At 59.6% G+C, this 57,671-nt stretch carries 52 protein-coding genes, 2 tRNA genes and 1 pseudogene (1 of these 55 running past the window's edge); 42 read left to right on the top strand and 13 right to left on the bottom strand.

The window, feature by feature from the left end:
* From C5748_RS22490 to C5748_RS22465, 6 genes are all read left to right on the top strand, one after another.
* Positions 1-196 carry the 3' portion of a nonribosomal peptide synthetase MxaA gene (locus C5748_RS22490; protein ID WP_245581930.1) on the top strand. The gene continues 716 nt to the left of window position 1, outside the view, so only the last 196 of its 912 coding nucleotides appear in the window; its start codon lies off the left edge, out of view; its stop codon occupies positions 194-196.
* Positions 193-1,218: a vWA domain-containing protein gene (locus tag C5748_RS22485; RefSeq protein WP_105744535.1), complete on the top strand. Its 1,026-nt coding sequence runs from the start codon at positions 193-195 to the stop codon at positions 1,216-1,218. Before C5748_RS22490 ends, C5748_RS22485 begins: the two co-directional genes overlap by 4 nt.
* Entirely contained in the window at positions 1,211-1,843 is a 633-nt protein-coding gene (locus C5748_RS22480) for a hypothetical protein (RefSeq protein WP_245581929.1), read from the top strand. The genes C5748_RS22485 and C5748_RS22480 overlap by 8 nt, the downstream gene beginning before the upstream one ends.
* On the top strand, positions 1,804-2,844 hold the full coding sequence (locus C5748_RS22475) for a vWA domain-containing protein (RefSeq protein ID WP_245581928.1): 1,041 nt from the start codon (positions 1,804-1,806) through the stop codon (positions 2,842-2,844). The genes C5748_RS22480 and C5748_RS22475 overlap by 40 nt, the downstream gene beginning before the upstream one ends.
* Positions 2,841-3,368 carry an SRPBCC family protein gene (locus C5748_RS22470; protein ID WP_199194872.1) on the top strand — a complete coding sequence of 176 codons (528 nt, stop codon included), beginning with the start codon at positions 2,841-2,843 and terminating at the stop codon, positions 3,366-3,368. The genes C5748_RS22475 and C5748_RS22470 overlap by 4 nt, the downstream gene beginning before the upstream one ends.
* 200 nt (positions 3,369-3,568) lie before the next feature.
* Complete coding sequence (locus C5748_RS22465) at positions 3,569-4,462, top strand: helix-turn-helix domain-containing protein (RefSeq protein WP_105744531.1); 894 nt, start codon at positions 3,569-3,571, stop codon at positions 4,460-4,462.
* A gap of 127 nt (positions 4,463-4,589) precedes the next feature.
* On the opposite strand, the gene C5748_RS22460 is transcribed toward C5748_RS22465, so the two are convergent.
* The gene (locus C5748_RS22460) at positions 4,590-6,746 is read right to left on the bottom strand and encodes a TonB-dependent siderophore receptor (RefSeq protein WP_105744529.1); all 2,157 of its coding nucleotides are present in this window, start codon (positions 6,744-6,746) and stop codon (positions 4,590-4,592) included.
* Positions 6,747-6,985: 239 nt separating this feature from the next.
* Here C5748_RS22460 and C5748_RS22455 point away from each other — a divergent pair, with 239 nt between their 5' ends.
* The 8 genes from C5748_RS22455 to C5748_RS22410 all read left to right on the top strand — a co-directional run bounded on the left by C5748_RS22455 (position 6,986) and on the right by C5748_RS22410 (position 15,729).
* Entirely contained in the window at positions 6,986-7,996 is a 1,011-nt protein-coding gene (locus tag C5748_RS22455; protein ID WP_105744527.1) for an iron-siderophore ABC transporter substrate-binding protein, read from the top strand.
* Positions 7,993-9,036, top strand: a complete 1,044-nt coding sequence (locus C5748_RS22450; protein ID WP_105744525.1) for a FecCD family ABC transporter permease — start codon at positions 7,993-7,995, stop codon at positions 9,034-9,036. The genes C5748_RS22455 and C5748_RS22450 overlap by 4 nt, the downstream gene beginning before the upstream one ends.
* Before the next feature lie 2 nt (positions 9,037-9,038).
* Complete coding sequence (locus tag C5748_RS22445) at positions 9,039-10,070, top strand: FecCD family ABC transporter permease (RefSeq protein ID WP_105744523.1); 1,032 nt, start codon at positions 9,039-9,041, stop codon at positions 10,068-10,070.
* Complete coding sequence (locus C5748_RS22440) at positions 10,067-10,870, top strand: ABC transporter ATP-binding protein (protein ID WP_105744521.1); 804 nt, start codon at positions 10,067-10,069, stop codon at positions 10,868-10,870. The genes C5748_RS22445 and C5748_RS22440 overlap by 4 nt, the downstream gene beginning before the upstream one ends.
* 858 nt (positions 10,871-11,728) lie before the next feature.
* Positions 11,729-12,880 (top strand): OmpA family protein, encoded by a 1,152-nt coding sequence (locus C5748_RS22430; protein WP_105744519.1) that lies wholly within the window; start codon positions 11,729-11,731, stop codon positions 12,878-12,880.
* A gap of 10 nt (positions 12,881-12,890) precedes the next feature.
* Positions 12,891-13,991 (top strand): hypothetical protein, encoded by a 1,101-nt coding sequence (locus C5748_RS22425; protein WP_105744517.1) that lies wholly within the window; start codon positions 12,891-12,893, stop codon positions 13,989-13,991.
* 495 nt (positions 13,992-14,486) lie between these two features.
* Entirely contained in the window at positions 14,487-14,708 is a 222-nt protein-coding gene (locus C5748_RS29015) for a hypothetical protein (protein WP_245581927.1), read from the top strand.
* A gap of 187 nt (positions 14,709-14,895) precedes the next feature.
* Entirely contained in the window at positions 14,896-15,729 is an 834-nt protein-coding gene (locus C5748_RS22410; protein WP_210204476.1) for a glycoside hydrolase family 26 protein, read from the top strand.
* A 59-nt stretch (positions 15,730-15,788) separates the two neighbouring features.
* Here C5748_RS22410 and C5748_RS22405 read toward each other — a convergent pair whose 3' ends face one another.
* From C5748_RS22405 to C5748_RS22375, 7 genes are read right to left on the bottom strand one after another with little or no spacing between them, the layout of a single operon-like run.
* Positions 15,789-16,307 (bottom strand): DUF995 domain-containing protein, encoded by a 519-nt coding sequence (locus tag C5748_RS22405; protein WP_105744511.1) that lies wholly within the window; start codon positions 16,305-16,307, stop codon positions 15,789-15,791.
* 30 nt (positions 16,308-16,337) lie between these two features.
* Positions 16,338-17,291 carry a glycoside hydrolase family 26 protein gene (locus C5748_RS22400; protein WP_105744509.1) on the bottom strand — a complete coding sequence of 318 codons (954 nt, stop codon included), beginning with the start codon at positions 17,289-17,291 and terminating at the stop codon, positions 16,338-16,340.
* Positions 17,292-17,348: 57 nt separating this feature from the next.
* Positions 17,349-17,903 carry a DUF995 domain-containing protein gene (locus C5748_RS22395; RefSeq protein ID WP_105744507.1) on the bottom strand — a complete coding sequence of 185 codons (555 nt, stop codon included), beginning with the start codon at positions 17,901-17,903 and terminating at the stop codon, positions 17,349-17,351.
* A gap of 4 nt (positions 17,904-17,907) precedes the next feature.
* Positions 17,908-19,305, bottom strand: a complete 1,398-nt coding sequence (locus C5748_RS22390) for a UDP-glucose dehydrogenase family protein (protein WP_105744505.1) — start codon at positions 19,303-19,305, stop codon at positions 17,908-17,910.
* 32 nt (positions 19,306-19,337) lie between these two features.
* Complete coding sequence (locus tag C5748_RS22385; RefSeq protein ID WP_105744594.1) at positions 19,338-21,158, bottom strand: glycosyltransferase family 2 protein; 1,821 nt, start codon at positions 21,156-21,158, stop codon at positions 19,338-19,340.
* Positions 21,159-21,196: 38 nt separating this feature from the next.
* Positions 21,197-22,183 (bottom strand): UDP-glucose 4-epimerase GalE, encoded by a 987-nt coding sequence (gene galE, locus C5748_RS22380; protein WP_105744503.1) that lies wholly within the window; start codon positions 22,181-22,183, stop codon positions 21,197-21,199.
* Positions 22,183-23,232 (bottom strand): UDP-glucuronic acid decarboxylase family protein, encoded by a 1,050-nt coding sequence (locus tag C5748_RS22375; protein ID WP_105744502.1) that lies wholly within the window; start codon positions 23,230-23,232, stop codon positions 22,183-22,185. The genes galE and C5748_RS22375 overlap by 1 nt, the downstream gene beginning before the upstream one ends.
* A gap of 605 nt (positions 23,233-23,837) precedes the next feature.
* On the opposite strand from C5748_RS22375, the gene C5748_RS22370 reads away from it, so the two are divergent.
* On the top strand, positions 23,838-24,791 hold the full coding sequence (locus C5748_RS22370; RefSeq protein WP_245581926.1) for a helix-turn-helix domain-containing protein: 954 nt from the start codon (positions 23,838-23,840) through the stop codon (positions 24,789-24,791).
* 761 nt (positions 24,792-25,552) lie between these two features.
* On the opposite strand, the gene C5748_RS22365 is transcribed toward C5748_RS22370, so the two are convergent.
* Positions 25,553-26,461: a LysR family transcriptional regulator gene (locus tag C5748_RS22365; RefSeq protein ID WP_105744500.1), complete on the bottom strand. Its 909-nt coding sequence runs from the start codon at positions 26,459-26,461 to the stop codon at positions 25,553-25,555.
* 96 nt (positions 26,462-26,557) lie between these two features.
* Here C5748_RS22365 and C5748_RS22360 point away from each other — a divergent pair, with 96 nt between their 5' ends.
* The 5 genes from C5748_RS22360 to C5748_RS22340 are packed head-to-tail and all read left to right on the top strand — an operon-like array spanning position 26,558 to position 31,523.
* Complete coding sequence (locus tag C5748_RS22360; RefSeq protein WP_105744498.1) at positions 26,558-27,709, top strand: mandelate racemase/muconate lactonizing enzyme family protein; 1,152 nt, start codon at positions 26,558-26,560, stop codon at positions 27,707-27,709.
* A gap of 35 nt (positions 27,710-27,744) precedes the next feature.
* Positions 27,745-28,719, top strand: coding sequence for a DctP family TRAP transporter solute-binding subunit (locus tag C5748_RS22355; RefSeq protein ID WP_105744496.1), 975 nt, complete (start codon positions 27,745-27,747; stop codon positions 28,717-28,719).
* Positions 28,719-29,237 (top strand): TRAP transporter small permease, encoded by a 519-nt coding sequence (locus C5748_RS22350; protein ID WP_105744494.1) that lies wholly within the window; start codon positions 28,719-28,721, stop codon positions 29,235-29,237. The genes C5748_RS22355 and C5748_RS22350 overlap by 1 nt, the downstream gene beginning before the upstream one ends.
* 20 nt (positions 29,238-29,257) lie before the next feature.
* Positions 29,258-30,526, top strand: coding sequence for a TRAP transporter large permease (locus C5748_RS22345; RefSeq protein WP_245581925.1), 1,269 nt, complete (start codon positions 29,258-29,260; stop codon positions 30,524-30,526).
* A gap of 37 nt (positions 30,527-30,563) precedes the next feature.
* Positions 30,564-31,523, top strand: coding sequence for a 2-hydroxyacid dehydrogenase (locus C5748_RS22340; protein WP_245581924.1), 960 nt, complete (start codon positions 30,564-30,566; stop codon positions 31,521-31,523).
* A gap of 140 nt (positions 31,524-31,663) precedes the next feature.
* Here the strand turns inward: C5748_RS22340 and C5748_RS22335 are convergent, their stop codons facing one another.
* Positions 31,664-31,924, bottom strand: coding sequence for a hypothetical protein (locus C5748_RS22335; RefSeq protein WP_105744490.1), 261 nt, complete (start codon positions 31,922-31,924; stop codon positions 31,664-31,666).
* Positions 31,925-32,140: 216 nt separating this feature from the next.
* Positions 32,141-32,215, bottom strand: a tRNA-Asn gene (locus C5748_RS22330).
* A gap of 267 nt (positions 32,216-32,482) precedes the next feature.
* Here C5748_RS22330 and C5748_RS22325 point away from each other — a divergent pair.
* From C5748_RS22325 to C5748_RS22290, 10 genes and pseudogenes are all read left to right on the top strand, one after another.
* The gene (locus C5748_RS22325) at positions 32,483-32,659 is read left to right on the top strand and encodes a PGPGW domain-containing protein (RefSeq protein ID WP_280953500.1); all 177 of its coding nucleotides are present in this window, start codon (positions 32,483-32,485) and stop codon (positions 32,657-32,659) included.
* Between the two features lie 223 nt (positions 32,660-32,882).
* Positions 32,883-32,956, top strand: a tRNA-Cys gene (locus tag C5748_RS22320).
* Positions 32,957-33,140: 184 nt separating this feature from the next.
* Positions 33,141-33,818, top strand: a complete 678-nt coding sequence (locus C5748_RS22315) for a protein-L-isoaspartate O-methyltransferase family protein (protein WP_105744488.1) — start codon at positions 33,141-33,143, stop codon at positions 33,816-33,818.
* Positions 33,819-33,961: 143 nt separating this feature from the next.
* On the top strand, positions 33,962-35,335 hold the full coding sequence (locus C5748_RS22310) for a TolC family outer membrane protein (protein WP_105744587.1): 1,374 nt from the start codon (positions 33,962-33,964) through the stop codon (positions 35,333-35,335).
* 284 nt (positions 35,336-35,619) lie between these two features.
* Positions 35,620-35,823 (top strand): annotated as a pseudogene (locus tag C5748_RS29550) (PopZ family protein); the annotation flags it as partial.
* 63 nt (positions 35,824-35,886) lie between these two features.
* Entirely contained in the window at positions 35,887-36,567 is a 681-nt protein-coding gene (locus tag C5748_RS22305; protein WP_425350288.1) for a PopZ family protein, read from the top strand.
* A 266-nt stretch (positions 36,568-36,833) separates the two neighbouring features.
* Positions 36,834-39,566 carry a valine--tRNA ligase gene (locus C5748_RS22300; protein ID WP_105744484.1) on the top strand — a complete coding sequence of 911 codons (2,733 nt, stop codon included), beginning with the start codon at positions 36,834-36,836 and terminating at the stop codon, positions 39,564-39,566.
* A gap of 356 nt (positions 39,567-39,922) precedes the next feature.
* Positions 39,923-41,179, top strand: a complete 1,257-nt coding sequence (locus C5748_RS22295; RefSeq protein WP_105744482.1) for an OmpP1/FadL family transporter — start codon at positions 39,923-39,925, stop codon at positions 41,177-41,179.
* Positions 41,180-41,217: 38 nt separating this feature from the next.
* Positions 41,218-41,691 (top strand): hypothetical protein, encoded by a 474-nt coding sequence (locus tag C5748_RS28015; RefSeq protein ID WP_146119589.1) that lies wholly within the window; start codon positions 41,218-41,220, stop codon positions 41,689-41,691.
* A 15-nt stretch (positions 41,692-41,706) separates the two neighbouring features.
* Positions 41,707-42,498: a tetratricopeptide repeat protein gene (locus tag C5748_RS22290; protein WP_105744480.1), complete on the top strand. Its 792-nt coding sequence runs from the start codon at positions 41,707-41,709 to the stop codon at positions 42,496-42,498.
* Between the two features lie 138 nt (positions 42,499-42,636).
* On the opposite strand, the gene xth is transcribed toward C5748_RS22290, so the two are convergent.
* On the bottom strand, positions 42,637-43,419 hold the full coding sequence (xth, locus tag C5748_RS22285; protein ID WP_105744478.1) for an exodeoxyribonuclease III: 783 nt from the start codon (positions 43,417-43,419) through the stop codon (positions 42,637-42,639).
* Positions 43,420-43,646: 227 nt separating this feature from the next.
* Positions 43,647-43,973, bottom strand: coding sequence for an iron-sulfur cluster insertion protein ErpA (gene erpA / locus C5748_RS22280; RefSeq protein ID WP_105744476.1), 327 nt, complete (start codon positions 43,971-43,973; stop codon positions 43,647-43,649).
* Positions 43,974-44,147: 174 nt separating this feature from the next.
* On the opposite strand from erpA, the gene C5748_RS22275 reads away from it, so the two are divergent.
* The 12 genes from C5748_RS22275 (at position 44,148) to C5748_RS22220 (ending at position 57,547) form a co-directional block, all read left to right on the top strand.
* A complete protein-coding gene (locus tag C5748_RS22275) occupies positions 44,148-45,350 on the top strand; it encodes a deoxyguanosinetriphosphate triphosphohydrolase (RefSeq protein WP_105744475.1) in 1,203 nt (400 codons plus the stop codon).
* Positions 45,351-45,380: 30 nt separating this feature from the next.
* Positions 45,381-47,138, top strand: a complete 1,758-nt coding sequence (gene argS, locus C5748_RS22270; RefSeq protein WP_105744473.1) for an arginine--tRNA ligase — start codon at positions 45,381-45,383, stop codon at positions 47,136-47,138.
* Positions 47,139-47,238: 100 nt separating this feature from the next.
* Positions 47,239-49,968 (top strand): SPOR domain-containing protein, encoded by a 2,730-nt coding sequence (locus tag C5748_RS22265; protein ID WP_105744471.1) that lies wholly within the window; start codon positions 47,239-47,241, stop codon positions 49,966-49,968.
* A 142-nt stretch (positions 49,969-50,110) separates the two neighbouring features.
* Complete coding sequence (gene nagZ, locus C5748_RS22260) at positions 50,111-51,130, top strand: beta-N-acetylhexosaminidase (protein ID WP_105744469.1); 1,020 nt, start codon at positions 50,111-50,113, stop codon at positions 51,128-51,130.
* 79 nt (positions 51,131-51,209) lie between these two features.
* Positions 51,210-52,013: a segregation and condensation protein A gene (locus C5748_RS22255; protein ID WP_105744467.1), complete on the top strand. Its 804-nt coding sequence runs from the start codon at positions 51,210-51,212 to the stop codon at positions 52,011-52,013.
* Complete coding sequence (scpB, locus tag C5748_RS22250) at positions 52,006-52,737, top strand: SMC-Scp complex subunit ScpB (RefSeq protein WP_105744465.1); 732 nt, start codon at positions 52,006-52,008, stop codon at positions 52,735-52,737. The genes C5748_RS22255 and scpB overlap by 8 nt, the downstream gene beginning before the upstream one ends.
* A gap of 177 nt (positions 52,738-52,914) precedes the next feature.
* The gene (locus C5748_RS22245; RefSeq protein WP_105744585.1) at positions 52,915-53,139 is read left to right on the top strand and encodes a twin-arginine translocase TatA/TatE family subunit; all 225 of its coding nucleotides are present in this window, start codon (positions 52,915-52,917) and stop codon (positions 53,137-53,139) included.
* 64 nt (positions 53,140-53,203) lie between these two features.
* Positions 53,204-53,788, top strand: coding sequence for a Sec-independent protein translocase protein TatB (gene tatB, locus C5748_RS22240; RefSeq protein ID WP_105744463.1), 585 nt, complete (start codon positions 53,204-53,206; stop codon positions 53,786-53,788).
* Positions 53,785-54,609, top strand: coding sequence for a twin-arginine translocase subunit TatC (tatC, locus tag C5748_RS22235; RefSeq protein ID WP_105744461.1), 825 nt, complete (start codon positions 53,785-53,787; stop codon positions 54,607-54,609). The genes tatB and tatC overlap by 4 nt, the downstream gene beginning before the upstream one ends.
* 79 nt (positions 54,610-54,688) lie before the next feature.
* Positions 54,689-56,092, top strand: coding sequence for a serine--tRNA ligase (serS, locus tag C5748_RS22230; protein WP_105744459.1), 1,404 nt, complete (start codon positions 54,689-54,691; stop codon positions 56,090-56,092).
* Positions 56,093-56,126: 34 nt separating this feature from the next.
* Positions 56,127-56,897 carry a 5'/3'-nucleotidase SurE gene (gene surE, locus C5748_RS22225; RefSeq protein ID WP_105744457.1) on the top strand — a complete coding sequence of 257 codons (771 nt, stop codon included), beginning with the start codon at positions 56,127-56,129 and terminating at the stop codon, positions 56,895-56,897.
* Entirely contained in the window at positions 56,894-57,547 is a 654-nt protein-coding gene (locus C5748_RS22220; RefSeq protein WP_105744455.1) for a protein-L-isoaspartate(D-aspartate) O-methyltransferase, read from the top strand. Before surE ends, C5748_RS22220 begins: the two co-directional genes overlap by 4 nt.
* Positions 57,548-57,671 lie beyond the last annotated feature (124 nt).

The following is a 57,671-nucleotide window of genomic DNA, read 5'->3' as shown; positions in this document are numbered from 1 at the left end:
CGCGGACGATCTGCCTGCCTTTCTGGAGTCGGCGCCGGCATTTCGTCCGCTTGGAACCGATATCAGCCGCTTCTTCCAGGTGTCACGGCGTGCTTTTTTTCAGGCTGATGCCGCGGGAGCCCAGGCCGACCTGCCGCCGACGGCGCTCATCGGCCTGGGCGCACGCCTCGCCGAAGCGGAGAGGATCGCGTCGTGAATTTTGCCGTTGATCATCCGGCTGTACTCCTGCTCCTGCCACTGGCATTCCTCCCCTTCGTGGCGACGGTGTTCGCCGCCTCCGGTTATCCCTCGCTCACTGCTGTTCCCCGCGACCGGCTCTCCTTTGCGACCGATATCGGGCTGCATCTGGCTGGCGCCCTGGCAATTGCGGCTATCGTCTTCGGCCTCGCCGGATTTCACAGACGTGAGCAGCCGGTCGAGCGGATCGGAAACGGTGCAAACGTCGTGCTTCTTTTCGACCGGTCGAGCAGTATGGACAACAGCTTCGGCAACCGCCTGCCGAGTGGAAGCGAAGAATCGAAATCCGACGCCGCGAAGCGCCTCATCTCCGATTTCGTCACGCGCCGGCCGCACGACAGAATCGGGGTGGCTGCATTTTCAACGTCGCCCATGCCCGTCCTGCCGCTCACCAGCCGTCATGACACGGTCAAGGCAGCGGTCGCCGCAATCGATCGGCCTGGCTTGGCGAAAACCGATGTGGGGCGAGGCCTTGTCCTCGCCATGACAATGTTCGACGAGAACGCGGCCAACGCCTCGCGCGCCGTCGTTCTTGTTTCCGACGGGGCTGCAGTCATAGACCGGCGGGTGCAGGCGACATTGCGCAGCATTGCCGCACGGACGCCGCTCAATCTGTACTGGCTGTTTTTGCGGACCAAAGGCAGCCGTGGCATCTTCGATCCGCCGGACCCGAGACAGCCGGACACGCCGCAGGTCAATCCCGAACGGCATCTCCATTTGTTTCTGTCCACTCTCGGTATTCCGTATCGCGCCTTCGAGGCTGGCTCGCCACAGGCCGTCGAGCAGGCGATTGCGGAAATCGACAAGCAGGAGATGCGGCCGCTCGCTTATTTCGAGCGTATTCCGCGCCGCGACCTTTCCAGCCTTTGCTATGCAATCGCCGCGGTGGCCGTCGCGCTCCTTGCGCTGGCCAAGCTTGCCGAGCGGGGCCTTGCCGAGCGATACCGGCCGGCGCTCGCACCGGGAGGTAAGCGTGGTTGATCTTTCTTCCTTTCTCCCGCGCCTCGGCAAGCTCGGTGACGGCGCGCGGGCCCGTATTCCTTCACAGCCGCTGGGGCGCCTGAAGGACGTCCTTCTGGTGAACGCGTTGGTGGTGGCGTTTGCCGGATTTACCATTGCAAGCTGGCTGACCTTGTCGGCGTGGAACGACAATCGCACGATCGCCGGCCTCGCGGCCGGGCAGGACATCGCAGTCAATGATGAGGCGCGGCCGGAGCTTTTGCTTGCCCGCGGGCATTTCCTGATGAGGCGGGGCCGTCTTGACGAGGCGCAGGCACTCGTGCCGGCAATCCGGGCAAGCGGTAACCGGCAGATCCTTGCAGCGCTCCAATACGACCTTGCCAATGCGCGGTTGCGGAGGGCCTTGGTTCTCATAGAGGAAACCAAGATCGACCCGGGGATCGCGCTCATCAATCTTGCCAAGGACGGTTATCGCGCGGCGCTTTCGGCCCGACCGGAATTCTGGGATGCCCGCTACAATCTGGACGTCGCCATGCGCCTGGTGCGGGACTTTCCGGAAATCGAACAAAGTTCGGACGAGCCGCCGCTCGAAACGCCGGAGCGGTTATGGACCGATCTTCCCGGCTTGCCGAGAGGGCTGCCATGATGCCGCGTGCCGTCCGGGATTTTCGTTTCGCCCTGCTTGCCGCCGCTCTCGTGGCGCTTTGTGTTGCGCTGGCGAGACCCAGCTGGACGCTGCCTCGTCCAGCCTACGACCTCCTCCTTGTCGTCGACGTCACCGGCAGCATGAATGCGCGCGACTATATGCTCGACGGCAACCCGGCTGCCCGACTGGACGCCGTCAAGAAGACATTGCGCGATCTGATCGCGCGGCTGCCGTGCCGTTCACGCGTTGGGCTCGGCATCTTCACCGAGCGCCGCAGCTTCCTGCTGTTCGAGCCGGTCGAGCTTTGCGACAACTATTCCGTGGTCGATGCCGCCATTGCCTCGCTTGAATGGCGAATGGCGTGGGAAGGCGACAGCCGTATCGCTTCCGGCTTGAACAGCGCCATGGAGATCGCACGCAGCCTGGACGCCGATCTCGTCTTTCTGACCGACGGCCACGAGGCGCCACCATTGCCTGCATCGGGCGCGCCGCCCTTTGAAGGCGAACCAGGCAAAGTGGGAGGTCTCATCGTCGGCATCGGCGGGGGTTCCCTCGTGCCCATTCCGAAGTTCGACGATATGGGGCGCGAGATCGGCTTTTTTGCAATGGCCGACGTGCCGCAGGAGAACAGGTTAGGCCTCCCGCCGGCAGACGCATCGAGCCGGCCGGGCTGGCATCCTCGCAATGCGCCATTCGGTGGGGAGGCCCCCAGGGGTAACGAGCACCTCACCTCGTTACGGGGGGAGTATCTCCAGACGCTGGCGCGCCGCATCGAGCTTGGCTATGTGCGTCTGCAAGATGCCCGCCAGCTTGAGGCGGCGCTGGCGGAAAACGCTTCCCGGCGAATGATCGAGACAGCGGTCGACCTCAGCCCCATACCGGCCGCTATCGCCCTCGCTGCGCTGGTGGCCTGCTACGGCGCCCTGCCGCTCTCCCGCCTCGTCGGGCCGCAGCGCGGCACATCGCATATCTCTCATAAGAACGAAAGGACCACATCATGAAGCAACTCCTCGCTGCGCTGCTCATCATTTTTGGAACATCGTCCGCCTTCGCGCATGGCCCGACACCTCAGAGGGTCGAAGAGACAGTCTCCATCGCCGGGTCACCAGAGGCGGTCTGGGCAATCGTCGGAAATTTCGCCAACCTTGCAGCGTGGCATCCTCTTGTGGAAAACTGCACCGGAACAGGCGGGAACAAGGCCGGGGCCGAACGCACGATCGAACTGAAGAGCGGCGGCCGGATCGTCGAAGGCCTCGATGAATACGACGATGCCGGGCGGACCTACACTTATCGTCTCGCCAAGGAGAATGTGGAAGCGTTTCCGGTCAGTTCCTACTCGGCGACGCTCACCGTCCGGCCTGCGGAGGAGGGCAGCGAGGTCGTCTGGAAAGCCAGTTTCTACCGTGCCGATACCGGAAACTACCCCGCCGAGGACCGGGACGACGCCGCGGCCATTGCTGCGATGAGCGCGTTCTTCCGTACCGGGCTTGATGGCCTGAAACAAACGATGGAGGCGCGGCAATAACCGGTGATGCCCGTCCAGCCATAAGTGGCTTGCCACTGCAAGCAAACATGATAGTTATTGTCATATTAAGGGCGACCAGTCGGCCGATATGCATGGCTGTCGATCGCTCTGCGGAATGCCATCGGAGAAGCTGGACGCAATGAGATGCCTTGTCAGGCAGGCCTATTATCTTTTCACATCGAGTGCGGGTGGCTTCTGACATGAGCTATCAGCATATGATGACTTGCTCTACAGAAGGCATTCGGGCGCTCGCGCCGGTCAAATGGCGCGGCTTTGATGGCATGATGAGCGTCTTCTGGGATGCCGAAGGCCAATCCGGGGCCAAGGGATACTATCTGTCTCCCGATCCGCGCATCGTGATCTTTTTCAACGATGTATCGTCTCATATCCGGATGACCAACCGGGACGGGGGCTTTGGACAGTATCATCGCCCGATGATGCGTGCGATTTATGTACCTGCCGGGGTTCCCTTGTGGACCAATTTCACGTCCATGCATCGCTTCTCCCATCTGGACCTGCATGTGCACAAGGATCGGCTCTTAAGATTTCTGTCACCTTCGGTGGGAACATCGGCGGCGCTGACGGCATTGCGCCATCAGGTGGAAATTCAGGATGTCAGGGCTGTCGAAATGCTGGCCGGCCTGCTGGTCGATGAAGTGTCGAATCCTTCGAAACACGCGGTCTATGCCGAAAGCCTTGTGGGCAGTATCGTCGCCGGTCTCCTCGATATCCCCGAGCATGACGGCAGGCAAGGTAATGGCAGGCTCACCCAGGCGCAGATCAACAAGCTGATCTCACGCATCAACGCCCGCAGCGACAGGCGCCTGAGCGTCGCCGAGATGGCTGCGACGGTCGGCCTGTCCGAAAGCTGGTTTGCCAATGTCTTCAAGCAGACAACAGGCAAGACGCCGCTGCAATGGCAACTTGGAAGACGTATCGAGCTTGCGCAGAAACTGTTGGTGGAAAGCGACCTGACTGCGGCAGGCATCGCGGCCCAGCTTGGGTTTACCGATCAGGCGCATCTGACAAAAGCCTTCCGGCAGATCGTCGGTGAAACACCGGCGGCATGGCGCCGCTTGCAGCAGAGCAGCTAGGGCATTTCATTTTTAAATAGAAACGTTGACGGGGCAGAGGGGGGGTGCCTCGCGATTCCATCAAAACAGGGACCGCTCTAACACCGGAATTGTCCCGCCCCGAACGGTCGCGGGCGGGACTGCTTCGTCACCAGGTCTGGCGCAATGTCGCGTAAACCGCGCGGCCTGGATTGTAATAATATGCGCCGCCGTCATCATTGGCGATATGCTTTTCGTCAAACAGATTGCTGGCGGTGATCTGAAACGTCGTATTCTCCTGGATCTCATAGGTGAAAGCGGCGTCGAAAACGACGGCGTCCTTCGACTTACGGGTATTCGCGTTGTCGAAGTAGTACGAGCCCGTATAGCGAGCGCCCAGCCCGAAGGTCATGTCCCCGCGGGTTCCGTTGCCTTCCAGTGTATAGGTGCCCCATACCGAAGCCAGGTGCTCCGGAACCTGCGCGAAACGGTTGCCATCGTATGCGCCGCCGCCATCCTCGACGATCCTGGAATCGATATAGGAGTAGGCGGCAATCAGGTTGATATTGTTCGTTATCTCGGCCTTGGCCTCGAGATCGACGCCACGATGGCGCACCTTGTCGACCGTTGCCGGCAGGTAGGTGGGAGCCTCAAAGGTCGTAATATTCTCCATCGTGAGATCGTAAACGGACGCGGTGAACAAGGCAGGGAATGCATCCGGGCGATACTTGACTCCCACCTCATACTGCTTGCCGGAGGTCGGCTCGTTCCCGGTGCTCGGCGGCGCGACGGATTCGGCATAGCTTGTAAAGACCGCCAGTTCATCGGTGAGCTTGTAGCTCACGCCGAGGCGCTTGCTGAGTTCGCTGTAATCGCCTTTGGCGGTGGTGCCCGCGAGCCGGTCTTTCTCTTCAAGGTCAAGCCAATCATTGCGAAGACCGACGCTCACCGTCAGCTTGTCGAAGAAGGTCAGATCCTGCTGGAGATAGATCGCCTTCGTCGTCTGGTCGTTGGTCTTGGCCGTGGTGAGCGGAATGGTGCCGGGAACACCGGAATAGACCGGATTTTTCCAGTCGATGCCAGGCGCCGTTCCTCCCCAAACCGGCGGATATAACGCGTAGCTGTTATTCTCCGATTTGATCTTGTTGTGATCGACGCCGACGAGCGTACGGCTTTCCACCTGGTCGAAATTCGCTTCATAGAGAAAATGAGCGTCGATGACGAACTGCCGGCTGGAGCCATCGCCGCCGAAGAAAATGCGGTCCGCCATTGTATCCGAGGGGTCGCCGGCGCCCAAGGCGTCATAAACATAGGCGTAGCCGAATCCGGTATCCGCCTTGCTGTAGCGCGCGTTGGAGTTGAAGGACAGGCCATTGCCGAAATCATGGCTGAACATGACACTGTATGTGTTTCTGTTCGTCGTATCGTAATTGTAGCCCGGTTCGCCGAAGAAGCGTTTCCTGTCGAAGTCCGTAAATCTTGGATGGCCGCCGCCGCTGGGAGTGCCGTCCTTGTCCAGATGATCGAAAACGAATGTCAGGCTGGTGGCGTCGGTGGGGCGCCATGTCAGTCCGCCCATGATGAAATTCTCGTCGTCCCGCGAGTAATCATATTCGGCGTCTGACCTCTGGAACTTGCCGGTCAGGCGGTAGGACAAAGTGTCGTCCTTGGTGATGTTATCGCCGAAATCGAAACCCGTCTCCTTGTGCTTGAACGAGCCGCCCGTGCCATAGATTTCGCCGAAACGCTCGCTCTTCGGCGTTTTGGTAACGTAATTCACCGAGCCGCCGGGATCGGAAACACCGAAGCCCGTGGAATTGGCGCCCTTCAGCACCTCGACGCGCTCGAAAGCATAAGGCTCCTCCCGAACTCCGCTCCAGGTCCGGCCGACGACCAGTCCATCGCGATATGTAAAGGGCGTGAAACCGCGAATCTTGAAATAGTCGAAGCGGTCGTCCGAGCCGTAGAAGTCCGTGACCACGCCGGAGGTATATTGCACGACCTGCTCGATGCTTTGCGCGCCGCGCTCCTCGATTTCCTTGGCGGTGATCACGGACACTGTGGCGGGCGCCACGAGAATATCCACGGGCATCTTGCCGACGGCCGTGGTCTGCGTGGCGACGATCGACTTCGCATCGTCGTCGCGGCCACCGCCGCCCTCGACAGTGATCGCCTCGAGGACGATGGGGGAACCCGAATCTTCAACCTGCTGCGCCAGCAAATTGGTCGGCGTGAGGGCGACAAGTGCCGTGCACCCCAGAAGCACCGCATTGCGATAACGGATGAGCGCCTGTCTGTTGTTGCCGCCTGTTTTTTCGATTTCCATGGTCAAGTTCCAGAAGTTGATGTTGTTGGTCGCTGGCGGTGGGCTGGCGGCAGGAATGGCCTGATGTCACCTTATGCCTGCTAACTTGAGTGTCTTTGTCCAGTATTGTAAATTTTGCCGTTTTTGTAGAAACCCACGGAAACTTCGCCGCTCCTTAGGGAAGGCGCCGCCGCCCGACTTGACGTCGCTTGATAAAGCTGAAAGTGAAAGTCAACTTAAAAATCATGGAGAGTTTGCCAATGCTGCGGTTCTTCCGTTTTCCCGTGCCATTGGTCGCGGCATGTCTCTCGATGATGGCATTGGGCTACGCATGGGCCGGGGAAAACACCACCTATCCCATCGTCATCAAACATGCCCTCGGCACGACGACCATTACCGAAAAGCCCAAACGGGTTGCGACGGTGGCCTGGGCGAACCATGAAGTTCCGCTCGCGCTCGGGATCGTGCCTGTCGGTTTTGCCGCAGCCAATTTCGGCGATGACGATGGCGACGGGCTGTTGCCCTGGGTGGCCGAAAAACTGGCCGAGCTTGGCGCTGACAAGCCGGTGCTTTTCGATGAGGGCGACGGCATCGATTTCGAGGCGGTCGCCGCCACCGATCCCGATGTGATCCTGGCGTCCTATTCCGGACTGACCCAATCGGATTACGACACGCTGAGCCAGATCGCTCCGGTCGTCGCGTATCCCGAATCCGCCTGGTCGACCGACTGGCGCGACATGATACGCTTCAACAGCGCCGGGCTGGGCATGGCCGCCGAGGGCGATGCGCTGATCGCAAATATCGAGGCCGAAATTGCCCGGGTGGTTGCCGGGTATCCCGAGCTTCAGGGAAAATCGGCAATGTTCATCACCCATCTCGATGCAACCGATCTGAGTACTGTCAATTTCTATACCTCCAACGATACGAGGGTGAAGTTCTTTGGGGATCTGGGGCTGGAATCGCCGAAAAGCGTCGTTGAGGCCTCGGCACCGGGCCAGTTTTCGGGCTCGATCAGCACCGAGCGTATCGATGCGTTCGACGATGTCGATATCGTCGTGACCTATGGCAACCGGGAACTGATCGACGCGGTGACGACCAATCCGCTTATGTCCAGAATGCCCGCTGTCGCCAGTGATGCGGTCGTCATGTTGGGCAGGGATCCGCTCGGCACAGCGGCAAATCCGACACCGCTTTCGATACCCTGGGTGTTGAAGGATTATGTGGCCGTGCTCGCAGAAGCGGCCAACAAGTCTGCCCAGAAATCTAAATGACAACCGATAGCGTCGAGTCATCTGGTCGGGCGTCGTTTCCTGGCAGGTCGAACCGTATCCGGTCCCTCTGGCTGGCTGCACTGATTGCGGCTCTTGTCGTGCTATGCGCCTTTTCGGTGGCGATCGGCACGCGCGAGGTGGTTTGGAGCGACATCGTCGCAGCGCTTGGCGGTCAAGTCGACAATATCGGTCAGGCCGCGGTTACCGTGCGGATTCCGCGAACGGTGCTTGCCCTGCTTGCCGGGGGCGCACTTGGGCTTGCCGGGGCGATCATGCAGGGCGTGACACGCAATCCGCTTGCCGATCCGGGTATACTAGGCGTCAATATGGGGGCGTCGCTTGCCGTCGTCGTCGGGGTTGCCTGGTTCAATATCGCTTCGGCTCAAGCCTATATCTGGACGGCCATCCTGGGTGCGGGGTGTTCGGCGGTCTTTGTCTATACCATAGGTTCATTGGGGCGGGGCGGGGCGACACCCCTCAAGCTGGCGCTTGCCGGCGCCGCCACCTCGGTCGCCTTTTCCTCGATGGTGATTGCCGTGGTGCTGCCGCGAAACGATATCGCCGGCGGCATCCGTTCGTGGCAGATCGGCGGTGTGGGCGGGGCGACCTTCGATCGCATTTCCCATGTGCTGCCGTTTCTTGTCGTGGGTTTTGCCATCAGCCTGCTGTCGGCACGAAAGCTGAACTCGCTGGCTCTGGGCGACGAACTGGCGGCCGGGCTTGGCGAGCGCGTCGCAATTGCCCGCGCGATCGCCGCATTCGGCGCGATCCTTCTGTGCGGCGCAACGACGGCGATTTGCGGACCGATCGGCTTTCTGGGATTGGTCGTGCCGCATCTGTGCCGTTTGTTGGTCGGGGTCGATCATCGCTGGCTGCTGCCGTTTTCAGCACTTGGCGGAGCAAGCCTGTTGCTGGCCGCCGATATCGTCGGGCGCATCATCGCGCGACCGGCCGAACTCGACGTCGGTATCGTCACCGCCCTTGTGGGCGCGCCGTTCTTCATCTGGATCGTCAGGCGCCAACGGGTCCGCGAGCTGTGACGATGCTTGTCTCCACCGATTCCATCGCTGGCAACCGTCGCCGCCGCGCGCGCAGGCATATTGTTCTGATCGCCATTCTGCTGGCCCTTTTGGCCGCGATCTTCGCTCTCACTTTGTCGCTGGGGCAATCCTTTACGCCACCGGGCGATGTCATCCGCGTCTTGCTCGGCGAGGACGTGCCGGGCGCGACCTTCACCGTCGGGCAGTTGCGGCTGCCGCGCGCCGTCCTCTCGGTCCTCGCGGGCTTGAGCTTCGGGCTGGGCGGCGTCGCCTTCCAGATCATGCTGCGCAATCCGCTTGCGAGCCCCGACATCATCGGCATCAGCTCGGGCGCAAGTGCGGCGGCGGTGTTCGCCATCGTCGTGTTGTCGCTCGACGGACCGATCGTTTCGGTCTTTGCCGTTGTCGCCGGCCTCGGTGTGGCGCTGCTGGTCTATGGCCTTTCGTTCAGGAACGGTGTTGCCGGAACGCGGCTCATCCTTGTCGGCATCGGCGTTTCGGCCATGCTGGAAAGCTTCATCGCCTATATCCTCTCCCACGCGCCAGCCTGGAACTTGCAGGAGGCGATGCGCTGGCTGACCGGCAGCGTCAACGGCGCACAGCTTGGCCAGGCGCTTCCGCTTCTGCTGGCGCTGGTCGTCTTCGGCGGGCTATTGTTAAGCCGCGCGCGCGACCTCGAAGCCCTGAGGCTGGGTGACGACACCGCCGCGGCGCTGGGTGTCGGGGTTGCGAGGACCCGCATCATCGTCATCGTTGCGGCAGTCGGCATGATCGCATGTGCGACGGCGGTAACAGGGCCGATCGCCTTTGTCGCTTTCCTGTCCGGGCCGATCGCCGCCCGCATCGTCGGCAACAACGGATCGCTGCTGATCCCATCGGCGCTGATCGGGGCGGTGCTTGTGCTGGCAGGCGATTATTGCGGCCAGTTCCTCTTGTCGGTTCGCTATCCCGTGGGCGTGGTGACCGGCGCTTTGGGTGCGCCCTATCTGATTTTCCTGATTGTGCGCGTCAACCGGACCGGAGGTTCGCTATGACCATTCATTCCCTCACTGCAAGCGGGCTTTCGTCCGGTTATGGCGATACCGTCATTCTGGACGGGCTCGACCTTGCCGTGCCGCCGGGGAAGATCACCGTGATCGTCGGCGCCAATGCCTGCGGCAAGTCCACGCTTTTGCGCACCATGTCGCGGCTCATCTCACCGCGTCAGGGGCATGTGCTGCTTGACGGGAAGTCGATCCACCGGACCCAGCCGCGGGAGCTGGCCCGGACATTGGGCCTGCTTCCCCAGTCGCCGATCGCGCCGGAAGGCATCACGGTCGCCGATCTTGTCAGCCGTGGAAGGCACCCTCATCAGGGCATGTTTTCACGCTGGACGCGCAAGGACGACGATGCCGTGGCCGCCGCGCTTAACGCAACCAGGATCGAAGACCTCACTGAGAGGCCGGTGGACGAACTTTCCGGCGGGCAACGCCAGCGGGTCTGGATCGCCATGGCGCTGGCGCAGCAGACGAAGGTTCTATTGCTGGACGAGCCCACGACCTTTCTCGACATCAGCCATCAGATCGAAGTGCTGGATCTGCTGACCGATCTCAATCACGCACGCGCAACAACCATCGTCATGGTGCTGCATGATCTCAACCTTGCGGCGCGCTATGCGGACTACCTCGTCGCTATGGCAGGGGGGCGCCTGCACATATCCGGCACGCCGGAAGAGGTGCTGACGGAGCAGAATGTGCGGCAGGTCTTCGGCCTCGAAAGCCGCATCATCACCGACCCGACCTCGGGCAGGCCGATCATGCTTCCGATAGGCCGACACCGGATGACAACGGGATAAGTTGGTTGATTTCGACGTCTCTATTCGCGCTTGATATCGCGCTGCCGCGCAACACCCTGGACTGATCATGCGAAAAAGTCTCCGTTTCGAACGGAGGTGTTTGCATGGAGACAGACGGCAAAACGGACGGGCTCGAACAGTGGATTTTCCGGCCTACTTGAAGTGATCGACGGTCCGACCGGGCAGCGGCAACGCTCGCATGCGGAGAAGACGCGGATCGTGGCGGAGATACTGCTGACCGCATCGCCGATATGCCACATCCCGATCTGCAGATTCTTTTACGCCGAGTCGCTCCCCACCTGGACAACACTTCCAGCGTAGCGCTTGAGCCTGACGTCGAGGATGCTTTGGCCAATTTGTCCAGTGAGGTCGCGTCACGCGGTCGGAGTTGATCCGGCGCATCGTGCGGGAATGGCTGGAGGCAATATCTATCTGCCGGTGCACATGCTCGAAGAGAATGGCCAAACGCATGGGAATGACTAAACTCCGAGAGGACGTGAAGTCGGACGAGACTTGAGAGTAACGATCAATGTTCGAGATAGGAGAAAACACAATTGATAGTGAAGTTCTCGATATAGCGCTTAGTGACGTCAGATGAAGAATAAATTTTCTGACAGCATATATTCAATTAATATTTAACCAATTCCCGAAAATATGACGGTTGATTATGTTGAATTGCGTAATATCGAGATATCTTCGATGAAGACTAGTGTATTTTACTTTCTCGTGATTGGTCGAATTGGATAAAATCTCGTGGAGGGCAGAGTCGGCTAGCTGAGACGCGATCCGGAACTCCGCTTGCCCAGAGCCAAACGCCCAAGGCAGCCGGGGTCAACCGAATGTGGAGAATATGAGAACATGCATAGACCCAACAAATGGTGGTGGGGAGCCGTTCCTCTGGCTGGACTTTGGGCCTTCACAGCGGCAACCCACACAGAACCGATGCAACGCGATTTGACCGGGCGGGCGGCGAACGCTCTTGGGCAGGTGTCGCTGGACAAGCCTTCGCTGAACTTCAGCGGCCGCGATGGAACCCTTTCAGCAAATGCGTTCTCATCCCATGACATCACAGAGGCCGCAGCGGTGGTCGGTACGACAGCAGGCGTGCGCCGTGTCAAAAACGAGGCCAAACTGGCTCCTACGGCGCAGCCTTACAATCTTGGCATCGAAAAGACAGACGATACCGTCACGTTGACCGGCAATGTTCCGCGGCCGGATGTCCGCCAGTCCATTCTGGACGCCGTCAAAGCCGAAGCCCCATCCGCCAATGTGGTCGACAAGCTGACATATGCGCTGGGCGCTCCGGCCGGTTTCGAAACGGCGGCCAAATTTGCGGTAAAGCAGCTTCCGGCGTTGAGCTCTGCTTCAATGGCGCTCAGCAACAGCACTTTGTCGGTAAACGGCGTTGCGCAGGACCGGAACAACCTCGCCCATTTGATGGCAGCTTTAAGACGCCGCCCGCAGGATTTAGCGCTGGGGCAAGTCCATGTGCAGGCCGAACCTCCAAACAGCATGGAGAAGACAGCTTCGGTGCAGCCGTCGGCAGAATCCCCTGTAGAAGCCAATGACCCGGTCACCAAGTCCCTTCAGAATGGAAATACGGAGCAGGCCGAAATCGCGGCAGCCCAGCCGGCGGCGCCGGTGGATAATGCCGGTTGTCAGTCGCTGTTGAGCGATATTACCCGCGACGACACAATCCATTTTGAAACAGGCAGCGCGCGGATCCATAAAGATTCTGCGAAAATTCTCGATTCCGTCGTTGCCACCACGCAACGTTGCCCGAGCGGCAATATCGAGATCCAGGGCTACACTGACAGCGAGGGTTCGCCCAAAGTCAATTTCGCACTTTCACAACGCCGTTCCGATGCGGTGAAGCAATATTTGGTCAATGCCGGCGTCGATGGCTTGCGCCTCACGTCGGTCGGCTATGGTCAGGCCAGGCCTGTTGCTCCCAATAACACCCCAAGCGGCCGGGCCGAGAACCGCCGTATCGAATTTCTCGTGAAGTAGGAGAGCAGTCATGCTGTATCTGACCGAGTTTCATTCCGCATGGCTGCTTCTGTCCCTCATGCTTGGCGGCATCGTTGGATGGCTGAGTTTTCTCCATGAGAAGCCCGGCTGGTCCGGGGCCGGCTGGTTGAACATCGGCATCCCCGCATTTCTGATCGGCCTTGCCGTCGCCGCTTTCAAGCTCTTGCCGGGGGAAGCTGGTTATTGGCTCGATCTCGGCCTGCTGTTTTTCGGCTCTTACATCTTCGGCTGCCTGCTCGGCAGCCTGATGCGCGGCCTGCTCGCCGGCCATGCCGAACCCGTTCCTGCCGTCGGCGTCGCAGCAGCCGGCGCTGCCGCTGTCGGAGCACGCAAGACCGCGCATCGTGTTTCATCCGCCTCGACCGCGCCCAGTCATCCCGGCAGGAAGCCACCGGTCCTTGCTTCAAAGAACATAACCGACAGAGACGATCTGAAGCTGATCAAAGGTATCGGGCCGAAAAACGAGCGCGTATTGAATGCCCTGGGCATCCATACATTTCGCCAGATCGCCGCCTGGACCCCCGAAGAAGCCGAATGGATGGGCCACCATATGGCTTTTCCCGGCCGCATCGAACGCGAACTCTGGATCGATCAGGCAAAAGTTCTTGCTGCCGGCGGAGAGACTGAACACTCCAGGGCGGTTCGTGCCGGTCAGCCGTTGGACGACAAGCCGATCGGTGACACGGATATTGCCAAGCTCAAATCCGGCTTGCCGCAAGCGCTGGACCAGGTTGAAGGCGAGGACCAGCATGAGGGCAAACGTCCCTTCGGAATGGTAAAGCCGCAAGGTGTTGCCGATGATCTCAAACTGATCGACGGAATAGGTAAGCAGAACGAAGCGCGGCTGCACGGCCTCGGTATCTGGCATTTCAGCCAGATCGCGGCCTGGGATCGCGACAATATCAATTGGATCGGCAGTTACCTTGCGTTCCCCGGTCGCATCGATCGCGAGCAATGGGTGGATCAGGCCAAAATATTGGCCAAGGGAGGCACGACCGAATTCGCAGAGCGTGTGAAGCGCGGTGACGTTGCGAGTTCCGAGGACGACGGTTCCAGGGGACAGAGCAATATCGTGAAAATCAAACGCTGAACCACGGCGTCTCGCGGCGTGGCGCAACAGTGGCAGGTTGCTCAATACCATCCCAACGCTCAAGTGGATGAAGGTTCGAGGGAGGTCGAAAAGGAAAGAAAGAAAAATCTTATAAAGGAATCAGGTTCCGGCAGATGCAGCAAGAGCCCGTGCTGGCGCGCGCCCAAATGGGCCGTGCCCGGAATGCTGGTCCGGCAAACGCGGCTTTCGGTTGAGATCGCTATCAGACGAGCCCAAAATTCCAGCGCCAATTCTTAAGGAACTCGCCTGCGGATACTTATAATTTTCAGCTCCATCTCCACGGTCATTTAAGCGGCTTACGGTACCGTGGTTCGCATAACAACAATGAACCTGCGGGAGCGTTATGCGATGAAAAAACCATTACAGGGATGTTCAAAAAGCAAAGGTGCCAACGAGACGGTTTGCAAGTTCAAGCAATTGGCAGTCCTGGTTGGCGCTACTGCAACGCTTGCTCTTTCTGCCGGATGCACGGCCATGCCTGACCGTACCGTGACGTCGTCGGTATCGACGCAGGTAGGCTATCCCAGTGTGTCGCTCACTCAGAAGAAGCCGGCACAACGCGGGAATATCGTCAAGAAGTCGAGCCCGAAACTTGCCAGCCCGAAACTTGCCAGCAATGGCCATCTCGGCCGCGCGCCCTATATCTGCACGCCGAGCGGTTTTGGAAAGACATCGCGCTGCTTCCTCCGGGGATGAGACTGCACACGTAACGGAGCCTATCCAGATGCGTGCCAGTATCCTATCGTTGTTGTTCTTCGCGGCCTGGTGTCTTACGGCATCGGGTGTGCATTCTGCGGAATTGGGCGCCGGCATGGACACGATGAAGACAGTCTCGATCAGCCCGCCGGAATCTTCCGGCCGACCACACGCAAATGCGCCGCTGTTGTTCGGCGCCTATGATCCGCATGGCCAATTCCGGTATTCGAGTCGTCCACAAATCGAGCATGTGTTCATCTACTGGCAGGCTATCGATCGCCCAATGCTCGAAAACAAGATGCGTCTTGCCCGCGAGAAGGGGCGTATCCTGATGGTCACGGTGGAGCCCTATACCAAAGCGGTGAACTGGCGTGACGGCGGCGATCGGCTGTTTGCCGATATCCAGCGTGGTGCGTTCGACCCCCAGATTGCGGCGACATGCGGCGCGGTTTCCGAATTTCCCGGTGACCTCTGGATCCGCTGGGGACATGAGATGGAAGATCCGACCGGTCGTTATCCCTGGGCCAGGCATGATTCCCGTGGCTATGTGGCAGCCTATCGGAAATTCGTCGACACATGCCGGAAAATTGCCCCTGGGGCCCGTTTCATGTGGTCACCCAAGGGCGAGCGCGGCCTTGCTGCGTATTACCCCGGCAATGACCATGTCGATATGATAGGCGTGTCGTTATGGGGATTGGAGAAATGGGATCGTGACCAGCATGGTCGCCCGCGGGGCTTTGCCGAGACTTTCGACGAGAAATACCGGCGTATCGAACGTTTTGGGAAGCCGATCGTCATCGCTGAACTGGGAACATCTGGTGGAGAAGAATACCGCCGGAACTGGATGTCTGAGATTTCCGGGCTCTCGGCGAAGCGCGGCCTGTTCCCGTTATTGGACGGAATTGTCTATTTCAACGACAAAGAACCGCACCATTGGCCACAGGGATATGGATCGCCGGATTGGCGTGTACCTGTATCGGTATTCGGAGACGGCCTGCCAGTGGCCGCCTCGTTGAAGTGAAATCCCGGAGCCTTTGGGTTACCGACCGGGCGTGACCATAGCGGCCCCGGGGAAACGCTTTACCTCGTGGCGGACAGCCTCGCCTCGATTTTACTCAGACGCGAGCTGACATAATTGCCGCGGCGCAATTTCGCATATTCGTCACCGCTCTTTGCCGGGGCGTTTCTGAACACGTACCACTTTCCGTCCGGCTCGCGCTTTTGGAATACGACTTTACCGGCCTTACGGTGGCTGAAGCACGTCAAGGCCGGCACCGTACCGTCTTTGGCGTGCCATTTTGCTCTGAAGCAGAGCTTGCCGGGTTTCGTGATAAACCAGACGCCGACACCATAAGACCCCGAATTGCCTTTGCCCGACCATGCGGTGAACTTGCGTTGCTTCACCGAGAAGAAGCCTGCGCCATCCTTCCAGAGCCAGGACCGGTTATTATAAAGCCGGTAAAGCTCCGCACTGGTCAGCGGTGTGCCCTTGCTGGCGTCCGGGATCGTCTTGCTCGGTGCGGCTGTGGCGCCGAGAGTTGCAGCGCCCAGGCCAGCGCAGATCGCCCCAACCATCAGCGCTGTACGAAATATCGACATTTGTTTTACTCCCGTTTGGGTTTCATGCCATCAATTTGAAGCGTCCTGGACAACTCGCCAGTCAGGACGGCCGTAGCCATCCGGCCACGGGTAGACTTCCCGGTCGTTGAAATAGACGACAGCGGTCAGGTCCGGAAACTCGGGATGCGGTTTGGCAACGTTTTCCGCCCAGTTGCGAACGTAAGGCTGGTCACCTTCATAGCCGAGTTCGGCCACCACGATGGGTTTGCCAAAGTTCTTGACGCGCTCATATCCGGGGGTCAGCCGCTCGACGAATGTCTGGTCCCGGCCGGTCGTGTCGTTGTCGTATTTCTGATAGCCGAATACCGACAGACCGATCACATCAACATATTCATCACCCGGATAGAAGGCTTCCAGGCCCTCATTGCCTTTCGGCGACCACATGTATTTGGCGGTCTTGAGGTGCTTGCGGCACACCGTCACCACATGGCGATACGCCGCGATGAAATCCTGCGGCTTCCAATGCGCCCAGGTGAACTGGTTGTCCAGTTCATCCATTTCCTGTCCCCAGCGGATGGTGACGGGGCTCTTCAGCTTTGCCGCCTCCGAGCAGACCGCCGCCATATTGGCATCGTACTTGCCGCTCAGGATGCCGCTGGAAAGCTCGTTCGGGGAACGTCTCCAGTCGAGAGACCATGACCACGGCTCGATTGTGATCATGAGCGATCGCCCGCGCTGTTGCGCATATTCATCGGCAATGGAAAGCGTGGACAGATCGACGTCCTCCCAGGGCAGGAACAGATGCTCGATCTTCGAATTGGGATCCTCGCTGAAATCCCCATGCGGATCGTAGGCCCCGAAATCGATGGACGAGTCGGTTATGACAGGACGCTTGTCGGACGGGATGTTCGCCGTCGAGGAGTTGGCGCTCGGAATCCCCCGCGGGGAGTTGGCTGCCATGACGGCGCCCGACATGGCCAGTGCGACAAATGAGAGTGCGATTGTTTTTGATGTCTTTTTCATCGGTATTCCTCCAATATCAGTATTCATCGCTCGGATTTTGCTTCCCGATCGATGGATTCACTGGATGGTATTTTGCGGCGGATTTTGAATCGCCTCCAGCTGTGCGGAGACGAGATCTTCTCTGACGAGCTTGCTGAACTCGTCGCTATCCGTCGGCTCGGAATTTTTGAAGACATACCAGTCGCCGGAGGGTTCTCTTTTCTGGAAAACCGTTCCGCCATAGGTCTTGTGGCTGAAACAGGTCTTGTCCGGAAACGTGCCGGTCTGTGTATGCCATGCGGCCTTGAAGCAAAGCTGGCCTCTGTCGGTCACGATCCATCGACCCTCTGCCCGGCTGGCGGTTTCGCCGGAGCCGGCAACGGCCTTGAAGACCCGTCCTTTATCCTGCATTCGCCCGGCACCATCCGCCCATTTCCAGGTCTTGTCGCGATAAAGCGTGTATAATTCGACGCCCGTCATGACCCGTGCATTTTCGGGGACGACAACATGCTCGGAGGCCCCGCTATGACTGGAAAACAGGACGATGCCCGCCAGAACGGATGAAACCCGGAGCCATCCTTGAAAACGGCCATGGCTCCATGTCTCTCGGTTGGTGCGATTGGTCTTCATCATTGTCTTATCCCCGTGGCGTGGTTTCTGCCGCACGTGCCTTGTCGCGCGGCTTTGATTTGGCTGGAAAATCCACAACGTTATCGGCCTGGCGCACGATCGGCCGGCCGATGGCGGTAATCCGGAACCCCGCAGCTTCCGCCGCTGCAGGCTCGAATGCATTGCGCAGATCGATCAATGCCGGCGCGCGCATCACCTGCCTCAGCCGCGCCAGATCGATGCGGCGGATGCTTTCCCATTCCGTGACGATCACCACGGCATCCGCATCGCGGGCGCATTCGTAGGGATCATCGAACAGCTGGACGTCATCGAGGATCCGCGCGGCGTTTTCCATGCCGACAGGGTCATGTCCCCGGACGGTGGCGCCGAAGCGCTGCAATGTCTCGATCAACGGTACCGAAGGCGCATCGCGCATGTCATCCGTATCAGGCTTGAAGGTCAGCCCCAGCACCGCGATGGTTTTCCCATCGACGTCCCCGCCGACGGCATCCAGGACCTTGAGCGCCATCTTGCGCTTGCGCGCTTCATTGGCGGTCACCGTCTCCTCGACGATACGAAGAGCGATGCCGTGATCCTGCGCCGTTCGCAGTAGCGCCAGCGTGTCCTTCGGGAAACATGACCCGCCATAGCCCGGCCTGGCATTGAGAAAACTCGAACCGATGCGCTTGTCGAGGCCAACGCCGAGAGCCAGTTCGCCGACATTGGTGCCGACCTGCTCGCAGAGATCGGCAAGCTCGTTGATGAAGGTGATTTTTGTTGCAAGGAATGCGTTCGCCGCATATTTGATCAGCTCGGACGTGCGCCGTTGCGTCAAGACGATGGGTGTTCTTGCCTCGGCAAGCGGATCGCTATAGAGCGCCACCATGACGGCGTGCGCATTCTCGTCCTCGACGCCGATGACGACGCGGTCGGGATTGAGGAAATCGTGGATCGCCACACCCTCCCGCAGGAATTCCGGATTGGAGGCGACGGAGAAGCTGCCGCGGCTGCGTACCGAGGCGATGATCTTCTCCACCGCATCGCCTGTGCCGACCGGGACGGTCGATTTGACGACGACCACTGCATTTTCCGCAAGCAGCGGCGCAATCTCCCTGGCCGCCATATAGACGAAGGAGAGATCGGCATCGCCATGGCCGACCCGGGCCGGAGTTCCGACCGCGATGAACACCACCTCGGCATCTTCAACCGCTGCCGCGAGATTGCAGGTGAAGGACAGGCGCCCGGCATTGCGATTGCGGGTTACCAACTCATCGAGACCCGGTTCATAAATCGGTAGCTCGCCCTGGTTCAGCCGCGCGATCTTCTCCGCGTTGTTATCGACGTAGACGACATGATTGCCCCACTCGGCAAAGCAGGTCCCGCTGACGAGACCGACATACCCTGTTCCTATCACTGCAATCTTCATTGTCGTTTCGCCCGCGGGCGCTCCCCTCTGGGTCATTGTGTTGTGTTCGGTGTTGCGGAAAGCCATCTCGGATTGAAGACGGTTCTGCGTAGCCTTGTGCCGCCAATTCCGGCGCCGGCGACCGAATAGCGCTCCTCGAAGACACTCAGGCGTCCGGCACCCCAGGTGAGTGCCTCGAGACCGTCTTTTCCGCGCTCGGCGGTCGCGATTCCCGGCAGGATGACGAGTGAAAGGAGAGCGGCCGCCATCGCGGGGCGATATCCACGCCTTTTCACCCTTACGGCGTTCTCCCGCGCGTGCTGGATGACGATGACGAGCAAAAGCGCCGTGTAGAGCACGGCATTCACGATCGCGAAGAGATAGAAGCCGCGGGTTTCTCCGGCATTGTCTATAAGCAGCACCGGCAATACGGACACGATGGACAGGAGGCCGTATGGCGCGAGAACACGCAGGGGCAGGGGGTCCACTTCCGATGCGCCTTTCGGTGTGACACGGAAATCGACAAAGGACCCGGTGAGCCAGTCGCGCACCGCGGCCATCGTTCCGGCCAACGCCCATGGCCAGCGGGCAAAAAGAAAGAGGATGCACTCCCAGCTCAGGATCTTCGCATCGAACGGACGGAAGGAGCCGCTGGCCCGCCAGCGATAGGCCATGAGAATGAGAACGATGGAAAGTGGCGCGAAATGCGTCAGGAAATCGGGATAGGTCACGCCGACAAAGTTCTGTCCATTCGCCAGCGCGATGATCGGCATGGCGAACATCAGCGCCATGAAGAGCGCAAAGAGCGGATACCAGAGCTGTGAAAACAGGAACTGGAATTTGAGACGCAGCGGCAACCGGCCGACGAGGTGAGGGGAATACTGCAGGAGCAGCGTGACCAGGCTGCGCGACCACTGGAATTCCTGTGTGACGAGATCGCCGAAGGTGCTCGGTCCGTCTCCATGCGCGATTGCCTCCAGCGCATGGACACCGCGCCAGCCATAGGCATTCATCATCAGCGTCGTGGAGTGATCTTCTGCAAGTTCGGGGCCGAGGCCGCCGATCTCCTTAAGCGCCGAGGTGCGCACCGCATAGTGCGAACCGATGCACAACGGCGCAAGCCCGCCATTGTAACCGGCCTGAAGCGAACCATGCATGCTGGCTTCCGCATAGAGCCGGCCGCGCGCCGACCAACTGCCGGCAGCATTGCGGTCGCAGATGCTCGGCGCCGAGACGTAGCCTACCGCGGGGTCCGCGAAGGGGCGCAGCATTTCATGGAGATAGCCCGGCTCGGGAACATGATCCGCGTCGAGTTGGGCGACGAAATCATATCTCGCATAGCCATAACGGTCGTAGAAGAAGGCGAGGTTGCCTTCCTTGCAACGGGTGCGTCGCGGCCATGATTTGCGGTGATAATCGGCGCGTCCCTTGCGGGTCGACACAAAAACCCCGTGCCTGCGGCACCACTCCAGCGTCTCGGGCGAAGGGTCCTCGTCGGCAAGCCAGGTGTCGTGCGGGACGTTCTGAGCAAGCATCGCCTTCAACGTCTCGGCCACGACAGGAAATGGCTCCGATGGCGCTTTGGTCACCACCATGGCGACGCGGCTACCGACGGGCAGCCGCAGCGGACCGTTCGGCTTGAGGCCGCGATAGAACACGGCGATGAAATAGGCCGGCAGCAGGGTCACCCAGGCAAGAACCGCGGTGACGGTTACCGAGCCGAATACGCTGATATGATGCTCGGGTTTCAGCAACCAGACCCAGAAATAGACGAGGGCGGCAATCCAGACGGCTGCTCCCGCCACATATTCAACGCGCCGCCAGCCCGTCATCACAAGCACCATCGGCGGTTCGATCCCTATCTCGATCGGCATATCGCGGGATTTTGCCAAGTTCCTGACCGCATTGTGCCTCATGACCGTGCCTCCAGCCCGAAGAAGGGCGCGGCGGTCCGCACGATGGTATCGAGATCGGAAAATTCCGGCGAAAAACCGAGCGTTGTGCGGGCAAGGCTCGGATCGGCGTAGAGCGCCGGCGGATCGCCCGCACGCCGCGGATGAATTTCGATGGGGACGCTGCGACCAGTGATCCGGTTGATCGCTTCAAGGATTTCCTTGATCGATGACCCGTGCCCGGTTCCCAGATTGACGGCGAGGTTCTCGCCGCCTTTCGCCAGATGGTCGAATGCCAGCACATGAGCGCGTGCGAGATCGCAGACATGGATATAATCGCGGACGCAAGTACCGTCATCGGTCTTGTAGTCGTCCCCGAATACCTCAAGGCGCGAAATTCCGCCGCTCGCGGCGAGCAGGGCCCGCGGGATGAGATGGGTTTCGGGATCGTGCCATTCGCCGAGCTCGCCATCCGGGTCTGCCCCGCAGGCGTTGAAATACCTCAACGCCACGTAGCGCAGGCCGAAAGCCGCGGCGTAGTCGGCAAGCATGTGTTCGGCAATCAGCTTGGTCTTGCCGTAAGGATTGATCGGAACCTGCGGCGTCGTCTCGGCGATCGGAAGGGCCGCGGGCACGCCATAAGTGGCGCAACTCGAGGAAAAAATGACCTTATCGAGCCCGGCCTGGCGGCATGCATCGAGCAGCGACAGCGTGCCGCCGACATTGTTGCGGTAATATTTCGAGGGGTCCGCAACGGACTCGCCCACATAGGCGGACGCGGCGAAATGAATGACCGCATCGGGCTCGTATTGCGTGATCGTGCGGGTGAGATGGGCTGTGTCAAGGATGTCGCCGTGAATGAAGGGTCCCCAGCGCACCGACGACCGGTTGCCTGTCGACAGATTGTCGTAGGCGACCGGCTCGATTCCTCCGGAATTCAGGAGCTTGGCCGTATGGCTTCCGATGTAGCCGGCGCCACCCGTCACGAGGATTCGCTGCGCTGACATCAGGCGACCTCTACGAGATCCTGGTTCGTCTGAGCGAGGAGTCGATCGAAATAAAGGATCGTCTCCTTCAGCCCAACCGACAGCGGCACTTTCGGCTGCCAATCCAGTGCGCGCCTGGCGAGCGAGATGTCGGGCCGGCGCTGGCGCGGATCGTCGACCGGCAGCGGGTAATGGACGATTTTCGAAGAGGAGCCCGTCATCTCGATCACTTGCTCGGCAAGCTCGCCAATGGTGAATTCTCCGGGATTGCCAAGATTAACCGGGCTGTCGAATGATGGTGCAGCGCCCATCAACCGAACGAAGCCGTCGATCAGGTCATCGACGAAACAGAACGAACGGGTCTGCGAACCGTCGCCATAGATCGTTATGTCTTCGCCCTTCAGCGCCTGAACGATAAAGTTGGAGACGACACGGCCATCATCGGGCCGCATGTGCGGACCGTAGGTGTTGAAGATGCGCGCGATCTTGATTTCAAGGCCGTATTTTTTATGGAAATCGAAGAACAGGGTTTCCGCGCAGCGCTTGCCTTCGTCATAGCAAGAGCGGGGACCGAACGAGTTGACGTTACCCCAATAGCTCTCGACCTGCGGATGAATATGCGGATCGCCGTAGATCTCGGATGTCGATGCCTGGAAAATGCGTGCATTGTGACGCACCGCCAGTTCCAGAAGATTGAGCGAACCGAAAACACTCGTTTTCATCGTGTGGATCGGGTCGGCTTGATAGTGCGGCGGTGATGCGGGGCAGGCGAGATTGTAGATCTCGTCGACCAGGAGATCGATCGGTTCGATGATATCGTGGCTGACGATGCTGAAGGTATCGAAGCGCGTCAGATGCCGTACGTTGCGGCGGAGGCCTGTCGAGAAATTGTCGACGCAGATCACCTTATGTCCGGCGCGCAGTAGGATCTCGCATAGATGCGATCCAAGAAAACCTGCTCCACCGGCAACGAGAATCCGCCGTGGCGCCTCATTCCTGGATAGCAAGCGGGTGTCATTCTGTACCGATGTTACGGCAGAACGGAAGCGCGTTTTATACAATTCACCCATGATAACCCCACTATATTTTCGTCATGCTTTTCTTCTTAGCAAATAATGAATAAATAAATCCTCGATCTACCAAAGTAGTCATCGATAGATTTATCTTCATGATTCGTAAGGATTGCGAACGATGGTATTTGTACTTCGTACATACATATTTGTGGATTGTCGTTATCTCTACATCCGGAAAATTATCATGGCGTACATTTCTGTTGCGGTTGGACTGCGTTCTCCGCCTACCGCGTAATCCAGGAGTGCCGGAGATCGATTCTGGAGGAACATCCGTGAGAACTTGATTTTTGGCTTCGCGATGGGAGTGTTGAGGAGTGCCCCAAAAAAGTCCCAATGACTCCCACTTTCTGGTTCCGGGGAACGGACGGAGGGCTTGATTCTGCTGGGAGAACTCTGTGATCAGTTGTCCAACGAGACCCGAAGAAGACGGCAAACTACCCACTGCAATCGGAAGGACCTCAGACATCGAGCGGCGGCGTTGGCCGCGCGAATCGTCCTACCAGGGCCGGTCCAGCCCGCCTCCCGCGCCGGCGCTCGCGCCTTTACGTTTCTCGACCCACAACCTGGCGCCGGCGGATCAGTTCAGCGCCTGGCAAATGCATATGGAATCGCTTGTTGAGGTGATGTTGCCGGACGGCATCTCTGCGGACGATGGATTCCAGGCCGATCATACGGCCTGGAATCTTGGTGGCATGCTCATCGTCGAGCAGCGTGTACCGGCCCATAGCTACGCGCGTTCTGCCGCCAGTCTGCGCGCCAGCCCTATCGACCACTGGTATGCCGGTATGCTTCGCTGCGGACGGGCATGGACAGAGGTGGACGGTCTCGTCGCTGAAAGCGAACCCGGCAAGGCGGAGTTCAGGTCGCTCGGCCATCCGTTTCGAGGGCGAATAACCGAGTCCGAAGCGATCTTTCTTTACATGCCCCGCGATCTCTTTGCCGATACGCCGGGTATCCTCGACATGGCTAACAATGCAATTTTGTCGGATAATCTCGCGAAGCTCCTGATCGAGTATGTCAGCGGTCTTGAGGCAACCCTGAACAGTCTCGTTGCCGAAGACTTGCCGAGGATCGTACATACTGTGCGTGACATGATCATCAATTGCCTCTCGTCGCCCGCCGAACACGTGACGGTCGAACAACAGGCGGGACTCGGATTAATGGAGCGCGCTCGTCAGCATATCCACCGCAACCTTCATTCGCCCAAGCTTACGCCGGACGATTTGTGCGGGGTGCTAGGTATCTCCCGCACACGTCTCTATCAGTTGTTCGAGCCGAGCGGCGGTGTTCTCCACTACATTCGCAGACGGCGGCTTCTCGCGGCCCATACCGCGCTGAGCGACCCAGCGAACAATCAGCGTATCCTTGATATCGCAGAGGCTGTCGGCTTTGATTCAGCCGCCAATTTCAGCCGGGCCTTCAGCCAGGAGTTTGGCTACAGTCCTCGCGAAGCCCGAAGCGCGATAGCTCCCGGGCCCCTCGCTCATGCCGCTTCGCATGCCGAGCCGGAGGAATCTTCTTCCTTTGAAGCCTGGCTCAAGCTCCTGGGGAATTGACGTCGAGTTTGCCGACCGCTGATGACTGTGGCAGTTTCCGTCCAAAAGGGCATCACTGAGCCACCGGGTACATCAGCATCGCGCTGGGAGGATGCTGATGTTCGCGGTGGCAGGCCTCGGCGACCATAACCACACGCAAGACGCTCTCTCCCTTCGCCTCAAATATTCAACATCGACGGAAACCAATGGATCAGCTTCGCCGTGAAGGAGCGATGCTCTGTTAGCGGATGCCCGATCGAGTTCTTCCGCGACTTCGTCGGCTGGCTTTAGCTCTGTGTGGGTAGACTAAAGCAGTTCCTGTTTTGATGGAATCGTCCAGCCTTATCATTCTGCATCGCCGGAGCTGTGGAGATGACGAGGCATGGATTCCTGTGACAAGCACAGGCCCGGGCACAGGAATCCATGCCTCACCGATACCGCTGTTGCTGCGGTTGGAATAGTCTGGTCGATGCGATCTGCCGTAAGCACCTCGCCAGACTGGAAGAAGCAGCCGCCAGCGTGCGATGAGGAGCTGTATGGACAGTGCTGAATTCAGCAATCTGTTCAGTGAGTTTCGTCAACACAAAGGGCCGAATTTCGCGGATATGGAGAGGACCGGCTAGTGGATTGACTCCGACGCTTCGCTCCCGCGAAACGTCGGCCCAACCACTAGATAACCTTTTGTTTGTGTTTGTTTCTTTTACACATTTGCGTCCAATTCCATCGGACTCAAATGTTAGAAACAAACCACTAGCGGCGTCTCCAGGGCAAGGTCACGCTATCTACACGCTCAAGGCTGTCAGGTAATTCAGCTCCGCCAATACTTCACGCACCGTATTCACACAGGCCCGGGCGTTAGGGCTCTCGGCGTCGAACGGATATTTGGCGAAGACCGGTGTATCGGGGATCGGCGGGACGGTGTTCAGCAGACGCACCGTGCCATCCTCCAATTCGCGCTCTGCCATCTTACTGGGATACACGCCGATCGCGACGCCTGTATTGACTAGATGGGCGAGCATGGCGACACTGTTGCAGGTGTCCAGTCTCTTTGGACTGAGCCCGGCGCTTGCAAACCATCCTCTGACCTGCCGGTAATTGATGCTTCCGATCGGGTTAGAGATGATGGGATGCGACATTAGGTCATGGGGCGTTACAACGGAGGGCAGGTCCCATCGGGCGGAAGCCACCCATGACGTGGGCTGCGCTCCCATCGGGACCAGACGGAAGTCGCCGTGCTCGGTGGGATTAACTAAAAAGGCCAGATCAAGTTCACGCGCATGGAGATCGGGCTCTATGAACGGAGTGGTGGACACCATGAGTTCTGGACTGAGATCCGGATAGAGCCGGTGCAATTTCGCCAATATCGGCGACAGACAGATGATCGCGAAACCTTCGGAAAAGCCGACACGGATGCGGCCACCTACACGGCCGTCGTTTTTCTGCGATGCGATTCTCTGGACACCATCCAGCACTTCGCGGGCATCTTCCAGCAATGCGAGCCCATCTGACGACAGCCGTATTCCCCGCCCAACCCGATCGAACAAATTTGTTTCCAACGCCGCTTCCAATGACTTCAGCCGAAGTGAGATCGTAGGCTGGGAAAGATGCAGGCGTTTAGCAGCCTGATCCACAGAACGCGTGGTCGCGGTCCAGAAGAACGCCTCAAGTTGGGCGATGGTGATCCGACTCATTTAAAAATTCAATCCGAGATGGGCAAAACATTTAATTTGTTGCGGGGAAACTAAATGGGTATCTCCCAGGGTGCAAGTGCATGACGGGAGGATCGAGTGGTGGGGAGTTCGCAGGTCGTCAAGGTCGAAGGATTTCAGCTTCGATGCGAGATGCCAATGGTGGCCGGCAACGCGTTGAGGGTGTTCAATGAACGTGCGGTCTTCCTGGTCAAGCTGACGACCCGTTCTGGAGCAGTCGGATGGGGCGAGACCTGGGCTTATCCCGGATCGGCCGGCGCACTGACTAAATCCGTTCTTGCACCGATCATTCTAGGAGCCGATGCCACCAATCCCCGTGCCGCTCAAGAGCGGATGCTCAAGGTGGCGGTCCCCGATCGACGCGGACAGGCGCATATGGCGGTCAGCGCAGTCGACATCGCCATGTGGGACGTTTTTGGCCGTCTCGTTGGCAAGCCAATCCATGCTCTTCTTGGCGGCGCATTGCGCGACAGCGTCATGACCTATGCCAGCGGACCGCTTCTTCCGGCCGGAGAAGATCGATATGCCGGATTCTCCGAGGAGATAACACGGTATGCACAAGCGGGCTTTCGGGCGGTCAAGATCCGGATCGGGGCGTCGCCGCGCGAAGATTTACGTGTGATTTGGCAGGCGCGTAGCATCTTGGGTCCGGACGCTTTCCTGATGGCTGACCTCAACGAGTCTTCCAACGTGCGCGATGCCGTTGCGCTTGCCCACGAGGCGAAGGATGCTGATCTCGGTTGGCTCGAGGAGCCGGTTTCGCACGATAATCTCCCCGCCTATAAGCGGCTCTCGGAACTTCTGCCGGTGCCGCTGGCTGGCGGAGAGTCCTTCTGCGGTGTTCAGGCGTTTCGTGACATTCTGTGTGACGGATCGCTTGACGTCATCCAGCCCGACCTTGCGCTGTGCGGTGGGCTCACCGAAGGGATGCGCATCGCTGGACTGGCGGACGCCTTCGAGGTTCCGGTTGCGCCCCATGTGTGGGGCTCCTGCATCAATTTTTTGGCCTCGCTTCAGTTCGCTGCGGTCCTGAGCCCGCGGCTGGGGCGGCTGCCGTTCCCGCTTTTTGAATACGACATGAGCTTCAACCCGCTTCGATCGCTGATCTACGATCCGAAGCCCGATGCGAGAGGCAACCTTTCGATCCCCGATGGGCCGGGTCTTGGAGTGGACATCGATATCAGCCGCCTGGCCGATCATGTGAAGGACCACTGGGTGCTGGAGCTTTAGATAACGCTCCAGCCATTTTTGAGGAGGAAAATGACATGAAACGACATCTGCTTTCTGCATGCCTGGCTTTCGCGGGCCTGGTCGGTACGGCGTCTGCCGAACCAGAGACCACACTCAACCTCGGCTTTGTCGGCGGAACGAATGCTCCTGAAGCGATTGCCATGGGGCAATTTGCACAAGAGATTGCGGAAAAGACCAACGGGCGCATCGCCATTCGCTTACAGGGCGGAGGTGCTCTGGGGGGCGACCGCGAGGTCATCGAAGGCGTTCAACTTGGCACTGTGGACATGACGGTTGTCAGCACATCGATCGTCGTCAATTTCGCTCCGGAATTCGCGCTTTTCGACATCCCGTTCCTTTTCCGTGACTTCGACCATGCCGAAGCAGTGCTCAACGGCCCCATTGGCCAGCGCATGCTCGATAGCCTGCCCGAAAAAGGCCTGGTTGGCCTCGGGTTCGGTGGCATGGGTTTTCGTCAGCTCACCAACAATGTTCGCCCGGTCAAGGAACCGGCCGACGTCGCGGGCCTGAAGATCCGCACGCAGCAGAACGACCTTCACATTGCGGTCTGGAAAGAGCTTGGTGTGCTGCCGACGCCGATGGCGATCCCCGAAGTCTACACTGCTCTCCAACAGGGAGTGGTCGACGGTCAGGAAAATCCAGTGGGGGCGATCATCAACAATCGCTTTGGTGAAGTGCAGAAGTATCTCAGCCTCACCGATCATGCATTTACGCCACTGGTCCTGCTGATTTCGCCGAACGTTTATTCCTCGATGTCGGACGAGGACAAGCAGACGTTCGCAACGGCTGCAAAAAACGCCATGACGCGCAATCGCAAGGAAGTTGAGGTGGTCCTGACAACGGGGCTCGATACCTTGAGGGCGCAGGGGATGACCATCGTCACCGATGTCGACAAGGAGGCGTTTCGCGCGAAGCTCGATGATCTGTATGCGGATTTCGCCAAGCAGTTCGGACAGGACACGCTCGACGCGATCCGCGAGACGCAGTGATGAATGCACGCTCGCGCTTGATTTCGGCCTTCCTTAAAGCGGAAGGCCGGATCACGCAGGCGGCGGTGGCGTTTGGCACCGCCAGCCTGGCGCTCGCCGCCGTCGTGGGCCTGTTTCAGGTCCTTGCACGCTTCGTCTTCCACGCGCCTGCTTCATGGTCTGAGCCGCTTATCCAAGCGACGTTGATCTGGATGACTTATGTGACGCTTGCCGCCGCCATGCGAACCGGTACGCTCATTTCCGTGGACCTGGCGCTCAGCATCAGTACCGGCACGTTCCGCATGTTCGTCAGGACGCTGATTGCGATGTCCATTCTAGTGCTGCTGTTTGTGCTTTTCTGGTTCGGCTGCGCGCTCGTCTGGCGGGTCCGCTTCCAGACCATTGCAGGTCTTGGGATCTCCGCATCCTGGGTTTATGCGGCCCTTCCGGTCGGCTCCGTTCTTTCCGCCATCGCCCTTCTCGCGAATGTACTCGACCCGCGCGAAACAGGCGACCATCAGACAGAAAACGCAGGGTAGGGTGCACCATGCTGGTTATGATGATCCTTATTCTGGTGGTCCTCATGGGACTATCCGTTCCGGTGGCCGTAGCCATCGGCATCGCGGGCGTGGTCGGTACCGTCAGTTTTTCCAATCTGCCGCTCATTGTCGTGCCGCAGCAGGCCTTCATCGCGCTCGATAAGTTTCCGCTTGCCGCAATCCCCTTTTTCATCCTGGCAGGCAACATCATGGCGGCCGGCGGCATCTCCTCACGGCTCGTGGATCTCGTGGAAAGCGTGATCGGCCAGACCCGCGGCGGGCTGCCGCTGACCTGCATTCTTGTCTGCATGATCTTTGCTGCCGTGTCCGGTTCCAGTGTCGCCACGACCTATGCGATCGGCGCGATCCTTATCCCGGCCATGGTCCGGCAAAATTACCCTGTCGGCTTTGCCGCGTCGCTTCAGGCCACTGCCGCCGAACTCGGCGTCGTCATCCCGCCGTCCATTCCGATGATCCTGTACGGCGTCTCGGCCGGTGCACCAGTGGGGGACCTTTTTGTTGCAGGCTTAGGGCCGGGACTGCTGATCGCGATTGCCCTCGGGACATTCGTGGTGATCTGGTCGCGCCTGAAGCACGAGCCGATGGGAACCGCATTTCCCAAAAAGGAATTCCTTCCAAGCCTACGCAGATCAGGTCTCGCGTTGGCGATGCCGGTCATCATTCTGGGCGGGATCTATGGCGGGGTCTTCACGCCCACGGAAGCCTCTGTGGTGGCGGTGTTTTATGCTTTAGCCATCAGCATGTTGGTTTATGGTCAAATGGGAGTACGGGATCTGATCAGCGTGCTGCGCCGGTCGACCCTTTCCTCCGCCATCATCATGTTCATCATTTCGATGGCGGGACTGTTTTCCTTCGTGCTGACCAGAGCCGGTGTTCCCGCAGCCATCAGTGGCTGGATCGTCTCGACGTTTGACAACGGTTTTGCCTTCCTTCTTGCGGTGAACCTTTTGTTGTTCCTGATCGGCATGTTCATCGAAACGTCGGCTTCGATTGTCGTCATCGCGCCGATCTTAGCACCTGTCGCGCAGCGTTATGGCATCGATCCGGTGCATTTCGGGATGATCATGATCACCAATTTGGCACTGGGGATGATCACCCCTCCTTTTGGGGTCAATCTATTCGCGGCCTGTGCCGTCGCGAAGATCTCGTTGCACAAAATGATCCCCTATCTTGTTCCCCTCGTAGGTGTGATCCTTCTGTGCCTGGTGCTGATTACCTATGTGCCGATGATCAGCCTCGGATCTCTCTATCTGCTGGGGGTCCGTTAGAAGCGTCGCCGTACCTGTCAACCCTGGAGAATTTGCCGTGTCAGCCGCGTCAAGACCCACCGTCCTCATCTTTCCGGCCTTGGATACGGCCGTAAAAACGGGGCTATACGGAAGCTGCAATCTGCTTGAGGTCAAAGCGGCGGACATCCGCAGCCTGTCTGCTTTGGAGGCGGCAAGTGTCCGAGCTGTTGCGTGCATCGGCAGCTTTGATGCCGCGGACATCGACCGCCTGCCGAATCTGGAACTCATCGCCTCTTTCGGCGTGGGCTATGACGGAATCGATGTGCGCCATGCCGCTGCCAGGGGAATTGTCGTGACGAACACGCCCGATGTCCTGACTGATGAGGTTGCCGACGCGACGATTGGCTTGTTGATCAATGTGGTCCGACGCCTTTCCAAAGCTGAGGCATGGCTTCGTGCGGGGCATTGGGCGCGCGGGCAAGCCTATCCGTTGTCGCCGCTGACGCTTCGCAGCCGCACAGTTGGTATTTTTGGTCTCGGCCGGATCGGTCGAGCCATAGCAAGACGAACCGAAGCATTCGGCCTGCCAATCGCATATCACAACCGGCGGCCGGTGGAGGACGTGCCTTATCGGTACTGTCCATCGTTGATCGAGCTTGCCTCAACGGTAGACACTCTCATCGCCGCCGCGCCAGGCGGCCCTTCGAGCGATCGTGCGATCGGAAAGGACGTTTTCGAGGCGCTCGGTCCCAAGGGTGTTTTCATTAACGTAGGAAGGGGCTCTGCCGTAGACGAGGCGGCGTTGATCAGCGCGCTTGCTGACGGAACCATCGCGGCTGCCGGCTTAGACGTATTCGCGAACGAGCCCGCCGTCTCGCCCGACCTGCTGGCACTAGAGAATGTAACCGTCCTCCCTCATATCGCCGCCGCGACGGTCGAAACGAGGGCAGCCGTCGCCAAACTTGTCGTCGACAATGTGGTACAGTGGTTCACACTCGGTCAGGCGCTGACACCGGTGGTCGAAATCGAGGCGTAGCTATGACCGGTAAAGCTGATTGCGGCCATTCGGTCAGGGTGTGTGCGGAAGAATCTGGGCTGTAGTGACGGTTAACGGTTTGGGACGATGAGAAGGGCCGGGTCTATTCCGCCTTCGACGATGAGGCCGACGGCAACGTCTTAATCGAGCGTGGGCGTGAGGACCGGTATCAGTTCCGGTTCATCGCCGCGCCGGAAGATGCCGCCGAGTTCGACGATTTTCGCGACTTCACCCGTGACCTGATGTGGCAGATGGAGGAAGGCCTCGGCACTCGGCTCGACTGGGGGAATCGAGGAAGGTTCTACAGCCGGATGCGTGTGCAGTGGCGCGACGAACAGGCGCGCTGTGAACGTGACATCGAGCGTCACCGAAATGCGGAACTCATATATGGATGAGGGCATCGCGCTTCTCAGGCTGGCCCGGAACGCTCACACGCTTTTCGTGGCCCAACCGGCGAGCGAGAAGAGAAGGTTGCTGAACTTCGTACTTTCGAACTCAAAATGGGCCAATGGAAAGCTTGACGTCGATTTCCGTCAACCCTTTGATATGCTAGCAGATCCGCTTCCAGATGACGCTGATCCCGCATTGGGCGAAACGGGCAAAAATTCGTTGAGAGATGGCTCCCCGGGCCGGATTCGAACCAGCGACCAACCGGTTAACAGCCGGTTGCTCTACCACTGAGCTACCGGGGAACAGGTGCTCATTCATCAGCGATGTGGCCTATAGCAAAAGGGTTCCGCTTTTGCAAAGGCCTATTCCGTTTTTTTCATCTTTTTGGCATGGACATGACAGATACTTATATATTCCAGCCATATCCCGCTTGTCCGAATGGAGGGCGGAACCCTGTATCGGTGGAAAACACAAGCGTGGATGAATCGAACGAACTGAAATCTTCACTCCGGAGCAGGAGGACCGTGCGCGTTCTGAGATGGCGGATTCCGATTCCGCAATCGGCACTCATGCGCCGGATTCTTGGCATCGTGCTCGTCATCGGCGGCATTCTGGGCTTTCTTCCCGTGCTCGGCTTCTGGATGGTGCCGCTGGGACTCCTGGTGCTTTCGCATGATTCCGCAATCATCCGCAGATGGCGGCGAAAGCTCGAAGTGCGCTTTGGGCGCAAGCGGCAAAAGAAATGATATCGGGCCGGGTCCGTAGCGCAAAGCACGAGAGGGCGCACCGTACCCATCATGGGGGGCGGGGTCTTTTTGCATCTGAATGGTGCTCGGAAAGATGTCAGCCGGAACGGTGCGCGAGCATCGATTCGGAATGGAGCAGAGGAATAGATTCGGAATGGAGTTTTCAGCTTGACGTTCAAAAACCGATAACCTATTGACCAGCCTCACAAACGCTTGTGCGGAGGGCCTCGTGGCGGAGTGGTTACGCAGAGGACTGCAAATCCTTGCACCCCGGTTCGATTCCGGGCGAGGCCTCCAGCGCAATCGGTATCCGGTCTGTTCTCCCTTGATTTTATTGCATATTCTTCTCGGTGTGGCAGTCTGGAGCTGAATAGCCGATGGGTGTGGCAGTTTGTTCCCGAAATGGCCTTCCCAAGGGTGTGCAAATGGCCTCCAGACTCGTTAATTGGCGGGTTGAGCGCGAAAAGGAAAGCCTGGGACAATGACAGCCGATTTCAATGATCTCCGTATCAAGATGGTCGACAACCAGATCCGCACGACGGATGTGACAAATGCCGTCGTCCTCGATGCCTTCCTGGCCGTTCCGCGCGAAGAGTTCGTTCCGCCGGCATGGCGCGCGCTCGCTTATATCGACGAGGATATCCTGGTGAAGCCGGCGTCGCCCACCGGCGAGGCGGCGCGCTATCTCATGGAGCCTTCGCCTTTCGCCAAGCTCGTCCAGCTTGCGGCCATCGAGCCCGGCGACGTGGTTCTCGATATCGGCACGGCAACCGGATATTCGGCGGCGGTGCTGTCCAAGCTCGCAAGCTCCATCATCGCGGTCGAAAGTGATTCCGAACTGGCTGCCCAGGCGACGGAGAAACTGTCGGAACTCGGCTATGACAATGTCGTGATTGTCACGGCGCCGATGACCGGAGGATATCCTTCCGAAGCGCCCTATGATGTGATCGTCCTCGAAGGTGCGGTCGATTTTGTTCCTGACGCGCTTTTCGACCAACTGAAAGATGGCGGGCGCCTCGTCGCCGTGGAAGGCCTCGGAAATGCCGGTGTCGCCAAGCTTTACGTGAAGGATGAGGGCATCGCGTCGGGGCGCCGGGCCTTCAATCTGGCGGTGAAGCCGCTGGCGGGATTCGAGCGCAAGCCGCAGTTCGAATTCTGATTTTTCGAAATGGTTACATATCTGCAACGCTTCTGACTTTGTTTGTGGATGCTCCTATGGCACAGATAGCAAAGGGGAAATTTCCCGTTTATTAAGTGGTTGTCCGAACCGATTGGTTCGGTCAACAGATTCGACTGATTCATATGAGGTTCACTGTGTTCAAAGTATGCAAGGGATGGTTGGCTGCGGCATTACTTTCGGGCACGGTTTTGACGGGCAACCCAGTCCTGGCCGAAACGCTCTCCGGCGCGCTGGCCAAAGCCTATCAGAACAATGCAACGCTCAATTCATCGCGCGCCGGCGTCCGGATCACGGATGAGGATGTCGCCATCGCCAAATCCGGCTACCGCCCGACGATCAACGGCACGATCGATTATGGCCGCAGCCGTTCGGGCCAGACGAACCGATATACCACGTCAGGCGCTTACGGCATTACGATCAATCAGACGCTTTTCGACGGCTTCCAGACCAAGAACAATGTCGCGTCCGCTGAAGCGATGGTCTATGCGCAGCGCGAGAATTTGCGCAACAGCGAACAGAATACCCTGTCCGCTGCGGTCCAGGCCTATATGGATGTCTACCAGAACCGCCAGATCGTGGCTCTACGCGAACGCAATCTCGCCGCCCTGAACGAGCAGGTGCGTGCCGCGCGGGCCCGCCTTGACGTGGGCGAGGGAACGCGCACCGATGTGGCGCAGGCCGAAGCCACCCGCTCGACGGCTATCGCACAACTCAACCAGGCGCGCGGCAACGTCAAATCGGCCGAGGCGGTCTATCGTCAGATAATCGGTGCCGCGCCGGGCAGTCTGAAAGCCGCCTCCGCCGCTTCCAAATCGCTGCCACGCTCGATCGACCAGGCCTATCAGATCGCGACCGCCAGCCATCCGGCAATTCTCGCCACGAAGTATGCGGTCGATGCGGCCGGTTATACCGTCAAAGCGAGGGAAGGCGCGCTGCTGCCGACCGTCGGCCTCAGCGCCGGCGTCAGCCATACCGATACTTATGCGGGCTTGTCGACGGGGGACGGCAATGCGGCTTCCGTCGGTCTCGGGGTCACGGTTCCGATCTATCAGGGCGGACGGACTTACGGGCAGGTGCGCCAATCCAAGGAGCAATTGGGGCAGAGGCGCATCGAGGTCGATGTGGCCTATGATTCCGTACGCGCAGCTGTCGCCTCGGCGTGGTCGCAGCTCGAATCCGCCCAGGCGTCGGTTTCGGCCAATCGCGATGGCATTCGGGCCGCACGGCTCGCGCTCGAAGGCGTCATGGAGGAGCGCAACGTCGGCCAGCGCACCACGCTCGACGTCTTGAACGCGCAGAATGATCTGGTGGCCGTCCAGATCGCGCTCGTGCAGGCGGAACGCAATGTGGTGGTTGCGAGCTATGCACTATTGTCTGCGGTCGGCCGCCTGACAGCGAGCCATGTAGGCTTGCAGGTCGCCGAGCATAAGCCGGAAGAGCATTATGAGGCGGTGAAGGACAAGTGGATCGGTCTGCGCACGCCGGACGGGCGCTAAGCCTCAGCCTTCTTTTGAGAATCAAATCGGCACCGCGAGGTGCCGTTTTTGTTGAGCCTTATGGAAAGCAAGTTGAAACCGGTCCATGGAAATGCGCCGCAAAAGTTTGAAATTGCATCTATTTCGGTGCTGAAACTTTCTACTTTCCAGTGGGCGATTCGATAATCCTGTGGGTTGGGTTCTCCATCGGTCCGGCGGGGATTCTCAAATGGCGTCCGGTCCGATACGCTGTGCATAGGGATTCGCCGTGCGAGGCGGCGAAGAAAGAAAATCGGCACAGGAATATGGCACAGACATCGAGCGCGGCGCGTGAGCCTTCCATGGAAGAGATTCTTGCTTCCATCCGTCGGATCATCGAGGACAGTGACGTGGTGCGGCAAAGCGTGCCGCCCAAACCGGAACGCCCGGTTGCGGCGACGCCGGTGCGCGGCGAGATCGCCGAATTCCGGCGCGATCCGGAGCCCGTGCTGAAGCCCGTTCAGCCGGCGCCGAACAGCACCGAAGCTGATGATGCCCCCGAAGACGGGAAGGCGCGGCATGCGGAAGACGCGATGAACGCGCTTGCGGCGCGCATCGGTCTGCGTGGTTCCCTCGATACAAAGATCAGCGGTGATGACGAACCGGCTGCCAGTCGCGATGCCGCGCCTTCGCCTGGCACAAGCGACAGTGTCGCCGCCCGGGCAAGCGAGGGTGCAGCCGTGTTTGCAGGCGTCCAGCCCGATTTCGGTGCGGGCCTGGGGGATAGCGATGATGTCGACGAGGATGATGAACCTGTTCTCGATGCCAGCAATGATGATCGACAGTCTGTGGCCGGAGCAGCTGTCGGCTCGGCGCAAAGGACGGTGGAAGACGACGCTTTGATCGCCGCCGCCGAACGCGCGGCGGTGGAGCCGGCCGAGATGCCGTCTGGCGTATCGGCGCAAGCGCCGCAGAGCCGTGCGTCCGTGGCGGCTGACGAAGACGAGGAGATGGTTCGGGAGGATGCGCCGAGGTCGAATATTGCGGCTGCCGTGGGCCCCATCATCTCACAGGCGACGGGCCGGCAGGTGGCTGCCGCCTTCGAGGATCTCTCGGCTGCGATGCGCGCCGAGCAGCGCCGTTCGTTCGATGAAGTGGCGGAGGAAATCCTGCGCCCGATGCTGCAGGATTGGCTCGACAACAATCTTCCGGGCCTCGTCGAACGGCTGGTGCGCGAAGAAATCGAACGGGTGGTGCGCGCAGGCGGCGCCTAGAACGCCGTGCGTCCAATTGGACGCACAAAGGACGCGTCTCAAGCCTTTGAATCTACGCATCGTGCTTTCCGAAAATCGATTCCGATTTTCGGAAAGCACGATGCTGTAGTATCTCCCATTCCTTCCGGAATTGCCGAATCCCGCTTCTCCAGAGGCGGGATTTCGTTCTTTCGACGGTATTTTTGCTTTCAAAATCACTTTAAAAGTGATTTGAAACCGGCATCCGCTTAATCAGCTTTGGTTTCCGCACACAGACGGATATTTTTATGCTTGAGAAGACATACGACGCTGCGGCCACCGAGCCGAAGATCGCTGAACTCTGGGAGAAGGCCGGTGCGTTCAAAGCCGGAGCCGGAGCGAAGCCGGGCGCCGATCCGTTCTCCATCGTCATTCCGCCGCCGAACGTCACCGGTTCACTGCATATGGGCCATGCGCTCAACAGCACGATCCAGGATATTCTCGTCCGTTTCGAGCGTATGCGCGGAAAGAATGTGCTTTGGCAGCCGGGGATGGACCATGCCGGCATTGCGACGCAGATGGTCGTCGAACGTCAGCTCGCGGAGCGGCAGGAGCCGAACCGTCATGTCATGGGGCGCGAGACGTTCATCGAGCGCGTCTGGCAGTGGAGGAACGAATCCGGCGGCATGATCGCCAATCAGCTGCGGCGCCTCGGTGCTTCCTGCGACTGGTCGCGCGAACGCTTCACCATGGATGAGGGGTTGTCGAAGGCGGTTCTGGAGGTTTTCGTCACGCTCCATAAGCAAGGCCTGATTTACAAGGACAAGCGCCTTGTGAACTGGGACCCGAAGCTCCTGACGGCGATTTCCGACCTTGAAGTCGAGCAGCGCGAGCTCAAGGGGCATCTCTGGCATTTCCGCTATCCGCTGGAGAACGTGCCGTTCGATCCGGAAAACCCGCATACCTATATCGTCGTCGCCACGACGCGGCCTGAAACCATGCTGGGCGACACCGGCGTGGCGGTCAATCCCGACGATGCCCGCTATCATGCACTGGTGGGCAACAATGTCGTGCTGCCGCTCGTCGGCCGCCACATTCCGATCGTTGCCGATGATTACGCCGATCCGGAAGCGGGATCCGGCGCGGTCAAGATCACGCCCGCCCATGACTTCAACGATTTCGAGGTCGGCCGGCGCAACGATCTTCGCCAGATCAATATCCTGACCGTCGAGGCAGCGATAACACTCAGGAATAACAATGACTTCCTGGAAGGTCTGGAGAAATCGAGTCATCTCGATCAACTGATCCGTGATCTCGACGGCCTCGACCGTTTCGCCGCGCGTCGGCGCATTGTCGAAATGATGGACGAGGGCGGGTATCTCGAAAAGGTCGAGGATCATACGCATTCGGTGCCGCATGGCGATCGCAGCGGGGTTCCGATCGAGCCGTTCCTGACCGATCAATGGTATGTCAACGCCGCCGAACTGGCGAAGCCGGCGATTGCCAGCGTGCGCGAGGGGCGGACGCAGATCATCCCGAAGAACTGGGAAAAGACCTATTTCGACTGGCTGGAGAACATCCAGCCCTGGTGTGTCTCGCGCCAGCTCTGGTGGGGACACCAGATCCCGGCCTGGTACGGACCTGACGGCACGATCTTCGTCGAAAAGAGCGAAGAGGAAGCACTCGCCGCCGCCGCCGCGCACTATGGCGTGGCGACGGAGCTGCAGCGCGATGCCGATGTGCTCGATACCTGGTTCTCCTCGGCGTTGTGGCCGTTTTCAACGCTCGGCTGGCCTGACAAGACGCCGGAGCTTGCGACCTATTACCAGACCGACGTTCTCGTCACCGGTTTCGACCTGATCTTCTTCTGGGTCGCCCGCATGATGATGATGGGGCTGCACTTCATGGATGAGGAGCCGTTTCACACCGTCTACATGCACGCGCTGGTGCGCGACAAGAACGGCGCGAAGATGTCGAAGTCGAAGGGCAACGTCATCGATCCCCTGGATCTGATCGACGAATATGGCGCCGATGCGCTGCGCTTCACGCTTGCCATCATGGCGGCGCAGGGGCGCGACGTGAAACTCGACCCGGCACGCATAGCGGGCTACCGCAATTTCGGCAGCAAGCTCTGGAACGCAACGCGTTTTGCCGAGATGAACGGCGTCGCGCGCGATGAAGGATTCAATCCCGGCGAGACGAAGCTTGCCGTCAACCGCTGGATCCTGACGGAGCTGACGCAGGCGACGCGCGCCATAACCGACGGCATCACATCCTACAGGTTCAACGAGGCGGCGGGCGCGGCGTACAAATTCGTCTGGAATCAGTTCTGCGACTGGTATCTGGAACTGCTCAAGCCGATTTTCATGGGCGAGGACGAAGTCGCCAAGAAGGAAGCGCAGGCCTGTGCCGCCTATTGTCTCGATGAGATCTACAAGCTGCTTCATCCGTTCATGCCGTTCATGACGGAGGAATTATGGGAGCATACAGCCGGCGAGGGGCATAAGCGCGCGACGCTGCTCACCCATGCCGAATGGCCGGCCCTCGATTTCGAGGACGGAACCGCAGCGGCTGATATCAACTGGCTGATCGAACTCGTCACCGGCATTCGTTCGGTACGTGCGGAGATGAACGTGCCGCCTTCGGCCCTCGCACCGCTCCTGGTGCTCGGTGCGAACGCCGCGACCAGGGAACGGCTCGAACGCCACGACGCGGCGATCAAGCGCCTGGCGCGCGTGGAATCGATCCAGCTTTCCACGGAGGCGCCGAAAGCATCGGCGCAGATCGTCATCGGCGAGGCGACAGCCTGCCTGCCGCTCGGCAGCTTGATCGATCTCAAGGCGGAAGCGGCAAGGCTCACCAAGGAGGCCGGCAAGATCGCCGGCGAGATCGAGCGTATCGAAAAGAAGCTTTCCAATGAGAAATTCGTTGCCAATGCGCGCGAGGATGTCGTCGCGGCCGAGCGCGAAAAGCTGAACGAATTCCGTGAGGCAGCGGAAAAGATTTCCGTCGCTCTCAAGCGCATCGAAAGCGCGGAATAGCCGATCTATCCAGTTTCCTGATTCGAGCAGCTGCAGGCCGGCCCGATCGCGCATCGGGCCGCCATCCCCATTGTGAGGGAGGTCCCTTCCGCCACTATTTAGACATTTCTTGGCCATTGTTGCGCCCTGGCAACAGTGCCCCCGGATCGGCAAGAAACCACTAATATTAGCAGTTTCCACACTCGCTTTACGGCAAAATCCTCTTATAAATTACCGCTGTATATGAAAAACGCACTATTTTTCGAGTCATGCGCTTTCGCTGACAGACAAGACATTTTCACAGCCACTTGCCGGGTATAACTTTCATGTTACGTTTTCGTCAAAATTCATTTCAAACTATGGTCTGGGGAGGACATATGAGCAGGGGAACAACAACCATCATCGGGGCAGCGCTTATCGCAGCCGGAACCGTTGTCAGCGCACAGGCGGGGGGCCTGGAACGCAGCTCGCAGGATTTCGACATCCTGTTCGAGCCGGGTACACGTATCGAATCGGGCGTCACCTACGTCAAACCGGGGCGGAAGCTGAAGAATATTCGCGGATCGGCGGTGGGGGCCGCGACCGGCGGCATCAATCCGATTACTCGTCGTCCTTATGAAACGAGCACCAGTGAAGCCCGGGGCTATGCGGTGCCGAAGTTCTCGGCCAAGGTCGACCTGACCGACGATCTCGCCTGCGCCGCGCAATATCGCGAGCCGATCGGCATCCACACCGATGTCGGCACGGGCACGGTGGAGATGTATACGGCAATCGAGCAGAAAATCACCTCGCGCGATTATGGCGTCAACTGCTCCTACCGCTTCGCGGCCGGTGAGAAAGGCTTTTTCCGCATCCTGGGCGGCGTTTCCTATCAGGAAGTCGAGGGCTATCAGTCCCGCTATCTGCCTGCCGGCTTTCCCACCCCCTTTGGCGCATCGCTGCCGTTCCGAACCGGCTATCTCAATGTCGAAGACAAGGGCTGGGGCTGGCGCCTCGGCGCGGCCTATGAGATTCCCGAATATGCCTTGCGCGCCTCGGTGGTCTACCAGTCGAAGGTGAAATACGATCTGGAAGGGACGATCACCGGCCTGTTTCCCATTACGATTCCCGTCGTGGGCGAGGCCGAAGTTCCGGACTCTGTCGAATTCAAATTCCAGACCGGCATTGCGCCGAACTGGCTGGCGTTCGGCTCGGTCAAATGGACCCATTGGTCGAACCAGGATGCCATTAACTTCCTGAATACGAGCGCGAGTCTTCCGGGACCATTCGGCGCAATCCCGGTAGGGGCCCGGATCACCGGCCTTGATCTCTACTACCGCGATGGCTGGACTGTTACCGGCGGTGTCGGGCACAAGCTCAACGACCAGTGGTCGGTGGCATCGAGCCTCACCTGGGATCGCGGCACGTCGACTGGCCTGCAGTCTCAGACCGATACTTGGACCCTCGGTCTCGGTACGACCTACTCGCCGAACGACAGGATTGAAGTCCGCCTCGCCGGTGTCGTGGGTCTGCTGACGTCTGGAACCAAGGACAACACCGTTATCGGCGGTAAACCTAATCTCACCGGCTCTATCGCCGATTTCGACAATGATTTCGTCGGCGCGCTTTCGGTTTCGGCGAAGCTGAAATTCTGAAGCCGGATTCCCGAGCATTGTTCTGGAGAGCCCGGCTTTTGCCGGGCTTTCTTTTGGGGGCTTGGTTATTGAAGCGTTACCTCCCGTTGCTCGCAAATGCTTTCAGGGTGAATTCTGCTCCCAATTTTGTGTCGATTCAGCAACAGTTCTTCGCCATGGATCGTGTAGAAAGACGTGCGGGCGGTTTTGCCCATTTCCCGCCACAAACCCGGAGCACCCGAAAGAGACGGGGCCACGACAAGCACAAGAACGCTGGCCCGGCAGGTAGATATGCCGCCATATCGCGGCGCGGAGCAGGAATGGATACGCTGGCTATTTCAAAGGAAAATCCGCTGTTTCAGCCAGGTCCGGCTTGGATCGTGCGGATATCCGCGCGTGCCAAAATCGCGGGGCGCGGGGTGGTGCCGTATCACAGCCGTACTCTTGCCGAAAACACGGATCATGTTTTCTCAAGCGGTAGCCCAGTACGGCTGACCAGTACCGGTCAGCCGAAATGTTGCCCGCTAGCGTGAAAGAAAAGCTTTGTGATGCGAGTCGTTAAGCACCTCACATATCCGGTATTTGGACTTGTCATGACGTTTGCCGTCCTGTGTGGACAGGCTCGTGCTTTCGATATGCCTGACGATGAGAAGAGCCGTAGCCCCTTCGAGCTCTTCAAGTTCGGCTTTTCCGCCTATAAGAGCGGTCATAAGGACGAGGCGCTCAAAGCATTGCGCGATGCCGCGGAAAAAGGCCATCAGGGCGCCAAATGGAAGCTTGCACGCATGTATGCGGATGGCGACGGCGTCAAGGAAAACGATTTCGAGGCCTACCAGATATTCGAGAAGGTCGTGCGCGATGGGGCCGAGCCCGGTTCGCAGAACGAAAGCTATGTCGCTGACGCGCTCGTCGCACTGGCCGGCTATGTGAAACGCGGCATTCCAGGGTCGCCCGTGCATGCTAATGCGAATGTCGCTCGCGATCTCTACATTCAGGCTGCTTCGAATTTCGGTGATCCGGCGGCGCAGTTCGAACTGGGCATGATGCTGTTGAAAGGCGAGGGGGGGAAACGCAACCCCGTACAGGCCGCCCGCTGGTTCCGGCTCGCTGCCCAGAAGGGCAATGCGAGTGCACAAGCCATGCTCGGCAACATGCTGTTCCAGGCAGGCAAGACCGTACGCGGCTTGGCTATGCTCACCGCGGCAATCGAGCGCTGTCCTACGGAAGATTGCGGGTGGATCCGCGACATGCAGGAACAGGCCTTCTCGATTTCCGGTGAGGCAGACCGGCGGACGGCAATTTCGCTGGCGGGCGATATCGTCCGGACAGGTGATTTCTAGCGTATTCCGGTTTTGAGGAAGCGCCTGGCTTTGAGCGCGTTCTGCGCCGTTGAGATTGCGGCGTCGTCGAAACATGGATTCCTGTGCTTGTCACAAGAAGCCATGCCTCAGCGATGCCATAGTTGCTCCGGGACTTGCTTAAAGCGCCAGTTCGATCGTGACCGGCACGTGATCGGACGGTTTTTCCCAGGCCCGCACATGTTTTTCGATATTGGCGGAAGCCAGATGGTTGGCGGCTTCCGGCGATAGCATGAGGTGATCGATGCGGATGCCGTTGTTCTTCTGCCAGGCGCCTGCCTGATAATCCCAGAACGAATAGAGCCCGGGTGCATCGCTGACCGAGCGGATAGCGTCGCTGAACCCGAGATTTCCCAGCCTGCGGAACGCCTGCTTCGTCGCGGGGAGGAAAAGCGCATCGTTGAGCCATTGCTCAGGATGCTTCGCATCTTCCGGCTGCGGTATCACATTATAGTCGCCGGCAAGCACCAGCGGTTCTTCCAGGGCGAGGCGGTGCTCCGCCCAGCGCTCCAGCCTTTCCATCCAGGCGAGCTTGTAGAGGTATTTCTCCGTGTTCACCGGATTGCCGTTCGGCAGGTAAAGCGAAACGACGCGGACAACGCCGGCGGCTCTGGAAAATACGGCTTCGATGAAGCGGGCCTGCTCGTCGGTGTCATCTCCGGGAAGGCCGCGCGATACTTCGTCAGGTGTGCTCCTGGAAAGGATGGCGACGCCGTTGAAACCCTTCTGGCCATGTGTTTCGACATGATAACCCAGGGCCTCGATCTCCAGCCTGGGAAATTGTTCGTCGACGGATTTGATTTCCTGAAGGCAGACGATGTCAGGCTCTGATTCCTTCAGCCAGTGCAGAAGGTTATCGATGCGCGCCTTGATGCCGTTGATGTTCCAGGTGACGATTTTCATGGTCTCAGGCATAGGCCGTCATACGGCTGAGGGCAAGAGCCCGATCGAGATGTCCCCTACCGCATAATTCAAAGTATTAGAGCGCCGCGCGTCCAACTGGACGCGCGGCGCTCTACAGCATCGGCCCGAAAATCGGAATCGATTTTCGGAAAGCACGATGCGTAGATTCAAAGGCTTAGAGCGTCCTTTGTGCGTCCAATTGGACGCACGGCGCTCTAGTGTCGATTTCAGATGGAGAAACTGGTGCCGCAGCCGCAGGAGGCGACGGCATGGGGATTCTTGATCTGGAACGACTGGCCCATGAGATCATCGACAAAATCGATTTCGGAACCATCCATATAGGGCAGCGAAACCGTGTCGATGAGGACTTTCGCGCCGTGCTTTTCGATGACGATGTCGTCTTCGCCCTGTGTATCGACCAGATCGTATTTATAGGAGAAACCCGAGCAGCCACCGCCCTCGACAGAAACGCGAAGCGCAGTCTTGTCAGGTTCGGATTTGAGAATCGCAGCAATGCGCCTTGCGGCGGCATCGGATACGGAAACGTTCGTCATTTCACTCATCATCGGATCCACGGTAAATTCTGCAAAGAGAGAATTTCATGCCCTTGCGTTCATTTCCAACGCGCAGCTATGAATTCACTCTATGCATAGCTATGAATTGACGGACACGAAGTCAACGCGGCTGGTTGGTTTGTGTAATCATATTACGGTGATGGTTTTGGTGCAATGAGTTTGCGAGGTATCGGTTTCGGCTACCGGGAGAGGGCTGTCTATGCCTGCGATCCCGAGAAAAGCCGCGGGCGCTTCTTTCCCGAGAGCGAAAGCCCGACGCGCACGCCGTTCCAGCGCGACCGCGACCGCATCATCCATTCGACGGCCTTTCGCCGCCTGAAGCACAAGACGCAGGTCTTCATCGCGCATGAGGGCGATCACTACAGGACAAGGCTGACGCATACGATCGAGGTGGCGCAGATTGCACGCGCACTGGCGCGCGCCTTGCGGCTCGACGAGGACCTGGCCGAAGCGATCGCGCTGGTGCATGATTTCGGGCACACGCCATTTGGTCACACGGGGGAGGATGCGCTCAACGAAAAGATGAAGGATTTCGGTGGTTTCGATCACAATGCTCAGTCCTTGCGCATCGTCACCAGGCTCGAGCGGCGCTATGCCGATTTCGATGGTCTCAATTTGACCTGGGAAACGCTCGAAGGGCTGGTCAAGCATAATGGACCGCTGACCGGTGCTAAAGCGAATGGCGAGAGCGTGCCGCAGCCGATCCTCGATTACAGCGCGCAGCATGATCTGGAACTTTCGAGCTTTGCCAGCCTGGAGGCGCAATGCGCGGCAATCGCCGACGATATCGCTTACAACGCGCATGATATCGATGACGGGCTACGTTCGGGGCTCCTGACGCTCGATATCCTCGACGAGGTGTCTTTGACGCAGCAATTGCTGGATCAGGTGCGTGGCCGGTATCCATCTCTCGATGCGGTGCGGACCGGACATGAGCTGGTGCGCCGGCAGATCACCATGATGGTCGAGGATGTCATCGGACAGTCGCAGGGCAATATCGCCGCCCGCGATCCGGGTTCGGTCGAGGATGTGCGGGGCGCGCCTTCGACCCTGGTGGCGTTTTCTCCCGCCATGCGCGAGGCGGAGAAGACCCTGAAGCGTTTTCTCTACAAGAACCTGTATTTTCACGAGAATGTGGTTTCCGTCAGGAACTCCGCCGACCAGATCGTGCGCGATCTCTTCGACGCTTATATGAATGATCCGAGCGCGCTGCCCGAGGAGTGGCATGCGGGGCTGGAGACATGCGCATTGCCGGTCCAGGCCCGCCGCATCGCCGACTTTCTCGCCGGCATGACCGACAACTACGCCATACGCGAGCATCGGCGGCTGTTTGACCACACACCCGAATTGGCTTAAGCGGGGCCCAACATAAATCCGGGACAGACCATGAATATCTTCGCAGATTTTGACTCGCGCATCAAAAAGACGCTGCAAGGCATTGATTTACAATCAAAAGATGGTGCCGCGCTTGATTTGTCCCGCGTCAGCGTGGAACCGCCGCGCGATCCATCGCATGGCGATATCGCGACCAATGCAGCCATGGTTCTTTCCAAGGCCGTCGGGGAAGCGCCGCGCGAACTCGCCACGCGTATCGCCACGGCGCTGGAAGCGGATGCGGATGTGGCGTCGGTCAACGTCGCCGGTCCGGGCTTTATCAATCTGCAGCTGAAGGACAGCTATTGGCATCGGCAATTGACTGCGATGATCGCGGACGGAACCGATTACGGCCGCTCGACGGTCGGCGGCGGACGCAAGGTCAATGTCGAATATGTCTCGGCAAACCCGACCGGACCGATGCATGTCGGCCATTGCCGGGGGGCGGTGGTGGGCGATGCGCTGGCCAATCTGCTGAAATTTGCCGGATATGACGTCACCAAGGAATATTACATCAACGATGCCGGCGCGCAGATCGACGTTCTGGCGCGCTCGGTGATGCTGCGCTACGCCCAAGCGCTGGGCGACGAGATAGGCGAAATACCCTCAGGGCTTTATCCCGGTGACTATCTTGTTCCCGTCGGCGAGGCGCTTGCCAGCCAATATGGCCGGGAATTGCTGCAGATGCCTGACGAGGAGGCGCTCGCCATCGTCAAGGATCATACCATCGATGCCATGATGGCGATGATCCGGTCCGATCTGGATGCGCTGAACGTCCATCATGATGTGTTCTTCTCGGAACGGTCGCTACATGCCGACAATGCGCGGACGATCCGCTCGGCGATCAACGATCTGACGTTGAAGGGGCATGTCTACAAGGGCAAGCTGCCGCCGCCGAAAGGGCAATTGCCGGACGATTGGGAAGATCGTGAGCAGACTTTGTTCCGTTCCACCGATGTCGGTGACGACATGGACCGTCCGCTGATGAAATCGGACGGGACATTCACTTATTTCGCAGCCGACGTCGCCTATTTCAAGAACAAATACGATCGCGGTTTCGAGGAGATGATCTATGTGCTCGGCGCCGACCATGGCGGCTATGTCAAACGGCTGGAAGCTGTGGCGCGGGCCGTTTCCGGCGGCAAGGCGGAACTGACGGCTATACTGTGCCAACTCGTCCGGCTTTTCCGCGCCGGCGAGCCGGTGCGCATGTCGAAGCGGTCGGGCGAGTTCGTGACGCTGCGCGATGTGGTCGATGAAGTCGGGCGCGATCCGGTGCGTTTCATGATGCTCTACCGCAAGAACGATGCGCCGCTCGATTTCGATTTCGCCAAGGTGACGGAGCACTCCAAGGACAACCCGGTGTTCTACGTGCAATATGCCTCGGCGCGCTGCCATTCGGTATTCCGGCAGGCGAAGGACCTGGCCGGCTTCGAGAAGCTCGACCGGCAGACGCTGGGCCGGCATCTGGAAAAGCTTACCGATGAGAGCGAAATCGCGCTTGTCCGCAAGCTTGCGGAATATCCGCGACTGATCGAAAGTGCGGCACTTCACCAGGAGCCGCACAGGCTGGCTTTCTACCTCTATGATCTCGCCAGTTCCTTCCACGCGCAATGGAACAAGGGAACGGAAAATACGGACTTACGTTTTATTAAGGTTAACGATCCAGACTTGTCCCTTGCCAGGCTAGGGCTGGTGCAGGTCGTTTCTGATGTCCTGGCGTCCGGATTGTCGATTATCGGAGCGGACGCCCCGGCGGAAATGCGCTGAAGCGCTGGAAATAGCTGTCAACTTTTGCCCACATTGCACTGGTAATCGCCAATGATGGGTGACGTCGGCTGGCGCCCCGAGTAGAGTGCAGGAACACGCCATGACGGACAGCAATTTAAAATACCGTGATCACGGAGGGCGCCCGTCGCAAGATGACGATCCGCTGATGGAGCTATCACGGATTATCGGCTTTGATGAGCCGGTAAAGGACGCTGCTTCGCAGGCGGCGGCGGATGATCTTTCCTTTGATCTCGAACAAGAGCTGATAGGCGGTCTCGAAGCGGAGCTTCATACCGAGGTTCAGCCCGACGATCAGCCGACAGTAGCGCCGGCGATGCACCATAATTGGTCAACACCTCGTCATGTGGAGGAACCACGCGCCGAGGAAACGGAAGCTGGGAACACGGGGGCGTTTTCTTCCCCATCTCAGTCTGACGATGACGAATTCGATTTTTCCGCTTCGCTCGAAAGCGAATTGAGTCTGTCGATGGGCAAGCCTGATGCCGCCGATCCGGCCGTGGAGGATTTTTCCCTCGACGACGACGCGTTCGCCGCAGGCTCTCGCGATCATGTGCATCATACGGTAGCAGATGGAGGCGAAGCCTATTCATCGGCACCGGCGCTGGATTCCGAGGAATATTCCAGCGATTTTTCTGCCGCGCAGGACAATGACGGCTATGATCCGACGATCTATGAACCAGCCTATGATCCGGCGGGTGACGCGCCGGCGGCGGTGGCAAGCTATGTTGCCGCGCCCAGCCTGGAAGACGAGCTGGAAATGCTTTTGACCGGCGGGGACGAGGTTTCGCCGCCCGCCGCGCCTGCTGCCGGCTATCCCGCGCCCCAGGCTGAGCCTGCCGCAGTCCATTATCCCTATTACCCGTCCCGAAGCTATTCTTCGCCGGCCCCCATTCCTGGCGAGCATGGCGTCCAGCCGGCGTCATACGCTGCCTCCTATTCCGAGGGTGGGGCCGGAGCACATGAAGGCTACGGCGCTCCATCACACGAGGCGACGGCAGACGAAATGGAGCGAGCCGATGCGGCGCCCAATGGCTGGGACGGCGAGGAGCCGCAACTCGACGAGGATTTCTTCGGCGCCGAAGATGACGGCCAATATGCAGAGGCCGAGGTGCCGGATCTCAACGACACGGATAACGCCCAGTCGGCGCAGGCCATGGTCTATGCAGGTCATTCCGGCTACAGGATCGCGGCTGGCGGCCCGGCGCCCGAGGTGGAGACAGTCATCGTCTCGGAATCCAGGGTCGATCAGACGGATGCGCTCGATCTGCCGGAGGTCGATTATGAGGCCGAGCCCGCGGCCAATAGCGGCTTGAACGCTTTGGAAAGCGAGTTTGCCGAAGTCTTCACCTCGATCGAGGTGGACGATCAGACGCCAGCGCCCGAAACGCAGGCGCCTGCCGGCAACAGCTTCGATGATATCTTCAACGACGCATACGGCGTTCATGGCGGCGTTCAGGACCAAGCCTATGGTGCGCAGCCATTGCAGACGGCTGCGCCTGCCGCCTATGCCGCCGGCGCAGCCGCGGCCGTCAGCGGCTATATGGCCGAAAGAGCATCGCAAGCAGCGCCGCAACCGGTGCATTCAAGCGCGTCTCCGGCAAGCGCGTCGCCCGGCACGTCGAATGACTATTATAATCATTGGGCCGGCTCGGGGCAGGGCCAGGAGGATTTCGATTATGATCCGCACTCGGCGGATGATCTCGATATACCTGCTGCAGCCTATGAGCGTCAGCCTGCCCGCGGGCGGCGCGGTCTGGTGATGGCATCGGTGGCCGGTGCGGCATTGCTGATCGGCGGTCTTGGCTATTATGCGTTTTCGTCAGGCGGCGGCATTGCAACTCCTGTCGTCATCCAGGCCGACAACCAGCCGGTCAAGGTCCAGCCGGAAAATCCCGGTGGCAATACGGTGCCGAACCAGGACAAGGCCGTCTACGACCGGGTCGCGGGAACCACACCTGACGCGCCGGAGCAGAAAACGCTGGTCAACACCGAAGAGAAGCCCGTCGATATCGGCATGGCGGACGATGATGACGGCAGCTTCGACGATACAGCGGTCAATGACCGCGTCGAACCATCCACGCTGAACGGGGTCGTTTCCAATGGTGGGAGAGAAAATCCCGTGTTCGCCCCGCGCAGGGTTCAGACGATGGTCGTCAAGCCTGACGGCACCATCGTTGCGCAGGAGGCCGCGCCATCTCCACCGGCAAGCGCCAGTGTCGCGACGCCGCAGGCGCGTCCGGCTGGAACGGAAATAGCCGCGCTTGAGAATACCGCTGCGCTTCCCGCGAGGAATAATGCGGCCGATGCAACCGAGCCGACACAGACGGCGGGAATCCCGACGCAACAGCCGAATTCGACGCCAGTCGCAAACGCGCCGGCTCGGGTGGTGAACACCCAGGCGATCACGCCTGATAGCGCCATGGCCAAGCCGAAGAACGTACCGGTCGTGCCGTCGCGTCCGGCTCAGCAGCCGGTGACGATCGTCGACAGTACACCGGCAGCATCGGCTCAGCCCACCCAGGTGGCATCAGCGGCCAATGCCGCAGGAACGGCTGCGGCAAGTGCTGGAGCATATTCGATCCAGATCGCATCGCAGCCATCGGCGGACGCAGCCCAGCAGAGCTATGCCAATCTGGCCCGGCGCTACGGCAATATCATCGGCGGGCACGGCGTCGATATCCGTCGTGCCGATATCGCCGGGAAGGGCACTTATTACCGGGTTCGCATCAATGTCGGTTCGAAGAGCGATGCCGTTGATCTGTGCACCCGGTATAAATCCGCGGGTGGCAGTTGCTTCGTCACGCAGTGACGGCCGTTTTCTCCTGAATGGATTTTCTTCTGGATATCGGGGGCGGCGAATGAGCCGCCCTTTGCCATTATCGTCTGCCACAGCATGCCCTGAATATGACGAAAGCCATGCTATCCCTGATTTTTCCGAATAGAGTTTGACCATGAGCGAATCAAAAGCACTGATTGCGGGCGTATCCGGAACGAGCTTGACGGCGGACGAGATCGCGATCATTCGCGACGAACGGCCCTGGGGCTTCATTTTGTTTGCGCGCAATATCGGTGAGGCGACGCAGATTTCCGATCTGACGGCGCATCTGCGCGATCTGACGGGGCGGCCGACGACGCCTGTCTTCATCGACCAGGAGGGCGGGCGCGTCCAGCGACTTCGTCCGCCGCTTGCGCCCAACTATCCGCCCGCATCGGCGCTCGGGGCGCTCTATCGCCATGACGAAGAGGCCGGATTGCGTGCGGCCTGGCTGACGTCGCGGCTTCATGCCTTCGATCTCTTGAAACTTGGCATCAACGCCGATTGTCTGCCGGTTCTCGATGTTCCGGTGGAAGGCGCGCATGACGTGATCGGCACGCGGGCCTATGCCACGGATCCGCAGATCGTCGCGGCACTAGGACGTGCCGCTGCCGAAGGCCTGCTTTCCGGCGGCATGCTGCCTGTCATGAAGCATATTCCCGGACATGGGCGCGCCTTTGCCGATACGCACAAGGAACTGGCCAGGGTCGATGCGCCGCTTTCAGAATTGGAAGCGCGCGATTTCGTGCCGTTCCGGGCATTGGCGGATTTGCCTGCCGCGATGACGGCGCATGTCGTTTTCACGGCCATCGATCCGGCCCGGCCCGCGACGCTGTCGCCGACCGTGGTCGAAACCATCATACGCGGCACCATCGGGTTCGACGGACTTTTGATGAGCGATGACATCTCCATGAAGGCACTTTCTGGGGATTTCGGGGATTTGACCGACGCAATCTTTGCCGCAGGCTGCGATGTCGTGCTTCACTGCAACGGCGTCATGGACGAATTGTCGAAGGTGGCGGCGCGCGCGCCCGTTCTGGCGGACAAGGCTAGGGAAAGAGCTGACATAGCCGAGGTCTTCGCCGGCGAGCCCGATCTGTCCGATGAGGCCGATATGCGCGAGGAATTCCAACGCACGTTCGAGGCGGTAGCATAACCGGGTATTTTTCAGGGGATTAGCGGGATTGGTTGCGACGGGCGCGAAAACAACAGGCAGGGATGACGCGGCGACGCCGATGGATGCGCTGTGGCAGACGGATGCCGAGCGTGGCGTCAGCGAACCGGCGCTGGTCATCGACATCCAGGGTTTTGAAGGCCCGCTCGATCTGCTGCTTCATCTGGCGCGCAACCAGCGCGTCGACATGGCGCGTATTTCGGTTCTCGCGCTCACCGAGCAATATCTGCTGTTCATCGAGCAGGCACGGGCCTTGCGGCTGGAACTGGCTGCCGATTATCTGGTCATGGCGGCCTGGCTCGCTTATCTGAAATCCAAGCTGCTGATCCCGAAATCGCCTGGAGACGACGGCGAAACCGGTGAGGAGCTGGCGGCGGTCCTGCAATTCAGGCTGAAGCGCCTGGAGGCGATGCGGGACGCGGCGGTCAAGCTCGTCAATCGCAATCGGCTCGGGCGCGACGTATTCGCCCGCGGGATGCCGGAACTGGTGGTGGTGGAGAAGAGAAACCAGTTTTCCGCTTCGCTTTACGATCTCCTGACCGCCTATGCGTCGCAGCGCCAGCGGCGGGCGGCCGTCGCCCGGGTCGAGATCGCGCAGCGCACCGTCTGGTCATTGAAGGAAGCGCGTACGATCCTGACGCGGCTGATGGGCGAGATGAGCGACTGGACGGCGCTGGACCAGTTCCTGATCGCCTTCATCCCGTCGCCGCGCGAGCGGGCCACCGCGCTTGCCAGCTCCTTTGCCGCAAGTCTCGAGCTCGTCAGGGAAGGGAGGATCGAGATACGCCAGGAATCGCCGTTCAAGCCGCTTTACATGCGCACCAGGCGAGGCGCAGCGCCGGTCGAGGAGCCAGGCGATGTCTGACACGGGCAAAGCGCAGGTCGTGTCGTTTCCCGTCACTGACCCCGCCGGCACGGACGTCTCCGCGGCGCGGCTGGCGATGGCGGAGGCGGTGCGGATGGCCGAGGCACTGATCTTTGCCTCGGCGGAACCGGTGTCGGAGCGGGCGCTGGCCGAACGACTGCCGTCGAATGTCGATATCCCCGCGGTGCTTAGGGCGTTGCAGTCCGATTACCAGCGGCGCGGCGTTAATCTCGTGCGCTCGGGCGACGCGTGGGCATTCCGGACCGCGGCCGATCTGACGTTCCTGATGAGCCGCGAGGCCGTCCAGCAGAGGAAGCTGTCGCGGGCGGCGCTGGAAGTTCTGGCCATCGTTGCCTATCACCAGCCGGTGACCCGCGCGGAACTCGAAGACATTCGCGGGGTCGAGACGTCGAAAGGGACGCTCGACGTGCTGATGGAAACGGGCTGGATCAAGATGCGCGGCCGCCGCCGCGTGCCCGGCCGGCCTGTCACCTATGGCACGACGGAGAGCTTTCTCGATCATTTCGGCTTGCCCGATATCCGCGATCTGCCTGGCATGGAGGAGTTGCGCGGGGCAGGGCTTCTTTCGGCGCGCATGCCATCGCAGTTCTCCATTCCCGTGCCATCGATCGATCACGATGAACTGACCGAGGACGAGGAGCCGCTCACCGATATCGACCTGGAAGAACTGGGGCTGCTGACGCCCAAGGTGGAGCAGGATTGAAAGCCGGCCACTCTTTTTTTGCGATTTGGGGGCAATCTGACGCAAGGGCCCGAAAAAATTTCCCTGCGCACCGCCGGTCACGATATAGTTCCGTTTGAAAGATGCGGAGAAAAAGCTTAAATCACGGCAACTGGTTTGGATTTTCGCTTTCTGCGATCCGGCAACAAGAGGAATGTTATGGGTAGTTTTTCACTTTGGCACTGGTTGATCGTGCTCGCCGTCGTGCTGCTGCTGTTTGGCCGTGGCAAGATCCCGGAGCTGATGGGCGATGTGGCCAAGGGCATCAAGAGCTTCAAGAAGGGCATGGCGGATCAGGACGAGGATGAAGTCGAGACGGCCAAGACCATCGACAACAATCCCGATACACCGGTCTCCCCTGCAAAGAAGACCTCGAAGTCCTGACAATGTTTCAGATGCCACGGCCTTAGGGGCCACGGGATTCTGATGCGTATGGAGTCCAAGTACCATGCTTGACATCGGCTGGTCCGAGATACTGGTGGTCGCGGTTATCCTGATCGTGGTCGTCGGACCGAAGGACTTGCCGAGAATGCTGAGGGCATTCGGCAAGGCGTCGACCAGAATGCGCAAGACGGCGAACGAGTTTCGCCGTCAGTTCGACGATGCGCTCAGGGAAGCCGAGCTTGACGACGTGAAGAGCGTCGTCGACGACGCCCGCAGCCTCGATCCGCGCAAGGACATCAAGAAAATGTTCGATCCGATCCGGTCTGCCGGAGAGGAATTGCGCTCGAGCCTCAACAAGACCACGGCGAAGCCGGAGGCCGCGCCCGTTCCGCCACCGGAGCCGGTGCCTTCCGCCAACGCGCCGGTTGAGAACGCGCCTGCAGCGGTTTCGGCGCCTCAAGCCGATGCGGCGGCGGCGGAAAAACCTGCGAAGACGGCAAGAAAGACGGCGGCGCGCGCCAAAGCGTCGAATTCTTCGGCCAAAACGTCGATGAAGCCGGCGGCAAAACCGGCTGCGGCTGCAAAGCCTCGTGCGGCGAAGGCCACGCGGGCAAAAACAAAAGCAGACGAGACAGGATCGAAAGCGTGACCGGCGAAGACGACGACATCGAGCAAAGCTCGGCACCGCTGATCGAGCATCTGATCGAACTGCGCCGCCGGATGATATGGGCGATTGTGGCGTTCTTCGTCGCTTTCGTGCTGTGTTTCACCTTCGCCAAGCAGCTTTTCAATTTCCTGGTCGTTCCCTACCAGTGGGCGCTCGATTGGGCCGGCATGGACCGTTCCAAGGCGGAGCTCATCTATACGGCGCCGCAGGAATTCTTCTTCACACAGGTCAAGGTGGCGATGTTCGGCGGGCTTGTCCTGGCCTTTCCCGTCATCGCGTCGCAGCTCTATAAGTTCGTGGCGCCGGGGCTCTATAAGAATGAGCGCATGGCATTCCTGCCATTCCTGGTGGCATCGCCGCTGCTGTTTCTGCTCGGTGGGGCACTGGTCTACTGCTTCTTCACGCCGATGGTGATGTGGTTTTTCCTCGCCATGCAGCAGACGGGCGGAGCAGGCGAGGTGCAGATTTCGCTTCTGCCGAAAGTATCGGAATATCTCAGCCTGGTGATGACGCTGATCTTCGCCTTCGGACTGGTTTTCCAGCTTCCCGTCGTCACCTCGCTTCTGGCGCGGGCCGGGCTCGTCAGCTCGCAGACGCTGAAGGAGAAGCGCAAATACGCCATCGTCATCGCCTTCATCGCGGCGGCGATCCTGACGCCGCCAGATCCGGTGAGCCAGATCGGCCTTGCCTTGCCGACCATCCTTCTCTACGAGATTTCCATCTGGGCGGCGCGAATGATCGAGCGGAAGCGGGCACTCGCTGAAGCCGAGAAGGCTGCGGAAGCGAGCAAGTCCGCGTCCTGATCTTTCGTTCGGCGTCGTCAGTCCTGGATGCCGGTTTGCCGGCATCCGCCCCGTTCAATTCTTATCCACGGCCAATCCCATGCTTGATATCAAATGGATACGCGAGAACCCGGAAGCTCTCGACAACGCCCTTGCGAAACGCGGCATGGCGCCCTTGTCCGCCGGCCTGGTGGCGCTCGACGAAAAGCGGCGTCAGCATGTCGGCCGGGTGCAGGAGGCGCAGGAGCGCCGCAATGCGGCATCCAAGGACATCGGCAAGGCGATGGCGCAGAAGGATTCCGACACGGCGGAGAAGCTGAAGGCCGAAGTCGCCGAGATCAAGAGTTTTCTGCAGGGCGCTGAGGAAGAAGAGCGCCGTCTGGACAAGGAACTGGCCGACGCGCTTGCGGTCATCCCGAACCTGCCGCTCGACGATGTGCCGGTCGGCAAGGACGAGGCCGACAATGTCGAAATCCGGCGTGTGGGCAACCAGCGCAATTTCGCCTTTTCGCCCAAGGAGCATTTCGAGATCGGCGAAGCCATGGGCACCATGGATTTCGAACGCGCCGCGAAGCTTTCGGGCAGCCGGTTCACCGTGCTGAAGGGCCAGCTTGCGCGGCTGGAACGCGCGCTCGGCCAGTTCATGCTCGACCTGCACACGGGGGAGCATGGGTATATGGAGGTGAGCCCACCGCTACTGGTGCGGGATGAAGCAATGTTCGGAACGGGGCAGTTGCCGAAGTTTGAAGAGGATTTATTCGCGACTTATCGCGATTTGAATTTCGGTGAGCTTAACGAGAAAGCGAGGCGTGCGGCTCTAGCGCAATATGGGCTCGGCGGACTGGGTACGACAATTTTAACCGCAGATATTGAGTCTGTTCTGCCCACGGATCGATTTTTCTTGATCCCCACCGCCGAAGTGCCGCTGACCAATCTGGTGCGCGATGAGATTCTTGACCTGAAAGACCTGCCGATCCGCATGACGGCGCTGACGCCGTGTTTCCGCTCGGAAGCGGGTTCGGCGGGGCGGGATACGCGCGGCATGCTGCGCCAGCACCAGTTCTACAAGGTCGAGATGGTGTCGATCACCGATGCCGAGAGCTCGGTCGAGGAGCATGAGCGGATGACGGCCTGCGCCGAGGAGGTTTTGAAGCGCCTCGGCTTGCCGTTCCGCACCGTGGTGCTCTGCACCGGCGACATGGGTTTCGGCGCGCAGAAGACCTATGACATCGAGGTCTGGCTGCCGGGGCAGAATGCCTATCGCGAGATTTCGAGCTGCTCGGTCTGCGGCGATTTCCAGGGGCGCCGCATGAATGCCCGCTATCGCCCCGAAGGCTCGAAGGCGACGCGCTTCGTCCATACGCTGAACGGCTCGGGCGTCGCGGTCGGCCGGGCGCTGGTCGCGGTGCTCGAAAATTATCAGGAGGAGGACGGCAGCGTAACCATTCCTGAAGTTCTTCTTCCTTACATGGGCGGGCTCTCCAGGATCGAAAAGCCGGAATAAAGCCCGTGTGAAAACCACAGGAAGGAATTGGGACTTGCGCATTCTCCTGACCAATGACGATGGAATCCATGCGGAAGGGCTGGCGGTTCTGGAGCGGATCGCACGGCAGCTTTCGGACGATATCTGGGTGGTTGCCCCGGAGACGGACCAGAGCGGGCTGGCGCATTCCCTGACGCTTTCCGAGCCGCTGCGCCTGCGCAAGATCGACGACCGCCATTATGCGCTGCGCGGCACGCCGACCGATTGCGTCATCATGGGCGTGCGCAAGATCATGCCCGAGCCACCCGATCTGGTGTTGTCGGGCGTCAATTCCGGGGCGAATATCGCCGATGACGTGACCTATTCGGGCACGGTGGCCGGCGCGATCGAGGGGACGCTGCTCGGCATCCGTTCCATCGCGCTTTCGCAGGAATATGAGTTCGAGGAGGGCAACCGCATCGTCCCCTGGGCAACCGCCGAGGCTTGCGCGCCCGCTCTCATCAGGAAACTGATCAAGGCGGATATCCCTCGAGACGTTCTGTTGAACGTCAATTTCCCCAATTGTGCACCCGATGCCGTCACCGCGACGCGCGTGACGGTGCAGGGCAAGCTTTCGCACGAGGCTTCGATAGACGAGCGCCGGGATGCGCGCGGTTTCCCCTATTTCTGGCTGCGCTTCGGCCGCGGCAAGGCCGATGTCGCCGCCGACAGCGATGTGGCGGCGATCCGGACGGATGCCATCTCGATCACGCCGTTGCAGCTCGATCTGACCGCGCATAAGAGCCGGGCGGCTCTGGCTGCGGTTCTCGGTGCGGACGCCCTATGACGCCAAAGCTGTCGGAGCGCGAGGAGTTCGCCGCTTTCGTGCTCAGGATGCGTGGGCGCGGGCTGAATGATCCGCGTCTTTTCACCGCTATCGAGGTCACGCCCCGGCGCGGTTTCGTCAACGGCTTATGGGCGGATGTCGCCTACAAGAATCGCACTATTCCGCTCGATTGCGGCGAATATATCGAAGGGCTCGATGATCAGGCCCGGCTGATCTCCGCGCTAGGCATCGAGGAAGGGCAGCGTGTGCTGGAAATCGGCACCGGCTCCGGCTTCACGGCGTCGATCATGGGCCGGCTCGGCGGCCGTGTCACGACGATCGAGCGCTACAAGACGCTGGTGGAGCAGACACGCCAGCGGCTGCAGGCGCTCAAGATCGAGAATGTCGTCGTCAAACATGCCGATGGACGCCATGGGCCGCCGGGCGGCGGGCCGTTCGACCGAATCATCGTCTGGCCGGCTTTCGAAAGCATGCCGCGCCATTTCGTCGATCTCCTGGCCAGCAATGGCGTGATGATCGCGCCGATCGGGCCGGGAGACGGACAACAGGTGATGTCCCGCCTGTCCAAGATCGGCAGCCGTTTCGAGCGCGAGGATCTGATGCTCGTGCGTTATCAGCCATTCATCGAAAGCATCGCTTCGGTGCTGTAACTCTATCCGCTAAGCCTCCGGCTCTGCCGGAGCGAATAACGGCCGTTATACGGCTTCGGGAGTAGGGTCCTGATATCAGATGATCTCCTTGGGGAACCGCGAGGCCCTCAAGGAGATCACAATG

The organism is Phyllobacterium phragmitis (assembly GCF_002980495.1).
In the GTDB taxonomy this organism is placed as follows: Bacteria; Pseudomonadota; Alphaproteobacteria; order Rhizobiales; family Rhizobiaceae; genus Paramesorhizobium; species Paramesorhizobium phragmitis.
This window is presented reverse-complemented; position numbering and strand designations above follow the sequence as displayed.

Excerpts from the sequence above, each read along its gene's own strand:
- C5748_RS22475 (WP_245581928.1), top strand. The coding sequence starts at position 1,804 with ATGGACCGATCTTCCCGGCTTGCCGAGAGGGCTGCCATGATGCCGCGT.
- C5748_RS22470 (WP_199194872.1), top strand. The coding sequence starts at position 2,841 with ATGAAGCAACTCCTCGCTGCGCTGCTCATCATTTTTGGAACATCGTCC.
- C5748_RS22465 (WP_105744531.1), top strand. The coding sequence starts at position 3,569 with ATGAGCTATCAGCATATGATGACTTGCTCTACAGAAGGCATTCGGGCG.
- C5748_RS22460 (WP_105744529.1), bottom strand. The coding sequence starts at position 6,746 with ATGGAAATCGAAAAAACAGGCGGCAACAACAGACAGGCGCTCATCCGT.
- C5748_RS22455 (WP_105744527.1), top strand. The coding sequence starts at position 6,986 with ATGCTGCGGTTCTTCCGTTTTCCCGTGCCATTGGTCGCGGCATGTCTC.
- C5748_RS22450 (WP_105744525.1), top strand. The coding sequence starts at position 7,993 with ATGACAACCGATAGCGTCGAGTCATCTGGTCGGGCGTCGTTTCCTGGC.
- C5748_RS22445 (WP_105744523.1), top strand. The coding sequence starts at position 9,039 with ATGCTTGTCTCCACCGATTCCATCGCTGGCAACCGTCGCCGCCGCGCG.
- C5748_RS22440 (WP_105744521.1), top strand. The coding sequence starts at position 10,067 with ATGACCATTCATTCCCTCACTGCAAGCGGGCTTTCGTCCGGTTATGGC.
- C5748_RS22430 (WP_105744519.1), top strand. The coding sequence starts at position 11,729 with ATGCATAGACCCAACAAATGGTGGTGGGGAGCCGTTCCTCTGGCTGGA.
- C5748_RS22425 (WP_105744517.1), top strand. The coding sequence starts at position 12,891 with ATGCTGTATCTGACCGAGTTTCATTCCGCATGGCTGCTTCTGTCCCTC.
- C5748_RS29015 (WP_245581927.1), top strand. The coding sequence starts at position 14,487 with ATGCCTGACCGTACCGTGACGTCGTCGGTATCGACGCAGGTAGGCTAT.
- C5748_RS22405 (WP_105744511.1), bottom strand. The coding sequence starts at position 16,307 with ATGTCGATATTTCGTACAGCGCTGATGGTTGGGGCGATCTGCGCTGGC.
- C5748_RS22400 (WP_105744509.1), bottom strand. The coding sequence starts at position 17,291 with ATGAAAAAGACATCAAAAACAATCGCACTCTCATTTGTCGCACTGGCC.
- C5748_RS22395 (WP_105744507.1), bottom strand. The coding sequence starts at position 17,903 with ATGATGAAGACCAATCGCACCAACCGAGAGACATGGAGCCATGGCCGT.
- C5748_RS22390 (WP_105744505.1), bottom strand. The coding sequence starts at position 19,305 with ATGAAGATTGCAGTGATAGGAACAGGGTATGTCGGTCTCGTCAGCGGG.
- C5748_RS22385 (WP_105744594.1), bottom strand. The coding sequence starts at position 21,158 with ATGCCGATCGAGATAGGGATCGAACCGCCGATGGTGCTTGTGATGACG.
- galE (WP_105744503.1), bottom strand. The coding sequence starts at position 22,183 with ATGTCAGCGCAGCGAATCCTCGTGACGGGTGGCGCCGGCTACATCGGA.
- C5748_RS22375 (WP_105744502.1), bottom strand. The coding sequence starts at position 23,232 with ATGGGTGAATTGTATAAAACGCGCTTCCGTTCTGCCGTAACATCGGTA.
- C5748_RS22370 (WP_245581926.1), top strand. The coding sequence starts at position 23,838 with ATGGAATCGCTTGTTGAGGTGATGTTGCCGGACGGCATCTCTGCGGAC.
- C5748_RS22365 (WP_105744500.1), bottom strand. The coding sequence starts at position 26,461 with ATGAGTCGGATCACCATCGCCCAACTTGAGGCGTTCTTCTGGACCGCG.
- C5748_RS22355 (WP_105744496.1), top strand. The coding sequence starts at position 27,745 with ATGAAACGACATCTGCTTTCTGCATGCCTGGCTTTCGCGGGCCTGGTC.
- C5748_RS22350 (WP_105744494.1), top strand. The coding sequence starts at position 28,719 with ATGAATGCACGCTCGCGCTTGATTTCGGCCTTCCTTAAAGCGGAAGGC.
- C5748_RS22345 (WP_245581925.1), top strand. The coding sequence starts at position 29,258 with ATGATCCTTATTCTGGTGGTCCTCATGGGACTATCCGTTCCGGTGGCC.
- C5748_RS22335 (WP_105744490.1), bottom strand. The coding sequence starts at position 31,924 with ATGCCCTCATCCATATATGAGTTCCGCATTTCGGTGACGCTCGATGTC.
- C5748_RS22325 (WP_280953500.1), top strand. The coding sequence starts at position 32,483 with ATGCGCCGGATTCTTGGCATCGTGCTCGTCATCGGCGGCATTCTGGGC.
- C5748_RS22315 (WP_105744488.1), top strand. The coding sequence starts at position 33,141 with ATGACAGCCGATTTCAATGATCTCCGTATCAAGATGGTCGACAACCAG.
- C5748_RS22310 (WP_105744587.1), top strand. The coding sequence starts at position 33,962 with ATGAGGTTCACTGTGTTCAAAGTATGCAAGGGATGGTTGGCTGCGGCA.
- C5748_RS22305 (WP_425350288.1), top strand. The coding sequence starts at position 35,887 with ATGAACGCGCTTGCGGCGCGCATCGGTCTGCGTGGTTCCCTCGATACA.
- C5748_RS22300 (WP_105744484.1), top strand. The coding sequence starts at position 36,834 with ATGCTTGAGAAGACATACGACGCTGCGGCCACCGAGCCGAAGATCGCT.
- C5748_RS22295 (WP_105744482.1), top strand. The coding sequence starts at position 39,923 with ATGAGCAGGGGAACAACAACCATCATCGGGGCAGCGCTTATCGCAGCC.
- C5748_RS22290 (WP_105744480.1), top strand. The coding sequence starts at position 41,707 with ATGCGAGTCGTTAAGCACCTCACATATCCGGTATTTGGACTTGTCATG.
- xth (WP_105744478.1), bottom strand. The coding sequence starts at position 43,419 with ATGAAAATCGTCACCTGGAACATCAACGGCATCAAGGCGCGCATCGAT.
- erpA (WP_105744476.1), bottom strand. The coding sequence starts at position 43,973 with ATGACGAACGTTTCCGTATCCGATGCCGCCGCAAGGCGCATTGCTGCG.
- C5748_RS22275 (WP_105744475.1), top strand. The coding sequence starts at position 44,148 with ATGAGTTTGCGAGGTATCGGTTTCGGCTACCGGGAGAGGGCTGTCTAT.
- argS (WP_105744473.1), top strand. The coding sequence starts at position 45,381 with ATGAATATCTTCGCAGATTTTGACTCGCGCATCAAAAAGACGCTGCAA.
- C5748_RS22265 (WP_105744471.1), top strand. The coding sequence starts at position 47,239 with ATGACGGACAGCAATTTAAAATACCGTGATCACGGAGGGCGCCCGTCG.
- nagZ (WP_105744469.1), top strand. The coding sequence starts at position 50,111 with ATGAGCGAATCAAAAGCACTGATTGCGGGCGTATCCGGAACGAGCTTG.
- C5748_RS22255 (WP_105744467.1), top strand. The coding sequence starts at position 51,210 with ATGGATGCGCTGTGGCAGACGGATGCCGAGCGTGGCGTCAGCGAACCG.
- scpB (WP_105744465.1), top strand. The coding sequence starts at position 52,006 with ATGTCTGACACGGGCAAAGCGCAGGTCGTGTCGTTTCCCGTCACTGAC.
- C5748_RS22245 (WP_105744585.1), top strand. The coding sequence starts at position 52,915 with ATGGGTAGTTTTTCACTTTGGCACTGGTTGATCGTGCTCGCCGTCGTG.
- tatB (WP_105744463.1), top strand. The coding sequence starts at position 53,204 with ATGCTTGACATCGGCTGGTCCGAGATACTGGTGGTCGCGGTTATCCTG.
- serS (WP_105744459.1), top strand. The coding sequence starts at position 54,689 with ATGCTTGATATCAAATGGATACGCGAGAACCCGGAAGCTCTCGACAAC.
- C5748_RS22220 (WP_105744455.1), top strand. The coding sequence starts at position 56,894 with ATGACGCCAAAGCTGTCGGAGCGCGAGGAGTTCGCCGCTTTCGTGCTC.